The following is a 57,646-nucleotide window of genomic DNA, read 5'->3' as shown; positions in this document are numbered from 1 at the left end:
AGTCTCGCGATGAGCCCTGACCGTAGTCCGCGCCAGCGACGATGATCAGTGGCTGCGCGCGATCCATATAGGTCTCAATCGCTTCCCACATACGCACGACTTTGCCATCGGGTTCAAGACGCGCGAGCGAACCCGCTCTTTGTTTGCCATCGACCTGCACCATTTCGTTCTTTAGCGTCGGATTAGCAAACGTTGCGCGCTGTGCAGTCAGATGATCGCCGCGATGCGTGGCATAGGAATTAAAATCTTCCTCCGGCAAGCCCATCTTCGCGAGATATTCTCCGGCCGCGCTATCTAGGAGAATCGCATTTGACGGCGACAAATGGTCGGTCGTGATGTTGTCGCCGAGCACGGCAAGCGGGCGCATTGCTTTCAGCGTGCGTTCGCGCGCGGCGAGTGCGCCCTGGCCTTCCTTGTCCCAGTACGGCGGACGGCGGATGTAGGTGCTCTGCGGGCGCCAGTCATACAGCGGGCTGACCTTCTCGGTGTTCACCTTGAACGTGAACATGGGCTCGTACACCTTGCGGAAGTGTTCGGGCTTGACGCTCTGCGCGACGATGGCGTCGATCTCGGCGTCGCTCGGCCAGATGTCCTTGAGCGTCACCGGTTTGCCGCTCGGGTCGATACCCAGCACGTCCTTCTCGATGTCGAAGCGCACGGTGCCGGCGATTGCATAAGCGATAACGAGCGGCGGCGAGGCGAGGAATGCCTGCTTCGCGTACGGATGAATGCGGCCATCGAAGTTGCGATTGCCCGAGAGCACCGCGGTCGAGTACAGATCGCGGTCAATGATTTCCTGCTGGATCTTTGGATCGAGCGCACCCGACATGCCGTTGCAGGTCGTGCAGGCGAAGCCGACGATGCCGAAACCCAGCTGCTCCAGTTCGGACAGCAGATTCGCGTCCTCGAGATACAGCTGCACGGCCTTCGATCCCGGCGCGAGCGAACTCTTCACCCAGGGCTTGCGGGTCAGTCCGCGAGCATTGGCATTGCGAGCCAGCAGGCCTGCAGCAATCACGTTGCGGGGATTGCTGGTGTTCGTGCAGGACGTGATCGCGGCGATGATCACCGCGCCGTCCGGCATCAGGCCGGGCTCTTGCGTCCAGGGTCCGGCAATCCCGCGTTCGGCGAGCGCCGACGTCGGCAGGCGCTTGTGCGGGTTGGACGGGCCGGCCATGTTGCGCACGACCGAGGACAGATCGAACTTCAACACGCGTTCGTACTGTGCTGTCTTCAGTGCATCGGCCCACAGGCCGGTATGTCTGGCATACGTTTCGACCAGCTTGATCTGTGCATCTTCGCGACCGGTGAGTCGCAGGTAGTCGATCGTCTGCTGGTCGATGAAGAACATCGCCGCCGTGGCGCCGTACTCTGGAGCCATGTTGGAGATCGTCGCGCGATCACCCAGCGTGAGGGCAGCAGCGCCTTCACCGTAGAACTCCAGATACGCACCGACCACCTTTTCCTTGCGCAGGAATTCGGTCAGCGCCAGCACGACGTCAGTCGCCGTGATGCCCGGCTGCGGCCGGCCCGACAGTTCCACGCCAACGATGTCCGGAAGACGCATCCATGAGGCGCGACCGAGCATGACGTTCTCGGCTTCCAGTCCGCCGACGCCAATCGCGATCACGCCGAGTGCATCGACGTGCGGTGTGTGGCTGTCTGTGCCCACCAGCGTATCCGGGAACGCGATGCCATCCTTCGCGTGAATGACCGGCGACATCCTCTCCAGATTGATCTGGTGCATGATGCCGTTGCCGGCCGGGATCACTTCCATATTGTCGAACGCTTTCTTGGTCCACTCGATGAAGTGGAAGCGATCCTCGTTGCGGCGATCTTCCACTGCACGATTCTTCGCGAACGCGTCCTTGTCGAAACCGCCGAACTCAACGGCGAGCGAGTGATCGACGATCAGCTGCACCGGGACGACCGGATTCACCTTTGCAGGATCACCGCCCTTCATCGCGATGGCGTCTCGCAGGCCGGCGAGATCCACCAGCGCGGTCTGACCAAGGATGTCATGGCACACGACCCGCGCCGGAAACCACGGAAAATCCAGGTCGCGCCTGCGTTCGATGAGCTGGGTCAGGAACGCGGTGAGCTTCTCCGGATCGGCGCGGCGCACCAGATTTTCTGCCTTGACGCGCGAGGTGTACGGCAAGGTGTCGTACGCGCCGGGCTCGATGGCATCGACCGCGGCACGCGCGTCGAAGTACTGGAGCGAGGTTCCCGGAAGCGGTGTGCGATAGGCGGTATTCATGGAAGTTACTTGCGGTCCTTGAGCGGGACGAACTTCAGGTCTTCGGGGCCTGTGTAGTTGGCGCTCGGGCGGATGATCTTGCCGTCGATGCGCTGCTCGATGATGTGCGCGCTCCAGCCGCTCATGCGGGCAATCACGAAGAGCGGAGTGAACATCGCGGTCGGCACACCCATCATGTGGTAGCTCACCGCGCTGAACCAGTCCAGGTTGGGGAACATCTTCTTCACTTCCCACATCACGCTCTCGAGCCGCTCGGCGATGTTGTACATCTTCATGCTGTTGACCGATGCGGACAGATCGCGCGCGACTTCCTTGATGATCTTGTTGCGCGGGTCGCTCACTGTATAGACGGGATGCCCGAAGCCGATCACGACTTCCTTGCGTTCGACGCGGGCGCGGATGTCGGCCTCGGCCTGATCCGGCGTGTCGTAGCGCTTCTGGATTTCGAAGGCGACTTCATTGGCGCCGCCATGCTTCGGGCCGCGCAGTGCGCCGATGGCGCCTGCAACTGCTGAGTACATGTCGCTGCCGGTGCCCGCGATGACGCGACCCGTGAAGGTCGATGCGTTGAATTCGTGTTCGGCATACAGGTTCAGCGAGGTGTGCATGCTGCGCACCCACAACTGGTCGGGACGCTTGCCATGCAGCAGGTGCAGGAAGTGGCCGCCGATCGAATCTTCGTCGCTGTCGGTGTCGATGCGCTTGCCGTTATGGCTGAAGTGATACCAGTACAGCAGCATCGAGCCGAGCGACGCCATGAGCTTGTCCGCGATGTCGCGTGCGCCGGGCGTGTTGTGATCGTCTTTCTCGGGGCTCAGGCAACCGAGCGCCGATACGCCGGTGCGCATCACGTCCATCGGATGAGCCGATGGTGGCAGCTGCTCCAGTACTGCTTTCACGCCGGCGGGCACGCCACGCAGCGACTGCAGCTTCAGCTTGTAATCGGACAGTTCAGCGACCGTCGGCAGCTTGCCGTGCACGAGCAGGTGGGCCAGTTCTTCGAATTCGCAGACCGTGGCGATATCGAGAATGTCGTAGCCGCGGTAATGCAGGTCGTTGCCCGTGCGACCCACGGTGCACAGCGCAGTATTGCCAGCGACGGTGCCCGAGAGTGCAACGGACTTTTTCGGCTTGAAGGCGGGGGCGGCGGCGGTTTCGGTCATCGGATGTTTCTCCAGCTCGGATTCTTTGTGAGTCGATTACTTGCGGGCTGCGAACAGGGCGTCGAGGTGCTGTTCGTAGGCGTGGTAGCCGATGCGCTCGTACAGTTCTTCGCGGGTCTGCATGGTCGAGACGACGTTGCGCTGATGACCGTCGCGACGGATGGCCATGTAGACGTTCTCGGCCGCCTTGTTCATCGCGCGGAATGCGCTCAGCGGATACAGCGCCATCGCCACGCCCGAGCTGCGCAGTTCCTCGATCGTGAACAGCGGCGTCTTGCCGAACTCGGTGATGTTGGCGAGCACCGGTACCTTCACGGCGTCGACGAACTTGCGGTAGGTCGGCAGGTCGTTGGCGGCTTCCGCGAAGATGCCGTCGGCGCCAGCTTCGACGCAGGCCAGCGCGCGTTCGATCGCGGCATCCACGCCGTGCACGGCGATGGCATCGGTACGTGCGATCAGGAAGAAATTCGGATCGGTCTTCGCATCGGCAGCGGCTTTGACGCGATCCGCCATTTCCTGCTGCGTGACGATTTCCTTACCCGGGCGATGACCGCAGCGCTTGGCGCCGACCTGGTCTTCGATGTGGCAGGCCGCGGCGCCGAACTTGATCAGGCTCTTCACCGTGCGTGCGATGTTGAACGCGCTCGGACCGAAGCCCGTGTCGATATCCACCATCAGCGGCAGTTCGCAGACATCGGTGATACGGCGCACGTCCACCAGCACGTCGTCCAGGTTGTTGATGCCGAGGTCAGGCATCCCGAGCGACCCGGCCGCAACGCCGCCGCCCGACAGATAGATCGCCCGGTAGCCGGCGCGCTGGGCCAGGAGGGCGTGGTTGGCGTTGATGGCGCCAATCACCTGCAGGGGACTTTCGGCCTTGAGGGCTTCGCGAAACAAGGTGCCGGGGGTCGTGCTCATGGTGTGTCTCAGGGGTTAGGTAGGGGCTCTGTCGCAAGACGCGTGCCAGAGATAACTCATTGATCTATATGGCATGGAAGCAGGGGATGTTTCAATCGGGAAAGGGTCCTGTTTCAATATCGAAATCTACTGACTGAGACTCCAGCCCCATGAGCCCGGATACCGCGCCCGTCCAGCAGCCCAAGCCCAGAGTGATCGCGGTCGGCTTGCACCGTCTGCGCTCCTTCTTCAATGAGCTGGCGCCGAGCTACGCGGATCGGGCGACGGTGTCCGTGCTCGATCGAGGCTTCGAGGAGGCCGTGTCCGAGATTCGGGCGATGGCCGAAGAAGAGCGAGTGGACGTGCTGGTGGCCGCCGGCTCGAACGGCGAATACCTGCGCCGGCGCCTGAACATTCCTGTCGTGCTGGTCCGCGTTGGCGGTTTCGACATCATGCGCGCCCTCGGGCGTGCGCGCGACCTCTCGAATCGCATCGCCCTGGTCACCTACGGTACGACGCCGCCCGACGTGCAGCAGTTCAACGAGCTGTTCCAGCTCGGTATCGAGCAGCGCAGCTACCGCACGGACCAGGATGCCAGCGACTGCGTGCAGGAACTGCGGACGCGCGGCATCGAGGTCATCGTCGCTCCTGGTCTGGTGGCCGACCTGGCGGACCAGAACGGCATGCACGGTGTCTTTCTCTACTCGATGGATGCGGTGCGTCAGGCGCTCGACGATTCCATCGAGGTCGTGCGCATTGCCCGCTTCGAAGCAGCACGCCGCGAGCGACTCAATACGATTCTGGCGAGGCTGCGCGACGGGGTGGTGGCGGTCGACTTGAATGAGCGCATCTATGCGCTGAACCCGGCGATGGAGCAGGTGCTGGGACTGACGTCGAGCCAGGCCATGGGCAGCAAGCTCAGCGACATTGCCCCGGAGCTGTCCCTGCTCGATGTTCTGAAGAGTGCGCGAGTGGAGACGGATGAGTTGCAGCGCTTCGGCCCGCGGACGCTGATTACCAATCGCATGCCGTTGATGGAGCAGGGTGTGCAAACGGGTGCAGTGCTGACGTGCCAGGACCCGGCCGCGATCGAACGCGTGGATCGCACGCTGCGTTCGCGTCGTTATCGCTCCACGTCGGTCGTGCGCTACAAGTTGTCGGATCTCGTCGGCGAGTCCGCGGCGATCCGGCGTGCCCGGCGTCTGGCGGCCCAGTACGCCAACGGCGAAGGCACCGTCCTCATCGTGGGCGAGAGCGGCACCGGCAAGGAGTTGCTGGCTCAGGGAATTCACCACGCCAGCCGGCGCTCGTCGCAGCCGTTCATTGCCATCAACTGCGCCGCGTTCACCGAAACGCTGCTCGAAAGCGAGCTCTTCGGTTACGAAGACGGTGCATTCACCGGTGCGCGTCGCGGCGGCAAGGCCGGCCTCTTCGAGGCAGCGCACACCGGCACGATCTTTCTCGATGAGATCGGTGAGATGCCGATCTCGCTGCAGACTCGTTTATTGCGCGTGCTGCAGGAGCGCGAAGTGCTGCGCATCGGCGCTGTCGAACCGACGCGTGTCGACGTGCGAGTCATTGCCGCGACGCATCGGGATCTGTCGCAGCAGATCGACGAACAGAAATTCCGTCGCGATCTCTACTATCGACTCAACATCCTGCGTGTCGAACTGCCGAGTCTGCGGGAACGTCGCGAGGATCTGCCGGTGCTGCTGCAGTACATCGTGGCGCGTGCCTGCACCCGGTTGCATGCGGATCGTACGATCGTCGAATCACTGGCTGCGCGCCTGATCGAAGCAGCGGCGAGCTACGACTGGCCCGGCAATGTGCGCGAAGTGGAGAATCTCATCGAACGCATCGCAAGTTCGGCCGCCGCAGCGGCGAGCGGTGAGGACATTAATCTGCAGGAGCTCATCCCGGAAATTTACGACAGCGCCGCTGCAGGGGTGGCGGCAACCGGGCTTGCGCATCGTCGCAGCCGGGTCGAGGCGGACTGGGTGCGACAGGTGCTGGCGGAGTGTGATGGCGATCGCGATGAAGCGTGCCGGCGACTCGGTATTGGTCGCACGACGCTGTGGCGCAAATTGAAGCAGCGAGCATAAATGCTTTTCTGCGCCTCCCTGTGGGTCCGGCTTTAGCCGGGCTTTTGCCGGACATGCGTTGCTCCTTCCGCTGTTACAGGAATGTCCGGCTGAAGCCGGACCCACCGGGGGGGGGGGTAGCTGTGTCGGGTTACTGCGCGCGATGGCGTTGCGCGTCGCGCGGTCCAAGCAGGCCGCGCGGATGCGCGCTCGATGAATTTAGCGCATGTCGATGCATTGCGTGAATGGCCTTTCGCGGTCGCAATGGCGCGTCGTCATTCCTGACCGATGAGAGAAATTCAGGGCAGACAGGTGTTTACGTCGGGGACCGGGGAAGGCGGTGAGTCGTGCTCCTCTTGCCGCCGCAACGGCTGCCGGGTCAGAAGCCGATGTTGTTGACACGAGACAGATCGCCAGCTCTAGTTGAACGTACGTGCGCCGGTTGCACTGATGGTTGACAGATTTCGCTGTTGCTTTGAAGCATCACGGGATTCCGTCAGTGTGGGGCCTGCACATGCGCAGCTGCGTCAGCCTGCGCGGATCAGTCTCGGCTTCGACTCAACAACTCAATGAGAAATCACATGTCATCGCGAGCATCCTCCTCCGCTCTTATTTTTGTCATGTCAGGCCTCGCCTCGAGCACGGCCGTGTTCGCTCAGAGCAGCGCACCGGGCGTCACGCTCGAAGAGATCATCGTTTCGGCCCGCCAGCGCGAAGAAAAACTCAGCGATGTGCCTGCGACCGTGCAGGTGTTCACCGCGAACGACATCAAGTTTGCCGGCGTCGAACGTCCAGGAGATTTCGTTGCCCTGACGCCAGGACTGTCGCAGGTTCAGACCGCGGAAGTCGGCGATCTGCAGCTGAACATTCGCGGCATCAACACGGGACGTGACGTCGAAACCAATTTCGCCTTCGTCATCGATGGCGTCCTGCAGACCAATCCGAACTCCTTCAACCAGGAGCTCGCGAACGTGCAGCAGATCGAAGTGCTGAAGGGTCCGCAGGGTGCAGTGTTCGGCCGCAATGCATTGGCCGGCGCCGTCATCCTGACGACACGGGAGCCGACGGAGGATTTCGAGGCGACTGCAACGGTCGGCTATGGCAACAAGAATACGCAGAAGGCCAATGCCTATCTGGCGGGCGGCCTCGCCGACAGCGTGAATGCCGGGATCGGTGCGTTCTACCGCAAGACCGATGGTTTCTACAGCAACTCGTTCCTGGGCTGCGATGACTGCGTCGACTACATGGAGGAATACGGCGTCACACCGCGCGTGATGTTCGAGGTCGGCGACAACGGCAAGATCGACGTGAAGGCGAAGTACTCCAAGCTCAAGTCGGGCGCCATCAACTTCAATGCCGCATTCGCGCTGCCGGGCTTCGCCGCATTCACGGGCAACCAGGATTTCTTCGAGAACGTGAACGAGCATCCGTTCGCCTATATCAACAACATTTCGCCGCAGAACGAGCAGGAGAACGTGCAGTTCTCCGTCAAGGGCGACTGGGATGTTTCGATCGGCAAGCTGACCGCCTGGGCCGCCTACAACGATCAGACGAACTACCTGCTGACAGACGGCGCCAGTGCATCGTTCGGTCTGTACTCGCGAACGGCGGTGTGCCAGAGCGATATCGCAGCGCAGGTGGGCGGGCCGCTGCCGTCGCCAACGTTCTATGCCGGCGCTGATTCGGTACTGCCGCCTTATGGTCCGTCGCGCTGCGATGGTTACCAGTATCAGCAGCGCGATCAGGAGGACGTCTCTGCGGAGATTCGCATTGCCTCGCCCGGCGATCAGGCATTTCGCTGGCTGGCCGGCGTGTACTTCGCGGACATCGAACGTCGCGTCGTCGTCTCGCAAGGCTCCGACGCCGGTCTGGGCATTATCGCTCAGGGCTTCACGCCGACGAGTGGTCCCAGCCCGACGGACCTGCTCTATGACGATGATTTCAGCAGCGAAGTCGCGGCGGTCTTCGGTCAGATCGCGTACGACATCCTGCCGAATCTCGAAGTGGCGCTGGCGCTGCGTTTCGATACCGAAAAGCGTTCGGCCGACAACAATGTGCCCACCGGTGCCAACGCATTCGCGCAGACGGTGAACTTCGGTCCCGGACCGGGAGTGCCGTACATCAACCCGGCGTACACGGCGGATCCGCAACTCGCGACCAGCGGCATTCCGAATCGCTCGCGGACGTTCGAGCAGTGGCAGCCGAAGCTGTCGCTCAACTGGAAATTCCACGATGGCTGGTCGGCGTTCGCGTCCTACGGCTACGGCTTCCGCAGCGGCGGCTTCAACTCGACGGGCAGCAACGCGACCATCGCGCAGTTCCTCGGGGGCCTGCGATACGTGGACGCTGCAGGCAACGTGACGACCCAGCCGGCGATCACCACGCAGGGCATCAACTACGACGACTACAACAAGGAAGTGTCGAAGGCTGCGGAGATCGGCTTGAAGGGCGAGATGCTCGACCGCACGGTGCAGGTGAATCTCGCGGCCTTCCACACGACCGTCGAAGACATGCAGCTGTTCAACTTCCTCGTTGGTCCGTTCGGCCTGCTGCGCACGGTGATGAACGTCGATGAAGTTCGCCTGCAAGGCTTCGAAGGTGATGTGCGTTGGGCAGCGAACGATTACATCAGCCTGTTCGCCGGTGTCGGACTCATCGACAGCGAGATCCGGGAATTCGCGAGCCGGCCGTACACCACCGGCAACGAAGTACCGTACGTGCCCGAGTACACCGCGAATGCGGGCATTGCGCTCAGCGTGCCGCTGAATACGTCCCTGTCGTTGCGCGCGCGAGTGGATGCAGGCACGGTCGGCAAGACCTGGTTCGGACCGGTGCAGGATGAGCTGGTACAGACGCAGTTCGGTCTGCCCGGTGATTATTCGAAGACACGCCGCGATGCGTACACCCTCGTCAACGCCCGCATCGGCTTCGACACCGATGAATGGAGCGTCACCGCGTGGGGACGCAATCTCGCCGACAAGAACTATCTGGGCGAAGTCATTCCTGCGCCGGAGTTCGGTGGTTCGTTCGTTCATGCCGCCGCCGGCCGTGCGTACGGCATCGATCTGACCTACAACTTCGGACGGTAATCAGCTGTTGAGCGGGCGCCCGCAATGTATGCGGGCGCCCCGATCGGCAGGATGCGGCCATTAGGGGATTCTCTTAATGGCAATGATTGGCCGGACGCCCCGTTTGCCCTGACATAACCCGCGATAGCGACGAACCGTTCGCCGGATGCGACTCTAGTACATGGTGAGCCCCGCGGAAGCTGGGCTAGACTCGCGCCACCGTTGGGCGAGGAGTGCAGGTCACCCGCCCGTAGAAGAATCAACCATTGCGGGAACATCCGATGAATACCCTGTGCAAAGCGCTGTTGTTGACGTGTGCCGGCACCTCGCTGGCGTTGGCCCAAGGTTCGGTCCAGGGCGAGAAGTGGAAGATCACCTCGTCGATGCAGATGTCCGGCATGAGCATGCCAGCCATGAGCTCCGAGATCTGCAAGCAGCCTGGCGATGACTCGGTGCCGGTGCAAACGGAAAAAAACTGCGAGGTCTATGACATCAACCGGATCGGCAATGTGCAGAGTTTCAAGATGCGATGCACGGGCAAGGACAAGATGGACGGGTCGGCGCAGTTCACCTACCTCGGCGCGGATCACTACCAGGGCAAGATGGTGATCAACACCCAGGGCGAGACGATGACCATGAACATGGAAGGCAGGAAGATCGGCGGCTGCGATGGCGGCGAGATCAACCTGAAGGCCAGGGAGATGCAGGCACAGGCTCAGGCGCAGATGGCGCAGGGCGAAAAGATGATGGCCGAGACGTGCCGCAAGTTTGCGGCGGAAGGCAACAACCCCTACATGATGACGACCCAGTGCAAGGATCCGGCGGATCACAAGACGTTCTGTGCCGCTGCCCAGACGCATGACAGCTTTTTGAATCTCTCCGAGATGGAGAAGGCATCCAACGGCAGCAATGCACCCGGCTCGCGTCCCCTCGCCGAAACCGAACAGCTGTGCGGCTTCTCGGCCACCGCGAAGCGTGAACAGCTTTGCAATACCGCCGAGCAGTCCGGCAAGTTGAAGTTCCTCACCAGCCAGTGCCCGACCCAGGCGGCGACGCTGGCGGCAGCGCAGTGCGCCGGACGCAGCTACACCAGCATCAGCGACAAGTACCGTGATTTCTGCTCGTCCTATGCCAGTTCTCAGCCCGAAAGCGCCGGGAGCAAGGTCAAGGGTATCTTCGGCAAGGGCAAGAAGGCGCTCGGCGGCCTGCTCGGCAACTGACGGGTTTGCTCGAACGCATCTTGCCTCGCCAGTTCATGCGCGGATCGGGGGGACGACTCTTCGTCTCCCTGATTCCGGCGCTGGCAATGCTGATCACATCGTCGCCCGTTGCGGCGACTTCCGATCCGTATCCGGATACCGCGCGCAGCTATGTGCTCGTCCTCGACGGCAAGCCGCTGTGGCAGCGCGAGCCTGCGCTCGCCCTGCAACCCGCATCGCTCACCAAGCTGCTCACCGCGCTGGTGGTGCTCGAATCGGATTGGGATCCTGATCGCTGGTTGACCGTCAGCGCCACTGCCGCTGCCACACCGCCGACCCGGCTCGGCCTGCGCGCGGGTGAGCAAGTTACTGCCGGCGCGGCGCTTGCTGCCATGCTGATCCGCTCCGCCAACGACGCCTGCCGTGCCCTGGTGGAGTCGGCTGCACCCGATGTCGATGCATTGCGGGTGCGAATGAAGACGCGCGCCGCGGCGTTGGGGATGAAGGCGTCGACGTTCATCGATCCCTGCGGTTTCGATGCGCCCGGCCAACGCAGCACGGTCATCGATCTGCTCAAGCTGGCACAGGCCGCACACGCGGTACCGCTGATCGCGGCGCTGGTCGCGACACCGCAGGCGGAACTCGTCACCCGCGCCGGTCGCCGCATCAGGTTCGCCAATACCAATCATTTGCTCGGACGTCTGGACGGCACCGTGGGCCTGAAGACGGGCTACACCTCGCAGGCCGGGCAATGCCTCATCGCCTATACGCGTCGCGACGGCCATGACGTGTGGCTGGTGATGCTTGGCGGAACGCAGCGCTGGTGGCAGGCTCATGGAATGATCAACGATGCCTTCGCCACCGTTACCGCCCGTTGAGAACTCTGCGGCCGCGTGGCTGGCGCTCGTGCCCGCGATCGCCGTCATTCTTCTGTACTGGTCTGCATTCCCTGCCAGCTTCCAGTTCGACGATTGGAACGTCATCGTGAATGACCCGCGCGTTCATTCGCTCGCCGCGTGGTGGGAGTCGATGCCCGGCATCCGGCCGTTGCTGAAGTTCAGCTATGCGCTGAACTTCCAGGCGAGCGATACGGCAGTCGGCTTTCGTGTCGTAAACGTACTGATCCACGCGCTGAATGCCACGCTGGTCTTCTGGCTGCTACGTGTGCGCGGTACTCGAGCGGGGCTCGTCGTGGCGCAGGCGTCGCAGGTGGCATTGCTTGCGGCGCTGCTGTTCGCGTTGCATCCGGTGCAGACCGAGGCCGTGACTTACATTTCCGGCCGCTCCAGTTCGCTGGCAGCCGCTTTCTGCCTGGTCAGTCTGTTCTGTTGGGTGCGGAGTGAAGAAAGCCGGTACGCCACCGCATGGCTGATCGCATGTTGTGCGGGTTTCGCGGCGGCGGTGGCGACCAAGGAGACGGCACTGGTGTTGCCGTTGGCGCTGTGGGTCTATTCCGCGGATCGGCCAGTGCGCGCCACGCTCAGGCGGCTGATGCCAGTGTTGCTGCTGACAGCGCTGATGCTGATCCTCGCGTTGTCGCTGCCGCGATATCGATACTTGCTGGAGGTCAGTCTCGACACCCGCTCGCTCGTCGCCAACCTGCTCACGCAATCGCGCGCGTTGGTCTATCTCGCCGGGCAGCTCGTGCGTCTCGGCAATGGCAATGCCGATCCACAGTTGCCGGTGATCGACAGCATCGATGCGCTGAGCGTATTGCTGGGAATCTTCTGGCTGACTTTGCTGGTGGGCGTAATGCTGCGTCTGCGCACGGCGCCGGTGGGTGCCTTCGCGGTGCTCTGGTTCCTGCTGTGGCTGGCGCCGACCAATTCGGTTCTGCCTCGCCTCGATGTCGCCAACGATCGCCAGTTGTACCTCGCGCTGATCGGCCCGGTGTGGTGGGTGTCGCTGCGTCTGCTGTCATTGAGTCGTGCATCGCGATCGATGCGCTACGGTGTCGCCGTTCTGCTGCTCAGCCTGCTGAGCATCGCAACCGTGCAGCGCAACCGCATCTACGCGACCGAGATTACGTTCTGGCAGGACACCGCGACGCGCAATCCTGGCAGCGCGCGTGCGGCCAACAATCTGGGCATGGCCTACGCGATCGATTGCCGCTTCGATGCTGCTGCCGCCGAGTTCGAGCGGTCGATTGAACTCGATTCCGCGGACTACCGCGCCCGCATCAATTTGCACCTGCTGAGTCAGGGCAAGCTGCCCGGCGCCGAACGCTGCGACGTCAGCGAAGAAGAAGCGAAGATTTCCACGGCGAGCATGACCGAAGGAAATCCCGCGGGACGGGTGACACGGGGTGGAGGAATCGCATTCTTGCAGCCTTCTCTTACCCCGTGTTCCCCCGTGGAGATGCTTTTCTCTGGATTCGGAATTGCCAGCCGCGGTAGATCCAAAGGAAGCGAGCAGTGATCGGTCCGAGTGTCGGAGGCTTCCACGTGACGCACTTTGTACGGATGGCCAGCTCAACAGATCGGCGACACAGGACTACCATGAGCGCCTGAGTCGTCCGTCGACAGGAAAAGCCATGTCACTGCGTCGTGATGTCGTTGCAGTCATCGTCGGATCGATGCTGCTGGTTCCCGTGAGCGGGTCGGCGGCAGCAAGCTCCCCGCACGATCATGACGCACTCGGCAAAGTCGATTTTCCGGTCTCCTGCTCGACGCAGGCGCAGGCCGGATTTGATCGGGCGCTCGCGCTGCTGCATCACATGACCTATCCGCAGGCGCACGCGGCATTCGAGCAGGTGGCTGCGACCGATCCGGAGTGCGCGATGGCTCGCTGGGGCATCGCGATGACGCTCTTCCAGCCGCTGTGGCCGACGCGTCCCGGACCCGAGGCGCGACAGGCGGGCTGGGCGGCGGTGCAAAAAGCAAAATCATTGCATCCGCAGGCAGATCGCGAAGGCCTGTTCATCGCAGCCGCGGAGGCATTCTTTCTCGATCCGGCCGCCACCGACTACTGGGTGCGTATCCGTCGTTGGGAACAGGCGCAACAGAAGGCCTATGAGGCCCTGCCGCAGGATCCCGAAGCGGCAGTGTTCTACGCGCTCGCCCACCTCGCCACGACACCGTCGGACGTCGTCGATCGATCGCACGCGGACCGCGCTGCCGCCATTCTGCTCAAGGTCTATGAGAGCAATCCGGATCATCCGGGTGCGATGCACTACCTCGTTCATGCCAACGATGTGCCGGGACGCGAACGCGAGTTGCTGGAAATTACCCGCAAGTACGAGCGGATAGCGCCGAACAATCCGCATGCGTTGCACATGCCCACGCATATCTACACGCGGCTCGGCGACTGGGATCGGGTGATCAGCGGCAATCTGCGTGCGGCCGATGCGGCGCTGGCGCATCCAGCGGGCGATCAGGGGCAGTACGTGTGGGACGAGTTTCCCCACACCCTCGAGTACCTCGTGTATGCCTATCTGCAGAAGGGCGACGACCAGGCCGCCGCCGCGCAGCTGCAACGCCTGCGCGCGACGGAACGCCTCGAACCCACGTTCAAGACCGCGTTTCATCTGGCATCCACGCAGTCGCGCTATGTGCTGGAACGGCAGGCCTGGGACGAGGCGGCGCGGCTCGTGCCGCGACAGCCTGCGACGCTCGATTGGGATCGATTCGCCTGGCCCGAAGCGACGGTGCAATTCGCGCGCGGGTTGGGTGCGGTGCATATTGGAGAGGCTGCGATTGCCAGGCAGGCCGTCGAGCGACTTCAGGTGCTCGAGAGCGTCGCCGCCAAGGGGGGTGAAGATCTGTTCGCGCGCAGCATCCGCATTCTTCGGCTCGAACTCAGTGCGTGGCTCGCGTGGTCGCAGGATGAACAGGAGGCCAGCGTTACGTTGATGCGGCAGGCCGTCGAGCTGGAGCAGTCGACACCGAAGCACTCAGTCACACCGGGCCCGACGTTGCCGGCGGGTGAACAACTGGGTGATCTGCTGCAGGCGCAGAAGCGCCCGGCCGAGGCGCTCGCGGCCTACCAACGATCACTCGAAGCCTATCCTGCCCGATTCAATTCACTGCTCGGCGCTGCACGAGCGGCAGAGGCGTCCGGCGCTACGCAACTCAGCAACGATTTCCATGGACGGTTGCTGCAGGTCGCAGGCGAGAGCACACGACCGGTGCTCAAGCAGATTCGGGATGCAGGTCATCTCTCACGATCACCGTGATCTGGCGACAGCAACGGCGCCGCGTTCCAACGGCGTCGCGTTCATTGAGTAGGCTGCGGGTGAGGGTCAGGACAGCTGCGTGATCGTGACGCTGTAATCCTTGTGCTGCGTCAGCGCCGTCTGCGCGGCGAACGTTCCGAGCGTCAGACAACCGGCGACGATCGCCGCGGCCGCGAGCAGGAAAACCATGCGATGAACCAACTGACCGTAGAACGTGTGGGTAGTCATGACCATCTCCTTTGTTCACGTCGTGTGGCGATTCGACGTGGAGATGAGACTCGGAGCCGTTCGAAAGGGTTGCAACCGCGCGCATTAATTTCGACGAGAAGATATGGGCGGGCGACGAGTTGTGTGTCGCCGTCCGGGAATACGGAAAAGCGGCTGGATAACCGGTCATTGGTCGTGGCGCTGCAATGGTCGTGCGCCGCGCTGCGTCACCTGCAATGCGACGGGGATGTCTGATCATGCAAACGAAAATGTCCGTTTCGGTACGCAATCATGACGGTGGCTGTCCATGATTTGAGGTTAAGTACGCGCTGAGTGGTCATCACCCCTGCGCGAGAATGACAAAATCAAACAGGCAGATCGAAGATGTTTACAAACGGCAGACACATCGGGAAGCGACACTCGCACCGCAGGAATCAACCGCAAGAATCCGGATGCCGTGTCCATCGTCGGCACCGATGATGCGGTCCCTGACACTCAAAGGATATTCAGTGAAATCGCCAGGTTCCATCCGCTGGCTGCGTCTTGCAGCAGGATTCATTGTTCTGCTGATGGCGGCGCGTATTTTCGCGATGGAGAGCGAAGCAACTGCCGTCGAACGACAGTCCCTGGACGACGCCTGGTGGACCGGGCCCATCGTGGCCGCTGGCGCCGGGACGTTGCCGCAAGGTCACGCACTCATCGAGCCCTACCTGTACGACGCCATTCGTTACCGACGTTTCGACAATGACGGCAACACACAGGATGTCGACCGGGTACACAGTTATGGATCGTTGACCTACTTGCTCTACGGCGTGACCGACGACTTCACCATCGGCGCGATTCCCGTCTTCGGGTTCAACGACGTCAGCACCGGCAGGGACAGCTCCGGCATTCAGGTCGGTGATGTCACCGTGCAGGCACAATACCGTCTGTCCCAGTTCCGCGAAGGCCGACGTATTCCGACGACGTCATTGGTGCTGCAGGAAACGCTGCCGACCGGGAAGTACGATCGTCTGGGCGATCGGCCCAGCGACGGTGTCGGCTCGGGCGCTTATACGACGACGATCGCCCTCTATTCGCAGTACTACTTCTGGATGCCGAATGGCCGGATCCTGCGTACGCGCCTGAATTTCGCTTACGCCTTTTCAGGCGACGCCAGCATCGAGGATGTCAGCGTGTACGGCACCGACGCCGGGTTTCGCGGCGACGCGCAGCCCGGCGATGTGTTCACCGTCAACTCAGCGTGGGAGTACAGCATCACGCGCAACTGGGTCTTCGCGCTGGATTTCATCTATCAGCATGACGACACCACGCGCGTCACCGGCACGACAGCCACGGGCGGACCGGTCGACTACGAGTCTGGATCAGCCTGGCGATTCGGCATCGCGCCGGCCATCGAGTACAACTGGAACAGCCGCGTCGGCATCATCGTCGGAGCGCGCTGGTTTGCTGCTGGCGAGAACACCGCTGCCACCGTGACGCCAGTGGTAGCGGTGAACATGGTGTACTGAGTCGACGTGTACTGCTCGCCTGACAACGGTTGCAGCATCTCCGCCGTTGCGCGTTGTGCGCAGCGCCGGATCTATTTGCGCGCACCGAGTCTTGCGAGCATCTGCGTCAGTTCTTCCGGGCTGATCCAGAAGTGTTCACAGACCCGTCCCCAGAGCATCGCGGTCGGCACGTTGTGGCCGCGACGTTCCTTCTGCGTTTCATGCAGGACGTAGAGAACGATTCGTTCCTTGCGCGTCAGGCCGTCGCGAACGTCGGGAATAGGGTCGAACTGCATTGCTCGGAACTCGAAGCGGAAAGTTCACGGCAATGATCGCACGAAGCCACGGACATGACCGTGCTGCACATGATTGCATGCGGCGACACTCGAGGGCAGAAACTGCTCGCTGTCGCGGGCGTCAGACAGACACGACCTTCTGAGATCGACATGCCATTTCGTTCGAGAAGAAAGTACGTGAGCGCGCAATGTGATCGTGCACGCAGTGGCCGGTCACTCGCACTGGAAGTCGTCCGTGCCCACCGGCCTGCAGCCGTCGCCCCACTTGCCGGTCTGTCGCCAGTAGTCGGCCACGCCGGCCTCGATGAGCAATCGCTTGTAGTCCGAATGCGCGCGCACGCCTGAGAACGGCGCATTCCAGAAGGCGACATAGGGGAACTGGGGCAGGGTGCCTTCCTGGAATCCCTGCTGTGCTTCCAACTCCTTGCGCAGGGCGGCGACGGCCAGATCGGCGTCGCCCAGCGCATCGGCCACACTGGTCCACACATACGCAAGGTCGCCGCCATAGGCGCCGTCGGTGAGCGCCTTGCGCACGAGATCGAGCATCGCCGCGCGGTCATCCAGCTCCTGGCCCAGGTCGCGAAAAAATGGCGTGTCGAATCCCTTGCCCTGCTCCAGCAGCTGGCGATGCAGTTCGCGCAATTCCTGCAACCCCCCAGGCCGCTTGCCTGCCAGCTGGCGGAAGAAGGCCATATAGGTCGGCTCCAGTTGGATGCCTTCGAGTTTCAGGCCACGCTGGTATTCGGCCTCGGCGTCCTGATAGCGGCGTGCGGCGGTGTAGTCGAACTGCAGGTCGCGCGAAAGAAAGAGCGCCATCGGTTCGACCGCGCGCACCTGTTCGACCAGCGCGATGGTTTCGTTCAGATGGCCCATGGCGTAGATCATGTAGGCGTAGTCCCAGACGCGCTCCGTGGTAAGCGGCCCGGAATCCACGATCTCCTTCGCCAGCGCGATAGCCTCGGCGCGTTTGCCTGCAAGCCACAATGCATTGGATCGGTCGCGCTTCGCCACCCAGCTGTCCGGCGCCATCCGCGCGATGCGCTCGCGCACCTGCAGGGCCTCGGCGCGCAACTGTTCGGCCTGCGCGCCGCCGACTTCCTGCGCCATGGAGCGCAGTGAGCTGGCCAGTGCGTCCCAGCACAGCGTGCACTGCGGATCCAGTGCCACCATTTCGCGCGCCAGCTGCAGGCGTTCGCGGTCGTGAGCGAAATCGTACAGTTCCTGCATCACGATGCTGCGCCAGCGCAGGAAGCGCTCGTAGGCTTCCACGTGGGTGGTGCCGGCCTGTTCACGGTTGTACCGGGCCACGTCCAGTTTCACGCTCAGCGCCTGTGCCACGTCGCGCGAGATTTCATCCTGCACCGCGAACACGTCACGCTCTTCGCGCGCGTAGGTCTTCGACCAGAGATGGATGCCGTCCGCGGCGCGAACGAGCTGCGCGGTGATACGCAGCCGGTCACCGTCCTTGCGAACGCTGCCTTCGAGCAAGTGCGCCGCGCCCAGTTGCTGGCCGATCGTGCGCAGGTCTTCGTTCTTGCCCTTGAATGAGAAACTCGAAGTGCGCCCGACCACCCGCAACGCCGGCGACTGCGCCAGCTGGTTGAGGATTTCCTCGGCGAGACCATCGGCCAGGTATTCCTGATCGCGCGCCTGTGACAGATCCACAAACGGCAGGACCGCGAGCGCTGGTCGAGCGCCGGCCGCTTTATCCGGCCCGGTTGCAGTCGGTGCATCCTCGCCTTTTCGCAGCCAGGTCGCGGCGAACACGAGCAGCAGCGTCGCGGCGACGCCGGCGAGCCAGGGCCAGCGCCGCGACGGCGGTGAGGGCGGAATCGTCGCCGCGGAGGAGGGAATTGGAATCGTCGCTGTCGCTTCCGGATGCGACGCGGGCATCGGCATATCGAAGCGGTAGCCGATGCCATGCACCGTATGCAGGCGTCGCGGACGCTGCGCATCCTCGCCCAGTGCCTGGCGCAGCAGGCTCATGATCCGGTTCAGCACGCTCTGGGTGACGTGCCGGTGGCCCCATACCGCGTCCAGGATCTCGTCGCGCGAGAACACCCGTCCCGGAGAACCCGTCAACAGTTCGAGGACAGCAAAGGCTTTCGGTTCCAGCGCCTGCTCGCCGCCGCCGCGCACGAGGCGTCGGCCGGCGAAGTCGATGACGACGTCGTCGAAGGCAATGCTGTCCGGGGCAGGCTGCGGCATGCGATTCCCTGGCGGTAAATCCGCCAGATCGATTATAGGTGAACGGCCGCAGGCATCGCCGCGACGCCGACCTGAGCTTTTCCTCACCAACCTGCGCAGAGCCTGAGACTTTCCTCAAGACTCCTCCGCGCCGCGACGGGAAGCTGGCCTCGCCGGAAGTGGTCCGGCGTCAACCGGGGAGCCCCATGGGCCAGGCTATGTCGCAACCGGCTCCGGCAGACGAGAGACTGTTCCGTTTTGCCGGTCGCTTCTTCTACTTCGCAGCCTTGATCGGCCTCGTGGCTTTCGGTGCCTACATCCTCCTGCGGGCGACTGGCGTTACCTCCAGGAATTTCCACCAGTGGGGCGACCTGGTGACGGGCCTGCCCATGCGGACGGCTGCTGACTGGATCGCCAACATCGGCATCGGTATGCACTATTTCATGGGCACCGTGCTGGTGCTGGCCTGGCCAATCCTGTTCTCGGCCCGGATACGTGCGCGCCATCGCGTCGTCCATCGCTGGACGGGGCGGGTCTATGTGAGTGCGGGATTCCTCGCGGGTGTCGGCGGCCTCTCGTTCATAGTGGCGCGTCACACTGGCGGTCCAGCGCACATCGCGTTCGCCATCTGGGGCGCGGTGATGATGCTGAGTGCGGTGCTGGCCTATGTACACGCACGCGCGAAACGTTTTGTCCTGCACCGGGCGTGGGCGATCCGGCTGTTCGCGATGGTGCTCGGTTCCTGGCTGTTCGATATCGAAATCCGCGCCTGGCGCGAGCTGACGGGCGGCACCGGCATGACCGAAAACGAAGATGGTCCGTTCGATTACGCGATCCTGTATCTGTTCTTCGTTCCGAACCTGCTGGTCGCCGAGTTCTTCATCCGCAACCAGCACCGGCGGATGGCCTTGTCGCGCAATCTGCAATGGTCGCTATGGGCTGCAGTGGCGATCGCGGGTCTGATCTTCGTCTATTCGATCGCCGTGGTGACCGCGACCCACGGCGGAAAGTACGGCAGGCATCTGCTCGAACTCGTCCCTGGCTGACGGTGCGGGGCGAATACGATTTCTCTGCCAGGGCGGAGGTGCCCCGGCGTTGCTGCGGCACCCCGCCTGCGTCGTCAGTGTCCGCTTCCCACCGAGCTGCGAGGTGGAGCAATCGACTCGCCCGGGTGCAAAAGATCGGCGATGTAAATTGCCTCGTTTGCTCTGAATCGTGCCTCTTCGGCGAGGAGACCCCTGCTGTTCTCCGCGTTGCGCCACAACTCGGCGCGTCGCTCGCAGAGCGCGCGGCATCGAGTCCGCTCGGCAGCCACATGCTTCGATATCAGGGTCGCGATCGCCTCGATCAAAATTGGCCGTGTCGCCAGTGGCACTGGCATCAATGAATGCTTCAGCTCATCGGCAACCTGTTCCGGAGTGATGTCCGACATGGTGTGCTTCCCATAATCGCGGATTTGAACCGGGTGCCGAAAAATCTATTCACGCCCGTTGATGAAGTCAACGCAGACGATCGTCTGCCCTGGCCGCCGGCACCGGATCTTCGGCGACGGGTTCACGCCGCCCGATAGATCTGCGCTACCCCTGGCTCCTGGAGAAACTGATATGCGTAACTCCCGGCGCCGCCACCGTGCGGACCGGCTTCAAACCATGCAGGTCGGCGCCGAGCCCATCGAATAGCCGTTCGCCGTCGCCGAGCAATGTCGGCACCAGGTGGATCTCCATTTCGTCCACGAGCCCTGCGGCGAGGTACTGCTGCGCCGCCTGTGCGCCGCCGGCCAGGGAGATGTCCTTGCCGTTTGCAGCGGCACGTGCCTGACGAAGTGCGGACTCGATGCCGTCCGTGACGAATGCGAAGGTCGTCCCTTCGAGGTGCAGCGGTTCTCTCGGGTGATGGGTCAGCACGAACACCGGATGTCCGAAGGGCGGCCGTTCACCCCACCAGCCCATCCACGGGTGCGCCGTGCTCCACGCGCCGGGATGCCCGCCGAACATGTTGCGTCCCATGATCGTGGCGCCGATGTTCTGCAACGATTCCTCGACCACTGCCGAACTGGCGTTGGTCTCACCGCCCGGGAGGCCATGCATCGCACGCCATCTGGCCAGCGGAAAGACCCATTCGTGCAATCGCATACCGCCGATGCCGAGCGGATTGTCGACGCTCTGTTGTGGTCCTGCGATGAAACCGTCCAGGGACATGGAGATCCGGAAACGAAGTTTTGACATGGGTGATCCGGTGGTGGAGGAAGGCGCTACCAAGGACGTGAGTGCAGCGCGCCGTCCGACATGACGGGACGTCCCCCGGCAGGAATCCATCCACTGACCGGATGGATTCCCGCGGGAGTGACCTTCGCATCGTATACGCAGCGATGCGAAGGTTGAGTGGTTACCAGAGCCGCTCGCCCACCGAGCGCGCACAGCCGCCGCCCACCTGCACACCGGCCGTATTGAAGAACTTCACGCCACTCGACACGCTTTCGAACTTGTCGCGGCCCGTCATTTTCAGCACCGCGTCAAGGCGCTGCCGGCCGCGTTGAAACTGCGGAGCAGGAGGTGGCGCTGTGGTAGTGAACAGGACGAAGGCTTCCACCACCATCCTGAAGGTGTTGCGGCTGCCGCTCTCCCAGTAACCGTGCCCCGCGCTGCGCTGGCCCGGCTGGAAGGCGGGGCTGGCCGTCGCTTCCGCTGTCGTGCCGTCGCTGCTGAAGGTCAGGTATCCCGAGAACGACGGATTCTCGACTCCGGTGCTGCAGTCGTAGGTAGTCACTGTCGTCCGCCACGTACCGGTCAGGTCGTAGTGCTTGCCATGCGCATGCGCCTGCGCGTGCGGAGCGACGGCCGCGCAAAGGGTCAGGAGGCCAACGCAGGCGATGGAGCGGGTGCGTTGCAGGGTGCGGGAGTTCATGGTTCGGTCTCCAAATCGGTCAGCACTGTGCTGCCGTTCGGGGGGCAACCTCGCCGAATGAGGTCGCCGTCACCATGTCACGCCCATGATTTGTGTCTGGTCCGGGTCTGATTTGCGCCGAATCGAGCCCGGAAAAGCACAGGCCGTTCCCGCGAGCGCCCGGAGATCACCGCCACCGCACTGCACGACTGTCAGGCTCCGGACAGAACGCTGCATTACGTTCTCTTGCTGACCATCGCGACATCCCCTCAGGTGGCGCCTGGGGGGCAGCCTGCAGGCCGCTACCGGATCGGTTCGTCCAGCATCATTTCGCGCACGAAGCGCACGGGCGGCGCGCCGTAGGACAGCACCTGGTCGTGATAGGCCCTGGCGTTGAATCGATCCCCCAGCTTTGCCTCGACCGCCTTGCGCATATCGAAATGCTCCTGCGCGCCGACGAAGTAGGTCGGCAGTTGCGCCGACGTAAGCTGGGCGCGGGTCCACTTGCCGGCAGCTTCGCGCTCCTGCTGGAAGGTCTGCACGGTCATGAGTTCCATCGCCTGTTCGCGCGACCAGTTGTCGACGTGAACGCCCTGGTCGAGGATCGCGTTGGCGATACTGCGAAGATAGAACTTGAGCTGCACGAGACGGAACAACGGGTCGTTGTCCATGTAGCCGGCGTCGGCCAGCATGTCTTCCGTGTACACGGCCCAGCCCTCGGCGAACACGCCGGAGCGCAGCACCGAGCGCAGGGTCGAATGCGACTTCGCGGAATGCACGCCTTCCAGGTAGTGGCCCGGCATGGCCTCGTGAATCGACAGCAGATGCATCATCCGACCGTTGTATTCGCGCAGGAAGGAATCGGCGCGTGCCTGATCCCAGTCATCGGGAATCGGCGAAATGGCGAAGTAGGTATCGAGCCCCTTGTCGAGCGGGCCTGGCGAGTCGCAGTACGCGACCGCGACGCCACGCTGGAATTCGGGCATCAGGATGATCTTGACGGGATCGTTCGGCACTGTGACGAGGTCGTGCTGGCGCGTGAAGGCAGTGGCCTCTTCGAGCGTCTGCCTGGCGAAGTCCACGACCTTGTCGCGCGCCGGACGATCGGCGTAGGCCAGTTCGAGCGCCGCCTCGATCGCTTTCTGTTGCTGTTCGGGGTTCGGATTATCCGGCAATGGCGGAGCGCCCTGCCTGTCCTTCAATACCCGCTGGGCCACCGCGTACATGTCATTGCGCACGCGCTTCAGTTCCGATTCCGCGCGTTGGCGAATCTCGGCGCGCGACAGCGATGAGTTGAGTGAGTACTTCAGTTCCTCATCGTAGAGTTTCTGTCCCAACCGGAAGTCACCCCTGGCATTCGGCACCAGCGTCTTGTCGAGCCACGCCTGATGATCGGCCGTCGCCTTGCGCAGGCCGGCGACCGCAGCATCGAGCTGCTTGCGTTCGTCGCCCTGCAATTGATCCGCGTGCGGCGTGATGAACGTATCGATCAGGCTGATGATGCCGGCGTTCTGTTTCGCCACCGTCTCGGCATGCGTCTTCGGCACGCGCGCCGGATCCAGGTTCTCGCGCATCTGCGCGAAGATCGTCGGGATCTTCTGCATGCGCAGCGTGGCCGAGTGCAGTCGTTGCGGCAACGGCGCGAACTCACGCGCCATCACGTTGTAGATCGCGCTGCCCGCGAGATCGTTGTAGACCTGCGGATCCCAGGCCCAGCTTTGCAGGGTCTCGACCGTCCAGATATCGCCTTCGACCTGGTTGCGCAGGATCGCTGCATCGATCTGGTTTTCGCGCGACAGCTGCTGCACATCGATGGCGTCGAGTTCGGCGAGGACGCGCTTGCTGAAATCGATGAGGGCTTGCCGACCGGCCGGGCTGAGGTCGTCGACTTCGCCGTCGAAGTCATGCCTGCCGATCTGCGTCGCGGACACGGGATTGAGTCGCAACCAGCCATCGAGCCAGCGTTGCGACAGATCGGCCAGCCGCGCATCGGCGAGCGCTGCGGACGCCGGATGAGAATCGACAGTCGCAGGCGCAGGGCTTGAACTCTGGGGTTTGCAGCCGAGCAGGCCGAAGCTCAGTGCGGCCGGGATCAACAGCAACAGACGCATCAAGGGCATGGTCGATCTCCGCGGGGGAAGCAGCGATCATAACAATGGCGGCGGCGACCCAGTGGTCTGTGACAGCAAATTGTGGGTGAAGGAAGGACCGATTGATTCCGGATCCGTCATTCCCGTGACCAACGGGAATCCCACGGGGCGCAGGCGCCCCCTCAGGGTTTCCTTTGGGATGTTGTCCGGCTGAAGCCGGACACAAAGGGAAAAAAGCCGGACCCAAACGGAGGACAGCACGTTCTTCACTTGACGCTGTCCACAGGCCTCAACACGAACGCAGTCCAGGAATGGCCGCGACAAGCCACTCGCACGCAGTTCGGGTTCAGCCGGTGAGACGTTCCAGTTCGGCGATGACGCTACGCCATGCATCGCTTTGCGGATCGATCAGCGCAAAGTGTCCGCAGCCATCGAGGACATGGAGTCGGGCCGAGGGATGCTTGGCGACATAGGCCTGAGACACAGCCAGCGGCACGATGGCGTCTTCCCTGCCATGAAGCATGATCGTCGGCGTAGCGCTGTCCGGCATTCGTGCCGGGTCCAGGTCCGGTCGGTCGGTCGCGGTGGCGCCAAGAAAATCACGCGCCGCACCGCCGTCGAGGTTGAGCGAGTCGATGAGTTGCAGATCTGCGGCGGGGGCCAGTGCGAGTGCACCGATCAGCGAACGATGGGTTGGCGTTGCCGCGCTATACAGGCACAGGTGTCCGCCCGCGGAATGACCCATGACGATGACTCGGCCGTCGTGATGCCTGACCTGTGCGGGAACGTCAGCGATCGCAGCGTTCACGTCGTCGCAGGTGAGATCGGGATGACCAGGTGAACGTCGATACTCGATGGTCGCCACCGTCCATCCGGCGTCAGCGATTGCTGCACACATCGGCGCGGTGTGAGTGCGGTCGTACTCCGGCCGCCAGAAGCCGCCATGAATCATGACGATCAACGGACGGATCGGCGCCGCGCCCTGCCAGACATCGGCGATGTTTTCAGGATCCGCGCCATAGCGAACGGAATAGTCCGGCGGCCGTGCCGCACGCGTCAGAACAGAACGATCTTCCTGGAACACCGCGCTCACCCGTTCACACCTCGTAGCTGCCGCCGGCGCTGACCCCAATGCCGAGATGCCTCAGCCAGCCGGGGTTCATTGCAAGCACGTAGCCGCTCTGCAGTTCGCCGATGAGCTGTTTGAAGTCGGAGACATTCTGCGCCGCGTAGGGTTGTGTCCTGCCGGGGATCCAGGCAATGAAAGGAAAATCGATGTCGTTCACCAGGGGACGGCCGGCTTCGTCGCTGTGGTGCACGATATCGCCGCCTGGATGATTGGCGCGTGAATTGATCTGCCGTGCGATTTCGCGGATGCGCGGTGTGATGTTGCCGACATGCTTGTCTTCGTGCTCGATGAACTGCTTGATCGGCTGCCTGAACCGGTCGCTGCCCGGCACGGAACGTTTATCGGCGCCGCCGCGATCGTAACTGTCCCGCTTGGGGAACACGGCGAACAGGTCGTAGTCGCCGGTCGTCGCTGCGAGATAGGTGCTGCTGGCTGACGGTCGCGTCGCGACATCGACGATCGCGGTGACCGGCAGAAAGCTCAGGTCCTTCGACTTGATGGCCGCCTGCAGCTTGCCGGGCATGGCGACCTCCGTGTAGGCGTACTGCACGGCCCACAGCGGTTTGCCGTAGGCGCCCGGCGCCTTCTCCGTGCGTTCGAGATGGAACAGGTACAGCTTGCCGCTCGGACTGTTCGCGAAATAGTAGTGATTGTTGAAATCGACTTGCCACGCGGGTTGCATGGTATTCAGCGGCGGGCGCATCAGGTCGGCGCGACGCGATTCAGTGATGAAGACCGGTACTTCGCCGGCGCCTTCCTTGAACGCCTTGACCACGTCCCGGCGCTGCTCCTCCATGGCCTCGCGCGAGTCGCCGCGTTTGGTGAAGCGCGGATCGCTCAGGACGAAGCCAGCCATCGGACCCCAGTTGCAGGACTTGGCCTTGTTGTGAAATCCCTTGGTGGCATAGCCGTCGCGCAGCAATCCGGTGGCGTACTTGCCGACCGCGCGCGAGGAGATCATGCATCCGGATTCGTTGGCGATGGCCTGGAATACCTCGGAATGCGCGTTCAGCGTTCCGGTGGCGGTCAAGGCCGCTTCTCCGATCAGCAATGCCACGTTGTTTTTCTCCCTGCGTCAGGTCTGGCTGAGGTCGTTGATGATCGAGGCTAACGGCGGCGGATCCGGGCGGCATCGTAACCGTGGTGGCAGGAAATACCTACGTAGACAGACGCTCGTAGCCGTCCCGCATAGGTCCCCGCGGGATCCCCATTGGTCACGCGCATTGCTGTCCGGGATACTTACCGCTGCTCAGTCTGTAGCTTCCTTGCCGCGCGCGCCTGCCGGCCGTGCGACTGGCGAGAACAGGACAAGGGTCTTGGCGAGACCTTCCGTTGAGTTCATCACCGCGTCGAAGAAGGTCGCCGCAGCATGTGGCCTGTGCCAGCGTTGTGCGCCGATTCGCTTCGCACACCGCGCCGGTCTCGTGCCATCCTGATCTGGGAGTGCCCACCTGCGTTGCCTTTCCCGGCACAAACCGGGTCCGCCAAGCCCCTTGCCCTATTCTTCCAGTCGCAAAGAGCGCGCTGCCGCGGGGGCCTCTTCGCAGTGGCTTCTTCGAAGAATGCGATCGAAGAACCCCACACAGGCAGCGCGCCTCTTGCGACGGGAAGGATGGGGGGAGGGGCTTGGCGGACCCGGTTACCTTTGGGAAAAGCAACGCAGATCGGCACTCTTGAGTCAGAGTGGCACGAGGCCACGCGGTGCGCGAAGCGAATCGGTCCGTGACGTTGGCACATGACCAATGCTGCGGCGACCTTCTTCAACGCTGCGATGAACCAACGGAAGGTCTCGCCAAGCTCCTCCCCCCAGCCTCGCCCGTCGCCGGCCGACAGGCGCGCGCGGTGAAGGTGGGAGGCAGGTCAATTCACACCGCGATTGATCCCGGACAGTAGGGCGCCTTCGTCCTGTGGGATTCCACATGAGTGTCGCATCCCCGGCAGCCCTAAAGTCGCCTTGCTTCTGCGCGGTGGTGGGCCAGTATGGGAGGTGCCGCATCGAGGGAGCAGGCATGCCCCGTCAACGTCCCATCCGGCTGTTTCTAAGTTACAGCCACAACGACGAGAAGTACCTCGAGGAACTGCGCAAGTACCTCGAAGTCGAGCGGCGATTGGATGTGTGGTCGGATGAGCGTATCGAGGCGGGCGAGGACTGGCGCGAGCAGATCCGCGATGCGCTGTCGCGGGCCGATGCGGCGATCCTGCTCGTCAGCCAGGATTTCCTCAGTTCGGAATTCATTCGCAATCACGAACTGCCGTCGCTGCTCGAGTCGGTGCGCCGCAAGAAGCTGCGTCTGTTCCTGATTCCGATCGGGCCGAGCACCTGGCGGTCCGCCGTGATCGAGCGCTTCCAGTGGGTGCACAATCCGGCGCAGCCGCTCAAGACGCTGCGACCGGCGCAGCGCGAGCAGGCGCTGGTCGACATCAATCAGAAAATCACCGCGGCGCTGCTGCAGACGACGGCCGATGTGCGATCGGGGCTCGAAGACCTTTCCCTGAAAGACTGCGGTATCGAACAGTCATTGCGCGAAGCGTTACCGGCCCAGTACGAACTGCGTCGGGAAGTGGCGCGCGGAGAGCATGCGACCATCTTCGAAGCATTCGACCAGCTGCTCGGGCGTACCGTCGCCATCAAGGCCTTCGAGCGCACGGAACTGTCCGAGGATACGCAGCTGTACGACTACTACGTGCGCAGCACTGCGGGGCTCAAGCATCGCAACATCTGCAGCGTCTATTCCGTGCAGATGCAGCGGCTGCCGAACTACGTCATCACCGAGTTCATCGCCGGAGAATCGCTGGCGGCATTGATCGCACGCCAGGGGCGCTGTCCGCTGGAACAGGCGCTCGACTACTTCAGCAAGATCGGCGATGCCCTGCAGTACGCGCATGATCGCGATCTGGTGCACAACCAGCTGCGGCCCACGCATGTCATCGTCGATCCGGAAGACAATCCGGTGATCTCCGGCTTCCATGCCACGGTCAGGACGCCGAGCGTCAGCCGCGAGGATCGCATGACGCTCGAAGACCAGATGTACATGGCGCCCGAAATGCGTGAGGGCAAGCAGGCCGGACGTGCAGCGGACCAGTACCTGTTGGGCCTGATGCTGTACGAGATGCTGGCCGGCAAGCCCTTCATCGCCGCGAAGAACTGGGGTGAGCTGGCGGCGCAACTGGGGCGGGTGAGTAATCCATGCGGGCTCGACGACGAATGCCATTGCGCCACCGAACTCGGCAATGTCATCAGGCGCATGCTCGCGCCCGATCCTGCGCAGCGTTATGCGTCCATCGCCACGGCGATGGCGGATGCCTGGTCGATTTCCGGCGCCCGGCTGAACCGGCGCATGCGGGCGGATGCCGCCATGGCGCAGGCCGAACTGGCGCGCGCCAGCTACAAGCGCTGCCTGCATCGTCAGGATCTTTATGAAAGCATTTACCGCGCCTTCTTCTTCGCCTGTCCGCAGGCCGGGCCGCTGTTCGAGAAGACCGACCTGCCGCGGCAATACGAGTTGCTGCATCACGCCATCGTCCTGATGCTCGCCTTCCATGCGAATCCGTCCGCGAGCGAGCCGACCATCCTGTCGCGGGTGGCGGCACGCCATCGGCAGTTGGGTGTGCAGATCCCGCCGGCATGGTTCGAGTCCTTCTCCAAGGCCATTGCCGAGTCCGTGGCTGCGGCCGATCCCGAATGCAGCGACGAAACGCGAGAAGCCTGGGCGGCCGTGCTCAATGGCGGCACGAAGTACATGCGCTCGTTCCAGGAGCCAGCGCCGGCTCGACCGGCGGATGTCGCGACGGCCTGAGCCCTCCTCGGGACAATGGCACTTACTTGAGCATCGCAGTGGCGTCAGCGAAGAGGATTTCCACGGGGACACACGGGGTGGATGAATGCATTTTGTGGCCGCTTCTCGCCCCGTGTCACCCCGCCCCGCGGGATTTCCTTCGGTCACGTTCCCCGTGGAGATTCTTCATCTTTGAATCCGGATCCCGACACATCAGCTTTTTTCCGGCATTCAAAGCGGCAAGGGCGGGGCATTGGCCAGGTGCAGCCGCGTGAGAAGATGTGGGCTCCCGGTCGCCACTGAATCCTCATGCCTGAATCGACTGACACCTCTGCCCGTATCGATGCCGGTCTCTTCGGCGAATGGTTGATGCAGATGCGTGCCTCACTGCGAGGCGACGGCGGTACCGATGTACCGTGCGGCGAGTGTCGCGGCTGCTGCGTTTCCTCTTACTACATTCCGGTGCGACCGGAAGATGTGCAGGCACTCGCACGCATTCCCGAGCAGGTCCTGGTCACCGCGCAAGGTCAGCCGCCCGGGCACTTCATGATGACGTATCGGGAAGACGGTACCTGCCCGATGCTCAGGCAGGGCAACTGTTCGATCTACGAGCATCGGCCGCAGACCTGTCGCGATTACGATTGCCGCATCTTCGCGGCCGCGGGCATCCAGGCGGGCGGCGCCGACAAGCCGGTCATCAACCGGCGCGTGAGCGAATGGCTGTTCCGGTATGCCTCGACCGAGGACCGACTCGCACATGACGCCGTGCTCGCCGCCGCCGCGTTCATTCGTGACCAGCGCAGCGCGTTTCCGGGAGGTCGTGGGCCGACGGCGCCCACCGGAATCGCCGTGCTCGCGATCAAGGCCTATGCGGTCTTTCTCGACCCGAACCTGACCAACGCGAACGCGGCCGACATCGTGCAGGCGATCATCGCCGAGAGCCGCCGATTCGATTCCGGTGAGGCACAATGAGATCCATAGTCACCGGGCAGGAGCGAAGCACCGCATGAGAAGCCGCCGCGCATGGTTCGCAGGAATGCTGGCATCGATCCTCGCATGCGCGGCGGGGGCACAAGCCACCGCGCCGCAGATCAGCGCCGCCGAGCGTGCAACCCTCGAGGAACTGGCCTGCCGCAGCCGCCACGACGTCGGGGTCGAGTCGCTCCAGGTACGCACGTATGGCACTGGTCAGACGACTGCCAGCGCGGAAGTTCGCTGCAGCTCGCATGGCGTGTACCAGGGCAGCCCCATGCATCACATCGTGCAGTGCGCGCGCATCCGCGACGCGTGGGAGTGTCAGGGCGACTGGAACGAAATCCTCGTCAAGGTGGCGGGCGACGAGATTCCGGTCCGTATCGAGGGTGCGATTCCCACCGGCGTCGCGTATCTGACGATTCAGCGGATCGCGAATTCGGGTACGTTCCAGGGCCAACCGCTGCGGCAGGCGCTTGCGCCGCCGTGTTATCTCAACCGGGGCTCGGCGCAGGAATTCATCGACGTGAAGTGCGAGGGCTGGCACATCGTAGTGTCGATGTGGTGTCCGCAATCGGATTGCCCGCGGGTGTTCTCGATGACGAAGCTGGGGCGCTGAGATCATGTCGGTCACGGTCCGTCGCGCGACGCCGCAAGACATTCCGCAGCTCGCCGAACTCGGCGCAATCACGTTCACCGAAACCTTTGGCCACCTCTACAAGCCGCAGGATCTGCAGGCGTTCCTTTTGAACTCCCGTTCGCAGGAACGCTACGCGAAGCTGCTCGACGATCCGAACAGTGGCGTGTGGCTGGGCGGACTCGACTCGGCACCGCCGATCGGCTACGCCGTGGCCGGTCGCTGCAAGCTGCCGGTGGACAGTCTGGAACCCGGCGCCGGAGAACTGCAGGAGTTGTATGTCCGCTCGGGTAACCGCGGTCTGCAACTCGGGACGCAATTACTGAACACCGCTCTTAGCTGGCTGGAGGCGCAGGGCTTCGGGCCTTTGTACGTCGGCGTGTGGTCGGAGAACGTCGGCGCACAGCGGCTTTACGGCCGTTTCGGTTTCGAGAAAGTCGGCGAGTACGGCTTTCCGGTCGGCGACCACGTCGATCTCGAATTCATTCTCAGGCGTGCGGCAGGATAATGACGCGGCCTCACGCAGCGCCGCTGATCACTGCAGCGCAGACGCCGCAACAAGTCGTGCAGGCCGTACGATCGCAGCAAAAGAAAATCGTCGTGTTCATGGGTTATTCCGGAACCGGCTACCAGGACGAGGCGGGCATGCGGCGTTACGCAGAAGCAGTGCTCGAGCGCTTCGATCCGGATGAAACGACGATTTCGATCGGCGCCACCGCGGATGGCATCGGTGCTGTTTACGAACTGGCCAAAGACCGGGGTTTCCACACGATCGGAATCGTTTCCAGCCAGGCGCAGGATCAGCAGGTGCCACTGGCGACTTGCGTCGATCAGGTCTTCTTCGTGAAGGACCCGCAGTGGGGTGGCTACGTGGAGGGCACGACTACGCTGTCGCCGACTTCGCAGGCCATCGTGTCATCGGGCGATGAGTTCATCGGCATCGGTGGCGGTATCGCAGCCCGCGATGAAATGCTGGAGGCGCGACGCCTCGGCAAGCCAGTCACCTTCCAGCCGGCCGATATGAATCACGCTCTGATGAGGCAGAAGGCGGCGGCGAAGGGAGAGCCGGAACCCACGGACTTTCGCGGCGCGGCGCATCTTGCGCTGCTGCCGTCGGAGTAATGCGGCAGAGCTCGCTCGGCAAACGCGCATTCACTGCTGCGTGTCTTCTTCGGGTGCGGCCTTCGCCGATTCAGTGTTCTCGTCTTCGCTTTGCTGCGGTTTTTATTGGGGTTGATCCATCGCACAGCGAAAACCGAGATCCGTCTGTCGCGTGCTTTGGTTCGCGTGATAACGCTTCACTGCCAGCAGTTCTTCGGCCGGATCCTGCCAGCCGCTGCCGCGAATGACTTTGCCCGATCCCTCGGCGGGGCCCTGCGGATTGCGAGTGTCGTCGCGATCGAACGAGTCTGAGTACCAGTCGCTGACCCACTCCGAGACATTGCCGGCCAGATCCTGAACACCCTCAGGGGTTTGTCCCATGGGATGTGAACCGACGGCAGTCACGCCACCTTCGTAGGCGTAGTCGGCGGTACGCTCGAACGTCGCATGCTCGGGCGTCGGCTCGTCATCGCCCCACGGATAGAGTCGCTGATCGCTGCCGCGGGCGGCTTTTTCCCATTCGGCTTCGGTGGGCAGACGCTTCCCTGCCCATTTGCAGAACGCATTGGCTTCGTTCCACGATACGCCGATGACCGGCAATTCACCGTGGGAGGCCGGATCGAATTGCTCCCACTCGTCGGGTGCGGGATCGGAGCCCGTTGCTTCCATGAAGGCAGCGTAGAGACTTGTCGTGACTTCGTGCTGGTCGATGAGGAAAGGGCTGACATAGAGATTGCGTCGCGGCGTATTCACGTCGTCTCCAAAGATGAACTGACCTGCCTCGATCGGGATCTGCGGCCCGAGGTTCAGTGTATTTTCCGGCTGGGCGTTTCCCGTATCGGCGGTTGCGTCGTCGGTCGTCGGCGGCGCCACGTTGTAAAGGGCCACTGCTGCAATAAGGACCACGGCCGACCCGATCCCGATCCGCTTCATGCGCTGCAGCTTGCGCTTGCGGGCGATCTGATGCACCGCGTCCGCAACAGCGGCGGTCACGTTGCCTGGGGTCTCCAGCAAGGTGACGGACTTCAGCCAGGCAGGAATCTGGTCGAACGGAACCTTGCGCAGCACCACCGGTAACACACGCCCGGAGGGACGCGGAAAAACCCGCCGGGCAATATCCAGCTCATTCAGCGTGTAGCTGCCCGCATCGACCGTGTCGGGCGTGATGCAGCACACGAACAGATCGCAGCGTTCGATGGCGCTGCGAATCCGTGTGGTGAAGCTCTCGCCGACAGGCAGGTCGTCGCGATCGAAGAACACCTCATGTCCCTGTTCTTCGAGTGCGTAGCGGATCGGTTCGACCTGTGCGCGATCCTGGGAGGCGTAGCTGATGAATATTTTCATTGTCTGAAAGCCCGTCTCGGATGTGTCGTGCGATGGGTTTTTGTGGAACGGCCTATCGTACGGGCCGGTGGCCGACTGCATGCGTGCTTGTAGCGTATCGCCGCCGAGGCGTTCGCGATAGCGGTGTGGGACACGGCGTTGCTCGTCACCCATGACGAAAAGGCGCAAGGGACACAAAAATGTCAACGGCGAAGCCGTTCATTTCCTTTCTAACCTTGCGTCCCCTGTGCCCGTTGATTTCTTCTTCCCGGGCATGAGTTCCCCGATCGGCCCGCAGTCAGTCAGAATCCCGGCATGGGATTGCCACAAAGTCCGCCGATGCTGGCGGCTGGCATCGGAGGCAGGTGATGGAAGAAACAACACGCGTCGAGTCGGCAGGGCGGTCCCTGCCATTCATTCTGATCGTCGCCGTGATCCAGGGATGGGCCCTGTACGGGTTGCACCATGCGATCGTCGAACAACACTGGCCTGCGACGAGTCCGGCCTGGTTGTTCGCGTGCTATGGCGTCGCGCTGTTCGTGCCGCTGACGTTGCAATTACTCGGGACATTTTCGCGACGCAGGGATTACTGGCTCATTGCCGCTGCGCTTGGCGCGGCGTACGGCTACTTCGGCTGGCATCACGGCAGTGCCGTGCTGATGCCGCGGGGTGACGATGTGTTCGGCAATGAAGGCGGGCTGTTCGCGCTCGGCATCGAAGCCTGCGTGCTCTGGCTGATGCTGCTGCCTTTCCTGCAGGCGCGCCTGCTGGCGGGCCGCTGGAATGCGCACTATCCGACGCTGTTTGCCTCGGCCTGGCACAACACGCTCGTGCTTGCCGAAGCCGTGCTGTTTACCGGCCTGTTCTGGCTGCTGCTCGGGCTCTGGGCCGCGCTTTTTCACATGCTCGGCATCGATTTCTTCCGCGAGCTGTTCGCCGAACCGATCTTCATCTATCCGGTGACCGCGCTCACCTTCGGCATCGCGCTGCGCTTGATCGGCTCGATCGATCGGATGACGTCCGTCGTGCTCGATCAGATTCTCAATGTGCTGAAGTGGCTGGCGGTCGTGGCAGGTGTGATTCTCACGCTCTTCACGCTGGCGCTGCTGGCGAAGCTGCCGGGCCTGGTGAGTTCGGGACAACGAGCCATCGGCGCAGCGTGGCTGCTATGGCTGGTCGCAGTCATCGTGCTGCTGTTCAACGCAGCTTATCGTGACGGCACTGTCGCGCGTCCCTATCCGAATGCAGTTGCACAGATGCTGCGCTGGATGATGCCGCTGACGGTGATCGTTGCGTTGACGGCCATTTACGCGCTGATGGTGCGCACCAGCACCTACGGTCTGACGGTCGAGCGGGTCTGGGCCTTCATCGTCGCAGGCGCTGCAGTCATCTATGCGGTGGGTTATTCGATCTCGGTGTTCGATCGCAGCGGCTGGCTGCCGGGTATCGCCCGGATCAATGTCATCGTCGCACTCGCGCTCATCGCGACCATCGCCTGCGCATTGACGCCAATACTGTCGCCGTACCGGTTGGCGGCGAACAGTCAGTTCCGGATGGCACAGTTGCCGCTCCCCGCACCGGCGCGTGAGGACGATTTGCGCTATCGCGGCCGGCAGTCGACACCGTTCCAGTATCTGAGATTCGATGCAGGTCGCTACGGGACCGCGCGACTGGAGCAGTTGGCCGCATTGGCAACGGGACCGGATGCGAACCGCATCAGCAAGGCTGCACGCCATGCGCTGGAGGAGAGACATCGCGGGGATTGGATCGCGCCGATCGACTACGACGCGTATCTCGACGCGCTGAAACTCTTTCCCCAGGACAGCGTCCTCGAGCCTGCGCTGGCCGTTGCTGTGACGAAATCACTGCAGACGCCGGACGCAGGCCTGGCGGCTACTGCCGACGGCGGAGAATCCGTCGGCATCTTCGTCGATCTCAACGAGGATGGCAGCGACGAGTTCGTGGTGCTGAATCGATACGGCGGAATGACTTTCGCCAATCGCGACTCTGGCTGGGCCCAGGTCGGGCGGTTCCATGAGAACTACGACGACGCATTGTGGAAGTCGACTGTACGCAGTCTCGAGGAAGGCAGGTTCGAGGCGGTATCGCCACCGTGGAAGGATTTGCAGATCGGCACGAAGCGGATGAGGGTCGGGCAGGAGTGAAATGGCGGCCGACTGCGTCGGTCCCGCGGGATTCCCTATCGGTCACAGGGTGGCTGACGTTGTCGGCAGGGAAGAAAAATTCCTGATTCTTCCCTGCCGCAGGCCCGCTTGCCGTCAGGCCCCTGCCAACGGCCTCCTTGCCAACGGCCGCCATTTCCGCCTTATCAGTTCGCGCGTGTCAGAAGCGCCTCCGCGATCTGCACCGCATTGAGCGCCGCCCCCTTCAGCAACTGATCCCCGGCAACGAAAAGCGATACCGAGCGGCCCGTTGGATCGCTCACGTCCTGGCGAATGCGGCCCACCAGCAGGTCGTCGGCGCCCGATGCGTCCTTGGGCATCGGGAAATAATTATTCTCCGGATCGTCGACGAGCTTGACGCCGGGCGCCTTGCTCACGATCTCGCGCACTTCCGCTGCCGAGATCGGGTTCGCACACTCGAAGTTCACGGAGATGCAGTGGGCACGCAGCACCGGCACGCGCACGCAGGTTGCGGTGATGCGCAGGTCGGGCTCATTGAAGATCTTGCGCGTCTCTTCCATGACCTTGGTTTCTTCTTCGTTGTAGCCGGTGGCCGGATCGATGCGGGTGTTGTGACTGAACACGTTGAACGCATACGGATGCGGCAGCACGGTGTGCTGGTATTCGCGATCTTCCAGATGTGCGCGCGTCGCTTCACGCAGCTCCTGCATCGCGGCGGCTCCTGCGCCAGAGGCGGCCTGGTAGGTCGAGAGGATCAGGCGCTTGATGGGATTGACGCGATGAATCGGCCACAGCGGCGTAATGCTGAGAATCGCCGCGCAATTGGGATTCGCGATGATGTTGCGATGACCGGCGAGTGCGTCCGCATTGATTTCCGGCACGACGAGAGGCACGTCGGCGCGCATGCGAAATGCCGAGGAGTTATCGATGACGATCGTGCCGCGTTCGGCGAGCAGGGGGCCAAAGCGTTTGGAGATTCCGCTGCCGGCGGAGAACAGCGCGATGTCGATACCGTCGAGCGCGTCCTCGCGCAGTTCTTCGATCACGATGTTCCGGCCTGCGTAAGGCATCGTCTGGCCGGCCGAGCGCGCCGAGGCAAACAGGCGCAGCGAGGCGAGGGGAAAGCGACGCTTCTCGAGACACTGCACCATCTCGACGCCGACGGCGCCGGTTGCGCCGATCAAGGCGACGACAGGGGTGACCAGGTTGGGCTGGCGGCCCGGTCTGGAAGGCGACTGGGCGACGGCTGCAACTGCGGAACACATGGAGACTTACCTCATCGTTGTACCGATGACGGGCGCCTCACAAATGAAAAGGCCCCGTCGTTACCGGCGGGGCCTTGGGATACTGTCGAATCGGTTCTGACTTACGCGCGCCGACAGCCCAGATGCCCCGCAAAGAGCGTCTTGGTTTTAATGGTCGTGCGTTTGGCCGTGGTGCGATTCATGCGGCGGGCAAGGTAGCTAAGAACGCCCTCCGGCGCAAGCACCGGAGGCAAGTTGATAGTTGACAGTTGAAAGCGTCCGACGGGAGGTGCTGGTTGCCCGTGCGCTTTCTGTCGCCATCAACTATCAACTTTCCACTATCAACTTCCCTTCGATATCTTCAACAACTGCCCTTCCGCGGATTCGGTGGCGACGTAAATCGCACCATCCGGGCCCTGCTGTACGTCGCGGATGCGGGCTTTCTGATCCTGCAGCAGCCATTCCTCGCCAATGACCTTGCCGTCCTGCAGTTTCAGGCGCACGAGTTTCAGACTGTTGAGTCCGCCAACGAACAGGTCGCCCTTCCATTCGGGGAACATGTCGCCGGTGTAGAAGATCATGCCGGACGGTGCGATGACCGGGTCCCAGTAGTACACGGGTTGTTCCATGCCGGCCTTGGCTGTGAGGCCATCGCCAATCTTCGGGCCGACGTATTCGATGCCGTACGTGATGATGGGCCAACCGTAATTGCGGCCGGGTTGGGGCTGATTCAGTTCATCGCCGCCGCGTGGACCGTGTTCGATCTCCCATAGCTTGCCCTGTGGATCGAGGGTCGCGGCCTGGATGTTGCGATGACCGTAGGACCAGATTTCCGGTTTCGCGTCGCTGCGTCCGACGAACGGATTGTCCTTGGGTACGCTGCCGTCGCTGTTGATGCGCACGATCTTGCCGAGGTGCATCGACAGGTCCTGCGCATGGACGCGCGCCGCTGGCACGGATCGCTCGCCGAGAGCGAGGAACAGCGTGCCATCAGGATTGAAGACGATGCGCGAGCCGAAGTGCATGGTCGACTTCCAGCTGGGCATCTGCCGGAAAATCACCTGGACGTTGCTCACGTCAGGCACACCGTCCTTCTCGCTCAGCACGCCCTTCGCAAGCGCAGTGCCATTACCGTCCTCGCGCGGTTCGGCATAGCTCCAGTAGATGGTCCGGTTGCTGGCGAACTGCGGATCCAGCGCCACATCGAGCAGGCCGCCCTGGCCTTCGAATAACACCTTCGGCAAGCCGGTGGCCGGAGCGGAGATCTTGCCGGTCTTGTCGATGATGCGCAGGTTACCGGCGCGTTCGGCGATCAGAATGCGTCCGTCGGGAAGAAACTCGAACGCCCAGGCGCTCTTCAGTCCCGAGGCGACCACCGACACGGTCGGCTCGAAACTGCTCTTGATGCCTGGCGCGCGCGTCTGCCCGGCGAATGCGGGTTTGAAATCCTTGCCATTGGCGGGTCGTGTTTCCAATGCCGTCGCTGCATTGTCGGCCTCCCGTGCACAGGCAGTGCAGGCCGCGGTGAAGGCAAGGGCGGCGAGGAGGTAGCGAGCCGGAGCGTGAGCTGTCATGACTTCTCCAGGAATGAATCAGGGCCGGAGTCTCACACAGAGATCATGACCAACGGAAATCTCCGCGTGACACAGAGCTGAGTTCAAGGGAAGGGTTAAGGAAGGTCTGATTGATTCCGGATGCGTCATTCCCGTGACCAGCGGGAATCCCACGGGGCGTCTATCCGGATCAACAAGATGGCCTGCGACCAAAGGAAACCCACGGAGCCGCCTGCGGGTTCCCTTCGGCCGCAGTCGAGCATCTGAATTCTTGAGCTGTCGATCTGCTACGGCGACAGCAATGTCTGCTTCCAGAACAGCACGGTCGTCCAGAACTGGTAATCGACGTTCGCTTTCTTGGCGAAGCCGTGACCCTCGTCGGTGCCGAGCAGTGACCATACCGATCCGCCGTTCGAGCGGACGGCCTGGATGACCTGATCCGCCTCGCTCGCCGGAACGCGTGGATCGTTGCCGCCCGTGACGATGTACAACGGAATGCGCAGCTGATCGACGTGGGTGAGCGGCGAAATCTCCAGCAGCTTCTTGCGCTGCTTCGGATCGCGTTCGTCGCCGTATTCCACGCGCCGCAGATCGCGTCGATAGCTCTGTGTGTTTTCCAGGAAGGTCACGAAGTTGGAGATCGCCACTACGCAGTTCGCGCTCTTCAGTCGATCGCGGTAGCGAATCGCAGCGGCGTAGCACATGTAGCCGCCATACGAGCCACCGGTGACAGCGAAACGCGCGCTGTCGAGCGCGGCGTCCTTGCTGAGCGTGTCGAGGAATGCACCGATGTCCTGCACCGTGTCTTCGCGCTTGAACGGACCATTGTCGAGGCTGACGAAGCGTTTACCGAAGCCGCTCGAGCCACGGACGTTCGGAAAGAAAATCGCGATGCCGAGTTCGTTCAGATAGTAGTTGGAGCGGCTCAGGAACACCGGCGTGAACTGCGCTTCGGGGCCGCCATGAATGTTGATCAACAGCGGCCGCTTGCCGGGAAATTTCTTCGGATCGGGGCGGTACAGAAAGCCCGAAACTTTTTCCTTGTCGAAGCTCGCCACTTCGATGAATTCCGGTTCGACATTGACGTTTGGATCGAGGCCGCCCGTTTCGCTCTGGGTCCACCGCGTCACCGCCAGTGTCTGCGGATCGATTGCATACGCATCGCCGGCACTGCGTGCGGACGAAAGTGTGATGCCGATCGTGCCCCAGGGCGCGACCTCGATGCCGCCGATCGAGCCCGATGGCAGGGCGGACACGGTGCGCACGGCGCGGGTTTTCGGATCGAGTACTTTGACGCGACCGATGCCCGCCTCATTGGTGGTGTAGGCGATGAAGCTGCCGTCGTCGGCGATGTCGAACTCTTCGACGTCCCAGCGCGGTTCCGGCGACACGGCCGTGAACTTTCCGGAAGCGGGATCGATCGTGCCGAGCCGCAGGAAATCGGCGCCTTCATCGGATGTCACCCAGAGCGTGCCATCGGGTGCGAACTGCGCGCCGCCGTATGCGATGTCCTTCTTGATATTGCCGATCGGTGTTTTCTTGCCGCTGGCCAGATCCAGCAGGTAGAGGTCGGAATTGGTGATCGATTGCTGATCCATGATCACCGCGGTGGCGCCATCGACCGAAAAATCCAGGATCTGCCAGCCGCCGCCGCTCACCTCGGCCACCAGTCGGTTCGAGGCCGGATCGCGCGGATTCATCACGTACAGATCGCTGTCGGTGCCATTGCGTCGCGTGGATGAGTAGCCGAGCAGCATGCCGTCCTTGCTCCAGGCGCCCGGCGCGTTGCGACTCTTGCCATCCGTCAACAACTTGAGCTGGCCGGCGTGCAGGGTATACAGCTGGTAGAACTCGCTGCCCCCTACGTCCTTGCGCGCCACGAGCACATCGCCACGCGGCGACCAGAATCCCGCCACCGGTTCGGCCTCGAACGTGATCTGCGTGCGCGCCTGCATCGGGCCGGCGACCCGGTGGAGTTGTGCGGTATTACCGAAGCGCGTGGCGATCAGCATCGATCGGTCGGCCGGGCTCCAGCCCTGAAATGCCGCAGTCCGGAATTCCATATAGGGACGTGTCGCTGCCACCAACTCGTCGGGGATCGGCGGTATACCGTCCGCGATCAACGCGGCAGGCTTTTCGACGGCCGCAGGCGCGAGCGGCGCAAGCATCAGCGCAACGAACGACAGCAGAGACGCTCTCTTCATGACGAACTCCTGGATGCGAAGCGCCGAGCATAACGCGTGCTCGCGCAATCGGAGGGCTATGCGGCGCCCCGCGGCCGGGAAGCGATGAATGTTCGCAGGGAGTGCGTATAAGATCGTTGCTGGATCATCGGCCGGGAGTTACTCATGAAGCGCGCGCTGTCCATTTGTGCCTGCCTCGCTCTCGCGGCGGCATGCACGACCATCAAGATCGATCACGGCGACACCAATACCATCCAGCACACCGGTGACGCTGCGAAGGCGCAGGAGCTGGTGGACCGCGCCTGTCACCGCAGCGGCAGCGGCAGGGGCGAAATCGTCTCGACCGTCAACAAGGATCCATCGCTGCCGGAAGGGACGGGCACGCAGGTCACGACGTTTCGTTGCACGACGAGCAAGAGCGTGAACCAGGGGCCGTAACAACCGATCTGAACTGCCTCTCCGGCTTTTTGTGGGTCCGGCTTTAGCGCACCCACAGATTGGGTCTTGCATCAGTCGTTACAGTCCGCCAGCGCATGCCCCTCCAGCCAATTGCTGCAGCAAAGCCGCGCGCGGATCGTGGTGACGTTCTTGAGGAGATCGCCTGCATGCGCATCGTCGTCGATCCGCGAGTGGCCCGGATTCTGCGGCTGCCTGAACAGGACGAGAATGTATGGGAGGCCGATCTCGAACGTTTCCACGGTGGCGATGAGACGCTGACGCGTAACTCCGTCGGCGAGTCGACGATGCGGGCGGTGCAGCGCCTGCTGATCTTTCTCGGCTATTCGACGGCGTCGACGGGTGCATTCCTGGTCGATGGCAATTTCGGTCGCGGTACCAATCGCGCGGTGGCGCAATTCCCGTTCGAGAACTCGCTCACCCGCAGCATCGATCGCGGTACGTTGTGTTACGCATGCACCTGGCAGACCGCCAGCGCCGATATCGTCAGAATTCCGGATGCGAAACTCACGCCGGCCACTATCGAGCGGATGCTCGCGCGAGCGGTGCAGATGATCGAGCAGGGCGAAGTGATGTGCGGCAATTTCGACGAAGCGTTGTTCCATCTGGATGCGCTGCATCGCCGACGCCTGCTGACCTGCAAGGAGATCTTCGCGAAGTACGGTGTCGTCGCTGATCAGGCGGTGGCCGCCATCGCCGCGCAGGGTTGCAATATCGGGCGCGAATGGTTGCTGGCCATCATCCGGCAGGAGACCAGTGGCATCGTGCGACCGCGCTTCGAGCAGCATCTGTTGAGCCGGCTCAACAGGAAGCGTCCTGTGGAGGATTTCGTCGAGCTGCGCTTTCGCTCGATGAGTTTCGGTCTCGGCCAGATTCTGGGTGAGAACTACCGGCGGGTCGGCGCTGACTCTGCAAGGCGCATGTATCTGAGTTCGATTCCGGAGCAGGTGATGCAGATTGCCCGCTTCCTCGCCGCATCGGCCGACGTGGCGAAGACCGTCGGCCGAGCCGCGCCGACCGACAAGGATTTTCGCGTCGTCGCACGTTACTACAACGGGTCCGGCTAAGAGAAACACCACTATCACGAGTCGCTCGCTACCTGGTTCCGCGAGTTTCGCCTGCTGTCCGGCACGTGACAGTCACGAACTGGTTCTGCTGAGACGGGCCTTTTCATTCTTCCTGAGGTTCCGGTAGCTCTGCGACGGTTCCGGCTTTCGGTGCCGGCAGCGGACGATCCTTCTTGAGGTGTTCGAACAGATCGCCGCGCGGTTCACGCTTGCCGACAGGCATCGTGCATTTGCGCATCAGCAGCTTGCCCGGATCGACGTAGTCGCGCGCAGTCGGCAACCGCTTTTCCAGTTCTGGTAGCAGTGTTTGCTCAGCCGCACGATCGGATCGCCATTCACGTCCTCGCCGATCTCACCGAAGACATCAGGTTCCCGAGGGAAGAGGATGGGGGCCTCCGGTTCGGGCGGTATCCCGGGCTTGCGTGGACCGAGATTCCGATGGAGTTCGGTGGCGCCGTCTGCGACTGCTTTGCGTGCCTGATAGGCAGCGTTTGCGCCCCAATCGATCCTGCGAGGCGCCACGTCGGGCGCGTCGACTGACGTTGCCGACTCGTGAGTGACTGTGCTCCCTGTGCTGCGGCTCGCAGGCGATGAAGGCAATGGAGCGCTGGCGGCGTCGCTGGAATTCGTGAGCGGTTCAGGCGGAGGCACGACGACCCACGTGAGAAACGGCTCATCGTCGGGCAGGCTGTAATGCAGAGAATGTCGGATGTGCGCTGCCACCAGCAGCAACAGGGCATGCAGTCCGACGACGATGCACGCCACCAGCGCTCGCGGTATCGACTTGTTCTGGCCAGGTTGTTTTGGCCGCACCCGCAGGCATCCCCGTCACGCGCACGTTCCCTGTCCGTGCGCAGGATCTAGAGAACGCCTGCGTACCGAAGTTCCTTATCCGCAGCTCACGCATGAGTCGTGGCACGTCGCCGACGTGTGCCCGCAATCCCTGCCAATCCAAGCAGGAGCAATCCGAGCGTGGCAGGCTCTGGCACGTTGACCGGCTTCTCGTTCGGCGGGATGTAAATGGGATAGTCCACGGGCGGCGTAGGCGCAGGCGGTTCAGTACCCGGTGTACCTGTGCCCGGCGGTGGATTCTCCCCAGGAGTCGGGTCGGCCGGCGGCACGTCCGTGCCAGCGTCGGGGCCTTGCGGCGGCGTTTCCTGCGCGGGCGAATCGTCCGTCTGTGGGGCGTCCGGAGTCGAAGTGCCCGGCTGCTCTGGAACGGCCGGCTTCACGACAGTGTCGCTGCCAGGGGCATCGGGTCCCGGCGCACCGCCAGGAGCTTCACCGCCCGACGGCCTGCCACCGGAGCCACGGCGCGAACCGCCGATGTTCGGGGCGAGGCGCGAAGCCGTTCTGAACGCAACAAAACCATCGGCGTCGCTCGTCGCGTCAGTGTCACCGGTCACTGACTGAGATGCGTTCGTCTCACTATCGAAGGACTCGGCCTGCGTGGGTTCGGCGGTTGCTGCGGTGTCGAACTCATGCGAGATCGCCTTGCCGGGCGTGGACTGTGTCAGATGCGGGAACGCAATCGATGGCGTCGTGAGCGCAGGATCCGGTTCGACACCGGGCGCATGGATCGGGTGCTGCGCTGGTGAGGGGGCAGTCAGTGGTGTCTCTGCTCGCCACAAACCCGGTGCATTGACCAGGGCGGACGCGAGCACGCTGAGCACCAGCAGCAGCGCGAGAATTTTTGGCAGGGAGATGGGCCGGCGGTCGCGATTACTCATGCGTGAGGAGTTGCAAGCGAGATGCCGCGCAACGTCCTTGCGGGCCAAAACGGATCAAATGACCCCGGCGAGTGTCAGGAGTGAGACCTCGTTCGCGCTTTGAGCGGGGCGTTTGTCCCTGAGGCAGATGGCTGCGGCGTGCGACGCACGCGCGGTGTAAGCGAACCCGACTCGGGGAGTGTCCCAGGCACTGACAGGGTTTCGCTCATGCGAAAGGATTGAGTGCTGCGACGTGATTACATAGTCTGCGCCTGCGAGTGTTTTTTCTGCGAATCGAGTTGTCATGTTCCGATCGATCTTCTGTGGCGTAGTGATGTTTCTGGTGCTGGCGGGATCGCAGGCGTTCGCCAGCGATGGTTTCCCGCGGCCGGCTGAACTCGAGCACGACATCGCGTTCTGGCGGCGTATCTATACCGAGGTCGGCACCGACGGCGGCCTGATCCACGATCCCGTGCGTCTGGACGTCGTGTACGAGAAAATCCAGCTGCCGCGCGATCTCTCGTCGAAGGAACGTTCCAGGCGCCTCGATGACATCAAGCGCAAATACAGCCGCATCCTCGAGCGGCTGGCCGCAGGTGCGGAGAACCTGAGTGAAGAAGAGCGGCGGGTCGAAGCGCTCTGGCCCAAGAGCACGCGGCGCGCGCGGTTCGAGCAGGCATCGGAGGAAGTGCGGTTCCAGCTCGGACAGGCCGATCGATTCCTCGAAGGTGTCATTCGCTCAGGCGCGCACAAGGACCATATCGAAAAGACGTTTGTCGCGATGGGATTGCCGAAGGAACTCGCGGCGCTGCCCCATGTAGAGTCCTCGTTCAACACCTATGCCTATTCGAAGGTGGGCGCTGCCGGCATGTGGCAGTTCATGCGCGCGACCGGCCGGCGCTACATGCGCATCGACGCCGTCGTCGACGAGCGCCTCGACCCGTACGTGGCCACCGAAGCCGCGGGCAAATTCCTCGAACAGAACTACATCGTGCTGGGCAGCTGGCCGCTGGCGCTGACGGCGTACAACCATGGTACTGCCGGCATGCGTCGGGCGAAGGAGCAGATGGGCACGAGCGATATCCACACGATCGTGCGCAACTACAGCAGCCGCTCGTTCGGATTCGCCTCGCGCAATTTCTATGTGGCGTTCCTCGCCGCCCTCGAGATCGATGCCGATCCGACCAAATTCTTCGGACCCATCAAGATGGACCCCGTCGACAACAGCCAGGTGCTGTCGCTGGACGGTTATGTGCCCGCAGGCCAGTTGGTCGCGGCCCTGCAGGTCGATCGCGATGTGCTGCGCAGGCTGAACCCCTCGTTGCTGCCAGTCGTCTGGAACGGTTCGCGACACGTGCCGCGTGGTTTCGATTTCCGTATTCCAGCCAGCGTCGACATGAAAGAGGTGGTCGCACAGCTGGCGAAAGGAGAGACCTTCGATGCGCAGGTGGCCGACACCCAGCATCGCGTCGGCAAGGGCGAGACGCTGTCCACCATCGCAGGCCGCTACGGCATCGGCATGACGCAGCTCGCTGAAATGAATGGCCTGCGGCGTCCGTATCGCATCAATATCGACCAGGTGCTGACACTTCCAGTGAAGCCCGGTGCTGCGGCGCCGGCCATCGTGGTCGCGCGTGCCGAAAAGGAAGCGCCGCCGAAAGTCGGCACGCCGCAGACCGGCGTCGTGGGCAGCGAGAACCGTTACGTGGTCCGGCGCGGCGATACGCTCTCGCGGATTGCTTCGAAGCACGGCATGACGGAGCAGGCCCTGATGGATATGAACGACATCCGCAACCGCAACTTCGTCTACGAGGGCCAGGTGCTCGCACTCGCAGCGTCGGCGCGAGTCGCACCGCCGGCCGAGGCGAGCGTGCCTGTCGATATCGTGACGCCACCACAGCCAGCGGAAGTCGCCTCGGTTGCCGAAGCAGCCGAACCCGCATCGGAGAGGGAAGCCGAAGAAATCGGCCCGACGTTGTTGCCCGGCGCGCAGGCGGCGTCGTCCGCCGATCCGGCGGACTATTCGGTCGATGGCGCGACGATTCGCGTGCAGGCCGCGGAAACCATCGGTCATTACGCCGAATGGCTGGAAGTTGGCGCGAGCCATGTGCGCAAGCTCAATCGCATGGGCGCTGCGACGCCGGTCATCATCGGTCGCAAGCTCAGGATGGATTTTTCGAAGGTCACCCCCGACCAGTTCGAGGCGCGCCGCACGGCGTATCACCGCCAGCTGCAGGAGTCTTTCTTCACCGAGTTCCGTATCAGCGGCGATGTGCATCACACGGTGAAGAGCGGCGAGTCGATCTGGGTGCTGGCGCAACAGCGCTACAACATTCCGATCTGGCTGCTGCGCCAGTACAACCCCGACATGGACTTCGGTTCGGTCCGTCCGGGAACCAAACTGGTCATCCCCACGGTCGAACCGGTAAATGGCAACGGTGCGTCTGCCCGATCGGGCGGGTAAAGATCAGGATTTCACACCAAGATCACAGAGATTGGGGAGTCCAGGAGAGCCAGTCTGGACCTCTGTGCTCTCTGTGCCCTCTGTGTGAGATCCGATGTTCGAGGTGATTTCAAGACATGCGGACAGTAATGATGGTGACGCTGCTGGCTCTCGCCGGTTGCATGACCCAGCAGGCCTATGACGGGGCGAAGCGCGATCGGGATGAGGTCGCCCACATCAGTGGCGACCTGCGTTTCACCGCAGGTGTGCCGGTGTCGGCGTTGCTGCGGCAGGTCGACGGGCACACGCTGGGAATCACTCAAAGCGGAGTCGATGTCGATCCCGGGAGTCATGAATTGCTCGTGGATTGTGTGGTGCAGGAGACGAAGAGCACCAGTCGCTTCTCGCTTAGCGTGGAGGTTTCCGCCGGGAGTCGCTACCGGCTGGTTCCTGAAACCGGTCCCGGCCTCGAGTGTATCGCCGTGCACCTGGAGGCCAGGGACTAGGGATGGGTCGAGGATCCCGAAGACAAAACTCCATGGGGTACACGGGGCGGGGGAATATGTCTTTGTCGCTATTTCGCCCCGTGCCCGCGGGAATCCTCGCTTGTTCCTGGACGCGCTCGGCACAGATGGCTACGGCATTGCCGTAACCTTCCTGTCAGGTGATGTCGGTCACGGCTTTCGTGAACCCGATCCCAAGATGACGGCACGCCGGAGCCCTTGCTCGAGCGTGTAAACATAAGCAGGCTATATACTCACGGGGCATCGAATGTTGCGAACCGGGCTTAAACGAATGCCGTTGATCGATCGATCGTTGCAATGGGGTCTGTTGTGCCTGTGGAGTCTGCTGGCTTTCGGCGTTCGCGCCGACGGGCCGCTGTCCTCGTCGGCCATCGCCGGCTCCAGTGTCGAATCGGGTCTGCCGCTGGCGGACTACGTCGTCGTCAACAAGTCGAAGCGCACGCTGGAGCTGCTGCGTGCCGGCAAGGTGCTGCGCAGCTACAAGGTCGCGCTCGGCCTGCGTCCGGAGGGCCACAAGCAGTTCGAGGGCGATTTTCGTACGCCCGAAGGCAAGTACCAGCTCACGCGCCGCAATCCCAACAGCGAATACTTCCTGTCGATCCAGGTGTCGTACCCGAACGATCAGGACATCGCGCGTGCCCGCCGCCAGGGGCAGCGGCCGGGTGGGGCGATCATGATTCACGGCCAACCGAACACCCCGCGCAAACCGCGTGACTACTATTCGAACATCGACTGGACCGAGGGCTGCATCGCAGTCTCCAACTCCGACATGGTGGAGATATGGCTGATGACGCCGCCGGATACGCCGATCGAGATTCAGCCGTGACACCCGCGCACGACGTTGGCACGTCGGTCTCGCTCTCCGGTCACGACTCCGACACGCTCGTCGACGCGCGCGTCTCGCCGATCGGCAGTCTCGAAAACCTGTCGCAACGTGAAGTCGCGCAACTGATGAGCGCCGGGCAGGGCGGCGTCTACCAGCTGTTCCGTCGCTGCGCGCTCGCCGTGCTGTCGTCGGGTCTGCAGACCGACGACATCCGCGACATTTTCGATCGCTACAAGGATTTCGAAATCCGCCTCGGCCGTCAGGCCTGGGGCATCAAGCTCGAAGTCCGCAACGCTCCTTCGAGTGCATTCGTCGACGGCCAGATGATCCGCGGTATCAAGGAGCATCTCTTCGCGGCGCTGCGCGATCTCGTCTACATCCACGACGCGATCCTCGGCAACAACCGTTTCGACATGAACGACCCGTCCGCGATCACGAACGCGGTCTATCACATCCTGCGCAATGCCCGGGTACTGGACTACCGTGGCAGGCCGGATCTGGTGGTGTGCTGGGGCGGTCACTCGATCGGTTCCGCCGAGTACGACTACACCAAGAAGGTGGGATACGAACTGGGCCTGCGCGCGCTGAGCGTCTGCACGGGCTGCGGACCGGGCGCCATGAAGGGTCCGATGAAGGGCGCCACCATCGGCCATTCGAAGCAGCGCATCCGCGACGGCCGTTACATCGGCCTCACCGAGCCCGGCATCATCGCCGCCGAACCGCCGAATCCGATCGTGAACCAGCTGGTGATCATGCCGGACATCGAAAAGCGGCTCGAAGCGTTCGTGCGCACGGCTCACGCCATCATCGTTTTTCCGGGCGGCGCCGGCACCGCCGAGGAAATTCTCTACCTGCTTGGCATCCTGCTGGATCCCGCCAATGTCGCTCAGCCGCTGCCGGTGATCTTTACGGGGCCGGCGTCGTCGGCCGCGTACTTTGCGCAGATCGATCGCTTCATCGGCGCGACGCTCGGTCCGGCCGCGCAGAAACGCTACAAGATCGTCACCGGCGATGCGGCACAGGCCGCCCGCGAGGTGGCGCGCGGTGTCGAAGCGGTGCGCGAATTCCGCCGTTCGCATCGCGATGGCTACAACTACAACTGGTTGCTCAGCATCCAGCCGGATTTTCAGCGCCCCTTCGAGCCGACGCACGAGGCGATGGCAAAGCTCGAATTGCGCCGCGAACTCGAACCGCACGTGCTGGCTGCCAATCTGCGGCGTGCGTTCTCGGGCATTGTTGCGGGCAACGTGAAAGAACAGGGCGTGCAGGCCATCGAGGCTCACGGCCCGTTCGAACTGCACGGCGACAAGGAGGTCATGACGTTGCTGGATGAGCTGCTGGCCGCGTTCGTCGCACAGAAACGCATGAAAATAGCCGGCGAATACCGGCCCTGCTACCGGCTGGTCGCATGAGTGCTCTGAAAACGACGTACCGATTTGCCCTGCCTGATTCCCGCGAACGCGTTTTCGACCTGCAGCTCGATCGCGACACCGCGCAATTGCCCTCGCCGACGGACCCGAATCCGCCCGCCTGGACGGAACTGCCGTTTCACCAGTGTGCGGGTTGTCCGCTCGACAAGGAAAAGACCAGGCACTGCCCGGCCGCGGTCCATCTCTCGAGCGTCATCGATGGATTCACGGACCTGGTGTCGTACGACACGGTACGGGTGACGGTGGAGAGTGAGGAGCGGGCCGTCGTGGCGACTCTGTCTGCGCAACAGGCGCTCGCCTCGTTGATGGGGCTCATCATGGCGTCCAGCGGCTGTCCACGCACCGCGATCTTCCGTCCGATGGCGCGCTTCCATCTGCCGTTCTCCAACGAATCAGAAACGGCATACCGTGTCGCCGCGATGTACCTGGTCGCGCAGCATTTCAAGGCGCGCGCAGGCGGCACGGCGGATCTGAATCTCGACAATCTGGAAAGCGTGTACCACGGCATGCACTCCGTGAATCGAGGCATGGCGCAGCGACTGCGTGCCGCCAGTCGCCAGGACGCCATCGTGAACGCCATCGTGCTGCTCGACGTCTACAGCAGCCTCGTGCCCTCGGCGATCCACGAAATCCTCGACGAGATCAAACCTGCGTTCGCTGCGCTGCTGGCGGCGGAGCCGAGCTGAGAAGACGAAGATTTCACACAGAGATCACAGAGATCACAGAGTCAGAATGCGCAAACGGATTTTCTGTCGATTTTCTTTACGCCGTGGCCTCTGTGAACTCTGTGTGAAATGTTTCGATTCCTTCTCTTCCCGCGCAAACAACAATAATCGTCTGTTAAGTCGCGGGTGAAATTGCGTCATTGCCTGACGAAGCGCGGCACGAATCGCTCGTGCTCTGAGATGACTGTCGCAGTCCTGCGCCATGCCGTCGTCCCTGTGATCCAGTTCCTCACGTGCATTGCCCGGAAGTCATTACCGTGACTTACAACAGGAGACACCATCATGTCAGAGCACAAGAGCGATGAGCTGACAGCGACCGGTCGACATCGGGCGTGGGTCGGCGAGGCCGGCAGTTCGGTGGTTCGCACGGGCGCTCCGGTACGCGAGGTGCAGCGCAGCTGGCTCGAGCGTGCCCAGCCGACCAACTCGCGCCATGCTGCGATCACTGGAACGCTGCATAGCTGGAGCAACTACAAGAGCTGGACGGACAAGGTCCGTCACGGCTGGGACAAAGAGAAGAAGTAAGATTTCACGGAGATCACAGAGAACGGCGACTCTGTGTGAAATTCTTCAGTCCGGAATCGCGACTGCCGCCGGCGCGGCTGGTGTTGCATCCGGCGTCGGCGCGATCGCACTGGCACGTAATGCCGACGTCATCGCAGGCACGCCCGCCTGCAGTGTCAGCGGAGTTCGCTGTTCCAGCCAGCCGACCAGCGGCACCCACTGATCGAGATCTTCCCTGACCAGGTACGGCTTCATTTCGAACAGCCCCGTCCCGGATTCGGCGGCGCGGATGTAGTTCTGCGAATCGCGCAGCGTCGTCACGACGGGGATCTGCAGTGTCTCCAGGAATTTCATCAGCGATTTGTACATCACCGTGTTTTTCTTCACGCGGTTGGCGATGACGGCGATGCGCTGCTCATCGCGTTTCACTTTCGCGATCAGCAGCAGATCGGAAATGCATTTCGCGGCGGCATGAATGTCGATGTCAGAGGGCAGCACCGGGACCAGTATGGCGGTCGCATTGCGCGTGATGTCCGGCAGGCTCTGCACCTCGAGAGCTGCGGGCGTATCGATGACCAGTCGTTCGGTATCGAGTGGTAGTCGGGTAGCGAAGCTGCGCGTGACGCGCGAGTTGCGCTCGTAGCCGGCGATGCCGTGGATGGGGTGCTGACCCTTGGCGCGCTTGCTGAGCCAGCGGGTCGAGGAGCCCTGGGCATCCAGATCCATCAGGGTCGGCCGCAGGCCGGAAACAGCAAAGTAGCTCGCCAGATTCGTCGCGATGGTGGTCTTGCCGGAGCCGCCTTTGGGATTCAATACGACGATCTTTTGCATTCAGAATCGCTTGCCGTCCGGCCGGCGTTTAGCCCTGAGCCTACGCAGAGGGTAATCCAGGATCAAGGTTCACTTTGTGACGACCGTCACTCGGCTGCCCGTTGGTCGTAACGGGTGGCTGTGAGCCTGCTCACATCGATCCGTGTACCGGTCCGCGTAGAGTCGCTGCCGACCACCCGAGGATTCTCATGGAATTTCTGTTGCTCTGGATCGACGAACTCGACGATGCGCTTGGCGCACTGCGCCATCTCGCGCCGCAGATCGCCGGTTTCTGCCTCGCGATTGCGCTGTTCGCATTGACGAGCCTGGCGCTCGTCGTCGCCCCGCATACAACGTTGGCGATCGCAGGCGCAGTCCTGACGGCGACTCTGTTCCAGTTCGCGCGCCAGCGCCGGCGATCACTGCAAAGGGACTAGGATTGAGAAATTCTCCACGGGGGACACGGGGAACACAGGGTCGGAGCAGAGGTCTTTCATTGTTCGGTTCTCGCCCCGTGTTCCCCGTGTTCCCCGTGTCCCCCGTGGAGATCCTTATCTGGTCTGGTCCGATCTGCTATCGATCGCGTCCGAGTCGTTCCAGGCCGCGCACCAGGTGATACAGCGATTCCTGTACCGGCATCGCCAGGCCGTGACGCGCGGCGACGCGTAATGCTTCTCCCACGGTATCGTCGATCTCCAGCGGCCGGCCGGCATTGATATCCTGCAGCGCCGACATGCGATGGTCGGGCACCTTGGTTTTGAATGCCTCCCCGGCGCGACGAATTGTCTCGATCGCTTCTGCTTCGGTGCCGCGGCACATCGAAGCCACAGGCAGCAGGGCCTGATCGTTGAGTGCGATGCCTTTGGCGCTGGCGAGCCCGCCCATTTCGCGAACCGTGCGTGCCAGCAGGACGGCGGTATCCGGGTCCGCGAGGTACTTCCAGGTGGTCGAGCGCGTCGCCACCGCTAACGTCATGAAACCGGTCCAGGCCACGAACTTCGACCATTCGCGGCCGAGGATGTCCGGCACGGCAGTCGAGCGTACGCCGGAACGATCGATCGTCGCTGCAATCGATTCGGCGCGCTGGGTCAACTCGCCGCTCAGTTCGCCCACCAGCAAGTTGATGTTGCGAGTGAAAAGCACTTCTCCGCTGGGCATCAGTTCGCCGCTGGTGTCGGCGAGCGATCCCAGCACGCGGTCGCGACCGAACGCCGCAATCAACTGATCGTTCTTGAAGACGCCGTTCTGGATCGAGAAGGCCGTGTCGATCCTGACGTGATGCAGCGGCTGCAGTGCTGCCGCGGTGCCCATCGTCTTCATCGCCACGATCAGCACTCCCGCGTGTTCGAGCTGCGACGCATCCGTCAGTACCGGCACCTCGATGTCGAACTCGGACAAGCCGCGAATTTTCAGACCTTCCGCACGTAGCTGGGCAGCGCGTCGTTCGCGAACCAGCATGGCCACGGAGTGACCGGCCCTGGCGAGATGTGCACCGAGAATGGAGCCGATGGCGCCAGCGCCAAGAATGACGAAGTCGAAGTCGCGGGAAGTACTCATGCACGCAGGCTAACGGCGAAAGCACGGATGAGCAAATGGGGAGATGGGCCGATTGGCCGACTGGCCGACTGGCCGACTGGCCGACTGGCTAACTGGCAAGAGACGAAGCGCTCGATCTCCTTTCTGGCCAGTAGCCCAGTTAGCCAGTTAGCCAGTCAGCCAGTCAGCCAGTTAGCCAGTCAGCCAGTTAGCCGGTTTGCGAGTCAGCCAGTTCGCCGGTTGAACACTTTCGCCGCTTAAAAAATGTCGGCTGCTGCCGCACCCCCACGTCCTTGACTCATCGTCACCCAAGGAGTCTCGCAATCATGTGCCCAGCCTGTCTCGCCGCTGCCGCCTGGGCGGTTGCCGGCACGACCTCTGCCGGCGGCCTGACAGTATTCGTCGCAAGCAAACTGCGTGGTCGCAAGCCGCGGCTGCGTTCTGATGCGCCAGCGCCAGCGCCGGCGCCGACGGGGCCGGAATCGCCGCGCCAGGAGCGCAGCCGTCCATAGCTCCCGGCAGTTGGTCCTGGCTGTCCGGTGCATGCGGCATACTTCGCCTCCGATCAACCATCGAGAGTGCCCCATGCAGTACGCGATTATTTGCTACAACCAGGAGGCTGCGGTCGGTACCTGGAGCAAGGAAAAAGATGACGCCGTGATGGCCCGGCACCAGCTGGTCATGCAGGGGCTGGCGGCGCGCGGCAAGTTGGGTCCGGTGGCTCGATTGCAGCCCACCACGACGGCGACGACGATTCGCTCGGGCAACACGAAAGCGATTTTCGATGGCCCGTTCGCCGAGACGAAGGAGCAACTGCTCGGGTTCTATATCGTCGACTGCGAGAACGCCGAAGAAGCGGCCGCGATTGCAGGCCAGCTCGTCGAGCCACCTGGCTCCATGGAAATCCGTCCGGTGCGTGACTTCTTTGACGGAGGCTCCGCTCCGTGACCGATCTCGGCTGGATCGACGCTGCGCTGACCAATGCGCGACCGCAGGCGATTGCGGCGCTGCTGCGGTATTTCCGCGATCTCGATACGGCCGAGGAAGCATTTCAGGAAGCCTGTCTGCGCGCTTTGAAACGCTGGCCGGTGAATGGCGCGCCGAACGATCCGGTGGCGTGGCTCATCCTGGTCGCGCGCAATTTTGCGCTCGATGAAGTCCGTCGCAACAGCCGGCTGCAGGAACTGCCGCCCGACGATGTGATCTCGGACACCGACGACACCGAGACGCCGCTCGCGGAGAAACTGGACAACTCGCAGTATCGCGATGACGTGCTGCGTCTGCTGTTCATCTGCTGTCATCCCGAACTGCCCGCGACCCAGCAGATTGCGTTGGCTCTGCGCATCGTCTGCGGTCTGTCTGTGCGCGAGATCGCGCGCGCCTTCCTGGTGACCGAGGCGGCCATGGAACAACGGATCACGCGTGCCAAACGGCGCGTGGGCGTCGCCGATGTGCCATTCGAAACGCCAGGTGCCGGGCAGCGCTCCGAACGCCTCGCCACGGTGGCAGCCATGGTCTATCTCCTGTTCAACGAGGGCTATTCCGCGAGCGGCGGCGATGTCCATCTGCGTGCGCCGCTGTGCGAGGAAGCCATCCGGTTGTCGCGATTGCTGCTGCAGCTGTTTCCCGGCGAGAGCGAGATCATGGGCTTGGCCGCGCTGCTGTTGTTGCAGCATGCCCGCGCGCCAGCGCGGCTCGACAAAGCGGGCGAGATCGTTCTGCTCGAAGCGCAGAACCGTCGCCTGTGGAATCGCGGCATGATCGGCGAGGGCCTGGCGCTGGTCGATGCGGCCCTGCGGATGAGGCACGTCGGTCCATATCAGATCCAGGCTGCCATCGCCGCAGTGCATGCGCAGGCCGCGACGTTCGAGGACACCGACTGGGGCGAGATCGATCGACTCTATGCAGTGCTCGAAGCGGTGCAGCCCTCGCCGGTGATCACGCTCAATCGCGCCGTAGCCGTGGGCAAGATCCACGGCCCATCCGCTGCACTCGCCATGATCGAGCCGCTGGCGGAGCCGCTCGCAGGTTATTTTTACTTTCACGGCGCCCGCGGCGCGCTGTTGTTGCAGCTCGATCGCAAGGCCGATGCCCGACTCGCGTTCGACCGCGCACTGTCGCTGGCGAACACCGCCGCCGAGGCCGGCCATATCCGCAAGCACCTGGACCAGCTCATCGAAGGCAGTCAGGACGACGGCGGGGGTACGTCGCGCCGGAGTACGAATCCTCATTGCACCTGACGAGATCAGACTAAGAGTCTCCACGGGGTACACGGGGTGACACTGGGTGAGAGAAGGTTACGAAAATGCAATTCTTCCACCCCGCGTTTCCCCGTGTACCCCGTGGAGATCTTCGACTTGATGTCTATTTCCCGCGCCGCGATTCGTCCTTGAAGCGACACGATCGCGAGGACATCCGCCATGAATCATCCCATTGTCAGCGACGCCGACTGGCTGGCTGCCCGCAAGCAGCATCTGCTGCGGGAGAAGGATCTGCTGCGGCAGCTGGATGATCTGCGGCGACAGCGCAGGGAGTTGCCGTGGATGCGCGTGACCAAGCCGTATTCGTTTTTTGGAGCGCGAGGCCGGGAGACGCTCGCGGACCTGTTCGCAGGGAACAGCCAGCTCATCGTGCAGCACTTCATGTTCGGACCGGAATGGGACGAGGGCTGTGTCGGGTGTTCATTCCAGGCGGACCATGTCGATGCCGCGTTCGTTCATCTGCGGCACCACGATGTGGCGTTTGCGGCGGTGGCGCGCGCGCCGTGGCCGAGGATCGATGACTTCCGTCACCGCATGGGCTGGCAGTTCCACTGGGTGTCGTCTTACGGCAGCGACTTCAACTACGACTTCGGGGTGTCATTTCATCCCGCCGATCTGGCGGCTGGTCCGGTGCCGTACAACTTCGAGCGCCGTGAACTGGACAGCGAGGAAATGCCCGGGGTGAGCGTTTTCTTCCGGGATGACGACGGCAGCATCTACCGCACGTATTCAGCGTATGGGCGCGGTGTCGACCAGCTGGTCGGCGCCTACAACTACCTGGACCTTACGCCCAGGGGGCGCAACGAAACCGGTCCCGCCTTCGATCTGACGGACTGGGTGCGGCATCACGACCGCTATCAGACGCGAGGCGCGCATTCCTGTTGCCCGCAGCAGCGGCCTACTTCGAGCTGACGCGGCCAGTGCGTCCGGGTTGCTTGCTCTTCGATTTGAGTTCGGTGGTGCGTGCCCGGCGCAGCAGTCGTTGCTCTTCGGTGCGGTCGTGGCGCGCCAGCTGAAAAGCCACCCGCTGTGCCTGTCGATCCAGTTTGGCGGCTTCCTTCTCCCGCTGCGCCGCCTTCCGATCCAGCGTCTTGGCAATCCGCAGCGCAGCCCGTGCGATCTCCCGTTCCTCGCGCGCGGCAGCAAGTTTTGCGCGTGCGGCCCCTTTGGCACGGGCGGCCTGGAGCTTCGCTGCGATCTTTTCCCGGGCGATGCGCACGGAGGCCGGCACGAGAATCTCGCGTTTGCCGGTCTTCTCAGACTCGCGGGATTCCTGGGGTACGTTAAAAGGGCGTTTCTTCACACGGGGTATACGTCTGGGCCGATGGCCTGGTCGTAGATTCTAGGGCCATGCGGTACACGCCGTGACACGCGATCGCTCGTTACGACGAAATACTGTCATCGGGCAGGCGCTGTCAGGACGCATTGAGGGCTCACAGCCCTTTTTTGTCGCCCTTCGAGGCTCAAGGTCACCGCTGCCCGGCCCATCGGCCCGGGTAAGGGTTCTTCCCTCATTGGCGGCCGATCAGGCTGCACGAATGCGGCAGGCGTCACGATTATGGGGTCCCGGCCTGCTATAGACTTTCGCGCATTGAACAGAAGGAGTGCCGATCTTGGTCAGGACGGACGAAGTAATCCGGATGGCGCTGGCCCTGCCGGAAACCAACGAACACGATCACTGGGGTCATCGCGGCTTTCGCGTGGGCGAGCACACGTTTGCCGTCCTGTGGCCCGTCGAGTCGATCGCGATTCTCAAGTTGTCGTCGGACGACCAGCACGCACTGCTGTCGATGGATCCGTACACCTTTACGGTCGATCAGTGGGCCGATCAGGGCTGGACCAAGATCCTCCTGAAGGGCATCACCGTCAGCGATTTCTCCGAACAACTCGAACGTGCCTGGCGCATGGTGGCGCCGAAGAGCGCGTTGAAGACGCTGGATTCGAAGCGCGCCTGAACCTGCGGGCGGCCATTACGCCACCCCGACGCAGCCAGCGTCTCCCCGACCTCCTCCCGCCAGCGCTGGCGCACCGCATGTCGTGGTTTCCCCATATCTTTGCACCGTGCGCGTACGTGCTAGTTTCGTGGCCGTCGATCCGGTCTGACTCCCGACTCAGGCTGCTGTGAAATCATTTTATCGATCGATTTCACGCACGGTCGATCTCCGCACTACCGTGCACACACATTCAGCGATCGAGGTCGAAGCATGAGCAGCGCCATCAACAATCCGTCCGGCAAGAGTCCGTCGATCCTCACGACCACCGCGGGCAATCCCATTGCCGACAATCAGAACTCATTGAGTGCCGGACCGCGCGGCCCGCTGCTGATGCAGGACTATCAGCTGCTCGAGAAGCTGGCGCATCAGAATCGTGAACGCATTCCCGAACGGGTGGTGCATGCGAAAGGGTGGGGTGCTCACGGCACGTTGACGATCACCGGAGATATCTCACGCTACACGAAGGCGAAGGTGCTGCAGCCCGGGGCGAAGACCGACCTGATTCTGCGTTTCTCGACCGTCGCGGGCGAGCTCGGCGCAGCGGATGCGGAACGCGATGTGCGGGGTTTTGCCATCAAGTTCTATACGAGCGAGGGCAACTGGGATCTGGTCGGCAACAACACGCCGGTGTTCTTCATCCGCGACCCGCTCAAGTTCCCGGACTTCATTCGTACGCAGAAACGGCATCCGCGGACCAATCTGCGTTCGCCGACGGCGATGTGGGATTTCTGGTCGCTGTCGCCGGAGAGCCTGCACCAGGTCACGACCCTGTTCTCGGATCGCGGCCTGCCCACCGATGTGCGGCATATCAATGGTTATGGTTCGCACACGTACAGTCTCATCAACGACGCGGGCGAACGCTTCTGGGTGAAGTTCCACTTCAAGACGCTGCAGGGTCACAAGCACTGGACCAACTCCGAGGCGGTCGAGGTCGTCGGCCGCACGCGTGAGAGCACTCAGGAGGATCTGTACAGCGCCATCGAAAAAGGTGATTTCCCACGCTGGAAGGTGCAGGTGCAGATCATGACGCAGGCTGATGCGGATGCCTGGTCGGCGCGCACCGGCTGGAATCCGTTCGACCTCACCAAGGTCTGGCCGCACGGCGATGCGCCGCCCGTCGACATCGGCGTGCTCGAACTGAATCGCAATCCGGACAACTATTTCGCGGAGATCGAGCAGGTCGCAATGTCGCCGTCGAACATCGTGCCGGGCATCGGTTTCTCGCCGGACAAGATGCTGCAGGGTCGTATCTTCAGTTATGCCGATGCGCATCGTTACCGGCTCGGCACGCACTACGAGGCACT

The 57,646-nt window shown here is 62.7% G+C and carries 50 protein-coding genes (1 of these 50 running past the window's edge); 29 read left to right on the top strand and 21 right to left on the bottom strand.

What is annotated here, in order from left to right; genetic code table 11:
* From acnD to prpB, 3 genes are all read right to left on the bottom strand, one after another.
* The coding region (gene acnD, locus VIZ63_RS04790) for a Fe/S-dependent 2-methylisocitrate dehydratase AcnD (RefSeq protein ID WP_331608379.1) at positions 1–2,260 on the bottom strand (2,260 nt) is incomplete at its 3' end.
* Between the two features lie 5 nt (positions 2,261–2,265).
* On the bottom strand, positions 2,266–3,423 hold the full coding sequence (gene prpC / locus VIZ63_RS04785) for a bifunctional 2-methylcitrate synthase/citrate synthase (protein WP_331608378.1): 1,158 nt from the start codon (positions 3,421–3,423) through the stop codon (positions 2,266–2,268).
* A 36-nt stretch (positions 3,424–3,459) separates the two neighbouring features.
* Positions 3,460–4,341, bottom strand: a complete 882-nt coding sequence (gene prpB / locus VIZ63_RS04780; protein ID WP_331608376.1) for a methylisocitrate lyase — start codon at positions 4,339–4,341, stop codon at positions 3,460–3,462.
* 149 nt (positions 4,342–4,490) lie between these two features.
* Between prpB and prpR the strand changes: the two genes are divergently transcribed.
* From prpR to VIZ63_RS04750, 6 genes are all read left to right on the top strand, one after another.
* Positions 4,491–6,422, top strand: coding sequence for a propionate catabolism operon regulatory protein PrpR (prpR, locus tag VIZ63_RS04775; RefSeq protein WP_331608375.1), 1,932 nt, complete (start codon positions 4,491–4,493; stop codon positions 6,420–6,422).
* Between the two features lie 560 nt (positions 6,423–6,982).
* Positions 6,983–9,490 (top strand): TonB-dependent receptor, encoded by a 2,508-nt coding sequence (locus tag VIZ63_RS04770; RefSeq protein ID WP_331608374.1) that lies wholly within the window; start codon positions 6,983–6,985, stop codon positions 9,488–9,490.
* 260 nt (positions 9,491–9,750) lie between these two features.
* Positions 9,751–10,689 carry a DUF3617 domain-containing protein gene (locus VIZ63_RS04765; protein WP_331608373.1) on the top strand — a complete coding sequence of 313 codons (939 nt, stop codon included), beginning with the start codon at positions 9,751–9,753 and terminating at the stop codon, positions 10,687–10,689.
* Positions 10,690–10,775: 86 nt separating this feature from the next.
* On the top strand, positions 10,776–11,546 hold the full coding sequence (locus VIZ63_RS04760; RefSeq protein WP_331608372.1) for a hypothetical protein: 771 nt from the start codon (positions 10,776–10,778) through the stop codon (positions 11,544–11,546).
* Complete coding sequence (locus tag VIZ63_RS04755) at positions 11,518–13,086, top strand: hypothetical protein (protein ID WP_331608371.1); 1,569 nt, start codon at positions 11,518–11,520, stop codon at positions 13,084–13,086. The genes VIZ63_RS04760 and VIZ63_RS04755 overlap by 29 nt, the downstream gene beginning before the upstream one ends.
* Positions 13,087–13,201: 115 nt before the next feature.
* Complete coding sequence (locus VIZ63_RS04750; RefSeq protein WP_331608370.1) at positions 13,202–14,842, top strand: hypothetical protein; 1,641 nt, start codon at positions 13,202–13,204, stop codon at positions 14,840–14,842.
* 66 nt (positions 14,843–14,908) lie between these two features.
* Here the strand turns inward: VIZ63_RS04750 and VIZ63_RS04745 are convergent, their stop codons facing one another.
* Entirely contained in the window at positions 14,909–15,070 is a 162-nt protein-coding gene (locus VIZ63_RS04745; RefSeq protein ID WP_331608369.1) for a hypothetical protein, read from the bottom strand.
* A 488-nt stretch (positions 15,071–15,558) separates the two neighbouring features.
* Here VIZ63_RS04745 and VIZ63_RS04740 point away from each other — a divergent pair, with 488 nt between their 5' ends.
* Complete coding sequence (locus VIZ63_RS04740) at positions 15,559–16,560, top strand: hypothetical protein (RefSeq protein WP_331608368.1); 1,002 nt, start codon at positions 15,559–15,561, stop codon at positions 16,558–16,560.
* A 71-nt stretch (positions 16,561–16,631) separates the two neighbouring features.
* Here VIZ63_RS04740 and VIZ63_RS04735 read toward each other — a convergent pair whose 3' ends face one another.
* Together VIZ63_RS04735 and VIZ63_RS04730 are read right to left on the bottom strand one after the other, a co-directional pair.
* Positions 16,632–16,835, bottom strand: a complete 204-nt coding sequence (locus tag VIZ63_RS04735; RefSeq protein ID WP_331608366.1) for a hypothetical protein — start codon at positions 16,833–16,835, stop codon at positions 16,632–16,634.
* Between the two features lie 213 nt (positions 16,836–17,048).
* On the bottom strand, positions 17,049–19,043 hold the full coding sequence (locus VIZ63_RS04730; RefSeq protein ID WP_331608365.1) for a winged helix-turn-helix domain-containing protein: 1,995 nt from the start codon (positions 19,041–19,043) through the stop codon (positions 17,049–17,051).
* A gap of 185 nt (positions 19,044–19,228) precedes the next feature.
* Between VIZ63_RS04730 and VIZ63_RS04725 the strand changes: the two genes are divergently transcribed.
* Positions 19,229–20,068, top strand: a complete 840-nt coding sequence (locus tag VIZ63_RS04725) for a DUF2306 domain-containing protein (protein ID WP_331608364.1) — start codon at positions 19,229–19,231, stop codon at positions 20,066–20,068.
* Between the two features lie 531 nt (positions 20,069–20,599).
* On the opposite strand, the gene VIZ63_RS04720 is transcribed toward VIZ63_RS04725, so the two are convergent.
* The 5 genes from VIZ63_RS04720 to VIZ63_RS04700 all read right to left on the bottom strand — a co-directional run bounded on the left by VIZ63_RS04720 (position 20,600) and on the right by VIZ63_RS04700 (position 26,181).
* Complete coding sequence (locus VIZ63_RS04720) at positions 20,600–21,247, bottom strand: dihydrofolate reductase family protein (RefSeq protein ID WP_331608363.1); 648 nt, start codon at positions 21,245–21,247, stop codon at positions 20,600–20,602.
* A 160-nt stretch (positions 21,248–21,407) separates the two neighbouring features.
* Positions 21,408–21,926, bottom strand: coding sequence for a hypothetical protein (locus VIZ63_RS04715; protein WP_331608362.1), 519 nt, complete (start codon positions 21,924–21,926; stop codon positions 21,408–21,410).
* A 281-nt stretch (positions 21,927–22,207) separates the two neighbouring features.
* Positions 22,208–24,016: a DUF885 domain-containing protein gene (locus VIZ63_RS04710; protein ID WP_349261126.1), complete on the bottom strand. Its 1,809-nt coding sequence runs from the start codon at positions 24,014–24,016 to the stop codon at positions 22,208–22,210.
* Positions 24,017–24,341: 325 nt separating this feature from the next.
* Positions 24,342–25,088 (bottom strand): alpha/beta hydrolase, encoded by a 747-nt coding sequence (locus tag VIZ63_RS04705; RefSeq protein WP_331608360.1) that lies wholly within the window; start codon positions 25,086–25,088, stop codon positions 24,342–24,344.
* 4 nt (positions 25,089–25,092) lie between these two features.
* Positions 25,093–26,181 (bottom strand): anthrax toxin-like adenylyl cyclase domain-containing protein, encoded by a 1,089-nt coding sequence (locus tag VIZ63_RS04700; protein WP_331608359.1) that lies wholly within the window; start codon positions 26,179–26,181, stop codon positions 25,093–25,095.
* A gap of 952 nt (positions 26,182–27,133) precedes the next feature.
* Here VIZ63_RS04700 and VIZ63_RS04695 point away from each other — a divergent pair.
* From VIZ63_RS04695 to VIZ63_RS04675, 5 genes are all read left to right on the top strand, one after another.
* Positions 27,134–28,921, top strand: a complete 1,788-nt coding sequence (locus VIZ63_RS04695) for a protein kinase domain-containing protein (RefSeq protein ID WP_331608358.1) — start codon at positions 27,134–27,136, stop codon at positions 28,919–28,921.
* 288 nt (positions 28,922–29,209) lie between these two features.
* On the top strand, positions 29,210–29,872 hold the full coding sequence (locus tag VIZ63_RS04690) for a YkgJ family cysteine cluster protein (protein ID WP_331608357.1): 663 nt from the start codon (positions 29,210–29,212) through the stop codon (positions 29,870–29,872).
* Positions 29,873–29,906: 34 nt separating this feature from the next.
* Positions 29,907–30,491, top strand: coding sequence for a hypothetical protein (locus VIZ63_RS04685; protein WP_331608356.1), 585 nt, complete (start codon positions 29,907–29,909; stop codon positions 30,489–30,491).
* A gap of 4 nt (positions 30,492–30,495) precedes the next feature.
* Complete coding sequence (locus VIZ63_RS04680) at positions 30,496–31,017, top strand: N-acetyltransferase (RefSeq protein ID WP_331608355.1); 522 nt, start codon at positions 30,496–30,498, stop codon at positions 31,015–31,017.
* On the top strand, positions 31,017–31,631 hold the full coding sequence (locus VIZ63_RS04675; protein ID WP_331608354.1) for a hypothetical protein: 615 nt from the start codon (positions 31,017–31,019) through the stop codon (positions 31,629–31,631). Before VIZ63_RS04680 ends, VIZ63_RS04675 begins: the two co-directional genes overlap by 1 nt.
* A gap of 102 nt (positions 31,632–31,733) precedes the next feature.
* Here the strand turns inward: VIZ63_RS04675 and VIZ63_RS04670 are convergent, their stop codons facing one another.
* A complete protein-coding gene (locus tag VIZ63_RS04670) occupies positions 31,734–32,954 on the bottom strand; it encodes an SUMF1/EgtB/PvdO family nonheme iron enzyme (RefSeq protein ID WP_331608353.1) in 1,221 nt (406 codons plus the stop codon).
* Between the two features lie 347 nt (positions 32,955–33,301).
* Between VIZ63_RS04670 and VIZ63_RS04665 the strand changes: the two genes are divergently transcribed.
* Complete coding sequence (locus VIZ63_RS04665) at positions 33,302–35,098, top strand: hypothetical protein (protein WP_331608352.1); 1,797 nt, start codon at positions 33,302–33,304, stop codon at positions 35,096–35,098.
* 164 nt (positions 35,099–35,262) lie between these two features.
* On the opposite strand, the gene VIZ63_RS04660 is transcribed toward VIZ63_RS04665, so the two are convergent.
* The 3 genes from VIZ63_RS04660 to VIZ63_RS04650 all read right to left on the bottom strand — a co-directional run bounded on the left by VIZ63_RS04660 (position 35,263) and on the right by VIZ63_RS04650 (position 40,078).
* The gene (locus VIZ63_RS04660) at positions 35,263–36,342 is read right to left on the bottom strand and encodes an aspartate-semialdehyde dehydrogenase (protein ID WP_331608351.1); all 1,080 of its coding nucleotides are present in this window, start codon (positions 36,340–36,342) and stop codon (positions 35,263–35,265) included.
* Between the two features lie 320 nt (positions 36,343–36,662).
* Positions 36,663–37,895, bottom strand: a complete 1,233-nt coding sequence (locus tag VIZ63_RS04655; protein ID WP_331608350.1) for a PQQ-dependent sugar dehydrogenase — start codon at positions 37,893–37,895, stop codon at positions 36,663–36,665.
* A 266-nt stretch (positions 37,896–38,161) separates the two neighbouring features.
* Positions 38,162–40,078 (bottom strand): S9 family peptidase, encoded by a 1,917-nt coding sequence (locus VIZ63_RS04650; RefSeq protein ID WP_331608349.1) that lies wholly within the window; start codon positions 40,076–40,078, stop codon positions 38,162–38,164.
* Between the two features lie 144 nt (positions 40,079–40,222).
* Here VIZ63_RS04650 and VIZ63_RS04645 point away from each other — a divergent pair, with 144 nt between their 5' ends.
* Entirely contained in the window at positions 40,223–40,495 is a 273-nt protein-coding gene (locus tag VIZ63_RS04645) for a hypothetical protein (RefSeq protein WP_331608348.1), read from the top strand.
* Positions 40,496–40,590: 95 nt separating this feature from the next.
* The gene (locus VIZ63_RS04640) at positions 40,591–41,580 is read left to right on the top strand and encodes an N-acetylmuramidase domain-containing protein (protein ID WP_331608347.1); all 990 of its coding nucleotides are present in this window, start codon (positions 40,591–40,593) and stop codon (positions 41,578–41,580) included.
* 103 nt (positions 41,581–41,683) lie between these two features.
* Here VIZ63_RS04640 and VIZ63_RS04635 read toward each other — a convergent pair whose 3' ends face one another.
* The 3 genes from VIZ63_RS04635 to VIZ63_RS04625 all read right to left on the bottom strand — a co-directional run bounded on the left by VIZ63_RS04635 (position 41,684) and on the right by VIZ63_RS04625 (position 43,310).
* On the bottom strand, positions 41,684–41,860 hold the full coding sequence (locus VIZ63_RS04635) for a hypothetical protein (protein ID WP_331608346.1): 177 nt from the start codon (positions 41,858–41,860) through the stop codon (positions 41,684–41,686).
* Positions 41,818–42,393, bottom strand: a complete 576-nt coding sequence (locus tag VIZ63_RS04630; RefSeq protein ID WP_331608345.1) for a hypothetical protein — start codon at positions 42,391–42,393, stop codon at positions 41,818–41,820. The genes VIZ63_RS04635 and VIZ63_RS04630 overlap by 43 nt, the downstream gene beginning before the upstream one ends.
* 86 nt (positions 42,394–42,479) lie before the next feature.
* On the bottom strand, positions 42,480–43,310 hold the full coding sequence (locus tag VIZ63_RS04625; protein WP_331608344.1) for a PEP-CTERM sorting domain-containing protein: 831 nt from the start codon (positions 43,308–43,310) through the stop codon (positions 42,480–42,482).
* Positions 43,311–43,593: 283 nt separating this feature from the next.
* Between VIZ63_RS04625 and VIZ63_RS04620 the strand changes: the two genes are divergently transcribed.
* The 6 genes from VIZ63_RS04620 (at position 43,594) to VIZ63_RS04595 (ending at position 49,762) form a co-directional block, all read left to right on the top strand.
* Positions 43,594–45,753, top strand: a complete 2,160-nt coding sequence (locus VIZ63_RS04620; RefSeq protein WP_331608343.1) for a LysM peptidoglycan-binding domain-containing protein — start codon at positions 43,594–43,596, stop codon at positions 45,751–45,753.
* Between the two features lie 116 nt (positions 45,754–45,869).
* On the top strand, positions 45,870–46,238 hold the full coding sequence (locus VIZ63_RS04615) for a hypothetical protein (protein WP_331608342.1): 369 nt from the start codon (positions 45,870–45,872) through the stop codon (positions 46,236–46,238).
* A gap of 289 nt (positions 46,239–46,527) precedes the next feature.
* Positions 46,528–47,082 carry a L,D-transpeptidase family protein gene (locus VIZ63_RS04610; protein WP_331608341.1) on the top strand — a complete coding sequence of 185 codons (555 nt, stop codon included), beginning with the start codon at positions 46,528–46,530 and terminating at the stop codon, positions 47,080–47,082.
* Complete coding sequence (gene ppnN, locus VIZ63_RS04605; protein WP_331608340.1) at positions 47,079–48,494, top strand: nucleotide 5'-monophosphate nucleosidase PpnN; 1,416 nt, start codon at positions 47,079–47,081, stop codon at positions 48,492–48,494. Before VIZ63_RS04610 ends, ppnN begins: the two co-directional genes overlap by 4 nt.
* The gene (locus VIZ63_RS04600) at positions 48,491–49,198 is read left to right on the top strand and encodes a DUF6901 family protein (protein WP_331608339.1); all 708 of its coding nucleotides are present in this window, start codon (positions 48,491–48,493) and stop codon (positions 49,196–49,198) included. The genes ppnN and VIZ63_RS04600 overlap by 4 nt, the downstream gene beginning before the upstream one ends.
* 321 nt (positions 49,199–49,519) lie before the next feature.
* Positions 49,520–49,762: a hypothetical protein gene (locus VIZ63_RS04595; RefSeq protein ID WP_331608338.1), complete on the top strand. Its 243-nt coding sequence runs from the start codon at positions 49,520–49,522 to the stop codon at positions 49,760–49,762.
* A 45-nt stretch (positions 49,763–49,807) separates the two neighbouring features.
* On the opposite strand, the gene VIZ63_RS04590 is transcribed toward VIZ63_RS04595, so the two are convergent.
* Positions 49,808–50,572, bottom strand: coding sequence for a ParA family protein (locus VIZ63_RS04590; protein WP_331608337.1), 765 nt, complete (start codon positions 50,570–50,572; stop codon positions 49,808–49,810).
* A 188-nt stretch (positions 50,573–50,760) separates the two neighbouring features.
* Between VIZ63_RS04590 and VIZ63_RS04585 the strand changes: the two genes are divergently transcribed.
* Positions 50,761–50,988, top strand: a complete 228-nt coding sequence (locus tag VIZ63_RS04585) for a hypothetical protein (RefSeq protein ID WP_331608336.1) — start codon at positions 50,761–50,763, stop codon at positions 50,986–50,988.
* Between the two features lie 136 nt (positions 50,989–51,124).
* Here VIZ63_RS04585 and VIZ63_RS04580 read toward each other — a convergent pair whose 3' ends face one another.
* The gene (locus tag VIZ63_RS04580; protein WP_331608335.1) at positions 51,125–52,108 is read right to left on the bottom strand and encodes a ketopantoate reductase family protein; all 984 of its coding nucleotides are present in this window, start codon (positions 52,106–52,108) and stop codon (positions 51,125–51,127) included.
* A gap of 305 nt (positions 52,109–52,413) precedes the next feature.
* On the opposite strand from VIZ63_RS04580, the gene VIZ63_RS04575 reads away from it, so the two are divergent.
* The 4 genes from VIZ63_RS04575 to VIZ63_RS04560 all read left to right on the top strand — a co-directional run bounded on the left by VIZ63_RS04575 (position 52,414) and on the right by VIZ63_RS04560 (position 55,260).
* Entirely contained in the window at positions 52,414–52,599 is a 186-nt protein-coding gene (locus VIZ63_RS04575; protein ID WP_331608334.1) for a hypothetical protein, read from the top strand.
* Between the two features lie 73 nt (positions 52,600–52,672).
* Positions 52,673–53,035, top strand: a complete 363-nt coding sequence (locus VIZ63_RS04570) for a YciI family protein (protein WP_331608333.1) — start codon at positions 52,673–52,675, stop codon at positions 53,033–53,035.
* Positions 53,032–54,327: an RNA polymerase sigma factor gene (locus VIZ63_RS04565; protein ID WP_331608332.1), complete on the top strand. Its 1,296-nt coding sequence runs from the start codon at positions 53,032–53,034 to the stop codon at positions 54,325–54,327. Before VIZ63_RS04570 ends, VIZ63_RS04565 begins: the two co-directional genes overlap by 4 nt.
* 180 nt (positions 54,328–54,507) lie before the next feature.
* Positions 54,508–55,260 carry a thioredoxin family protein gene (locus VIZ63_RS04560; RefSeq protein ID WP_331608331.1) on the top strand — a complete coding sequence of 251 codons (753 nt, stop codon included), beginning with the start codon at positions 54,508–54,510 and terminating at the stop codon, positions 55,258–55,260.
* Here the strand turns inward: VIZ63_RS04560 and VIZ63_RS04555 are convergent.
* The gene (locus tag VIZ63_RS04555) at positions 55,247–55,579 is read right to left on the bottom strand and encodes a hypothetical protein (RefSeq protein ID WP_331608330.1); all 333 of its coding nucleotides are present in this window, start codon (positions 55,577–55,579) and stop codon (positions 55,247–55,249) included. The genes VIZ63_RS04560 and VIZ63_RS04555 overlap by 14 nt on opposite strands.
* Positions 55,580–55,961: 382 nt before the next feature.
* Between VIZ63_RS04555 and VIZ63_RS04550 the strand changes: the two genes are divergently transcribed.
* Positions 55,962–56,303, top strand: coding sequence for an MmcQ/YjbR family DNA-binding protein (locus VIZ63_RS04550; RefSeq protein ID WP_331608329.1), 342 nt, complete (start codon positions 55,962–55,964; stop codon positions 56,301–56,303).
* A 249-nt stretch (positions 56,304–56,552) separates the two neighbouring features.
* Positions 56,553–57,646: the 5' portion of a catalase gene (locus VIZ63_RS04545; RefSeq protein WP_331608328.1), read on the top strand. It continues 454 nt past the right edge of the window; the window shows 1,094 of its 1,548 coding nt (coding positions 1–1,094); the start codon lies at positions 56,553–56,555; the stop codon falls past the right edge of the window.

Source organism: Povalibacter sp., from assembly GCF_036520495.1.
Lineage (GTDB): Bacteria > Pseudomonadota > Gammaproteobacteria > Steroidobacterales > Steroidobacteraceae > Steroidobacter.
The sequence above is the reverse complement of the archived record's forward strand: the minus strand, read 5'-3'. Positions and strand labels throughout refer to the sequence as shown.

Excerpts from the sequence above, each read along its gene's own strand:
- prpC (WP_331608378.1), bottom strand. The coding sequence starts at position 3,423 with ATGACCGAAACCGCCGCCGCCCCCGCCTTCAAGCCGAAAAAGTCCGTT.
- prpB (WP_331608376.1), bottom strand. The coding sequence starts at position 4,341 with ATGAGCACGACCCCCGGCACCTTGTTTCGCGAAGCCCTCAAGGCCGAA.
- prpR (WP_331608375.1), top strand. The coding sequence starts at position 4,491 with ATGAGCCCGGATACCGCGCCCGTCCAGCAGCCCAAGCCCAGAGTGATC.
- VIZ63_RS04770 (WP_331608374.1), top strand. The coding sequence starts at position 6,983 with ATGTCATCGCGAGCATCCTCCTCCGCTCTTATTTTTGTCATGTCAGGC.
- VIZ63_RS04765 (WP_331608373.1), top strand. The coding sequence starts at position 9,751 with ATGAATACCCTGTGCAAAGCGCTGTTGTTGACGTGTGCCGGCACCTCG.
- VIZ63_RS04760 (WP_331608372.1), top strand. The coding sequence starts at position 10,776 with ATGCTGATCACATCGTCGCCCGTTGCGGCGACTTCCGATCCGTATCCG.
- VIZ63_RS04755 (WP_331608371.1), top strand. The coding sequence starts at position 11,518 with ATGCCTTCGCCACCGTTACCGCCCGTTGAGAACTCTGCGGCCGCGTGG.
- VIZ63_RS04750 (WP_331608370.1), top strand. The coding sequence starts at position 13,202 with ATGTCACTGCGTCGTGATGTCGTTGCAGTCATCGTCGGATCGATGCTG.
- VIZ63_RS04745 (WP_331608369.1), bottom strand. The coding sequence starts at position 15,070 with ATGACTACCCACACGTTCTACGGTCAGTTGGTTCATCGCATGGTTTTC.
- VIZ63_RS04735 (WP_331608366.1), bottom strand. The coding sequence starts at position 16,835 with ATGCAGTTCGACCCTATTCCCGACGTTCGCGACGGCCTGACGCGCAAG.
- VIZ63_RS04730 (WP_331608365.1), bottom strand. The coding sequence starts at position 19,043 with ATGCCGCAGCCTGCCCCGGACAGCATTGCCTTCGACGACGTCGTCATC.
- VIZ63_RS04725 (WP_331608364.1), top strand. The coding sequence starts at position 19,229 with ATGGGCCAGGCTATGTCGCAACCGGCTCCGGCAGACGAGAGACTGTTC.
- VIZ63_RS04720 (WP_331608363.1), bottom strand. The coding sequence starts at position 21,247 with ATGTCAAAACTTCGTTTCCGGATCTCCATGTCCCTGGACGGTTTCATC.
- VIZ63_RS04715 (WP_331608362.1), bottom strand. The coding sequence starts at position 21,926 with ATGAACTCCCGCACCCTGCAACGCACCCGCTCCATCGCCTGCGTTGGC.
- VIZ63_RS04710 (WP_349261126.1), bottom strand. The coding sequence starts at position 24,016 with ATGCGTCTGTTGCTGTTGATCCCGGCCGCACTGAGCTTCGGCCTGCTC.
- VIZ63_RS04695 (WP_331608358.1), top strand. The coding sequence starts at position 27,134 with ATGCCCCGTCAACGTCCCATCCGGCTGTTTCTAAGTTACAGCCACAAC.
- VIZ63_RS04690 (WP_331608357.1), top strand. The coding sequence starts at position 29,210 with ATGCCTGAATCGACTGACACCTCTGCCCGTATCGATGCCGGTCTCTTC.
- VIZ63_RS04685 (WP_331608356.1), top strand. The coding sequence starts at position 29,907 with ATGAGAAGCCGCCGCGCATGGTTCGCAGGAATGCTGGCATCGATCCTC.
- VIZ63_RS04680 (WP_331608355.1), top strand. The coding sequence starts at position 30,496 with ATGTCGGTCACGGTCCGTCGCGCGACGCCGCAAGACATTCCGCAGCTC.
- VIZ63_RS04675 (WP_331608354.1), top strand. The coding sequence starts at position 31,017 with ATGACGCGGCCTCACGCAGCGCCGCTGATCACTGCAGCGCAGACGCCG.
- VIZ63_RS04670 (WP_331608353.1), bottom strand. The coding sequence starts at position 32,954 with ATGAAAATATTCATCAGCTACGCCTCCCAGGATCGCGCACAGGTCGAA.
- VIZ63_RS04665 (WP_331608352.1), top strand. The coding sequence starts at position 33,302 with ATGGAAGAAACAACACGCGTCGAGTCGGCAGGGCGGTCCCTGCCATTC.
- VIZ63_RS04660 (WP_331608351.1), bottom strand. The coding sequence starts at position 36,342 with ATGTGTTCCGCAGTTGCAGCCGTCGCCCAGTCGCCTTCCAGACCGGGC.
- VIZ63_RS04655 (WP_331608350.1), bottom strand. The coding sequence starts at position 37,895 with ATGACAGCTCACGCTCCGGCTCGCTACCTCCTCGCCGCCCTTGCCTTC.
- VIZ63_RS04650 (WP_331608349.1), bottom strand. The coding sequence starts at position 40,078 with ATGAAGAGAGCGTCTCTGCTGTCGTTCGTTGCGCTGATGCTTGCGCCG.
- VIZ63_RS04645 (WP_331608348.1), top strand. The coding sequence starts at position 40,223 with ATGAAGCGCGCGCTGTCCATTTGTGCCTGCCTCGCTCTCGCGGCGGCA.
- VIZ63_RS04640 (WP_331608347.1), top strand. The coding sequence starts at position 40,591 with ATGCCCCTCCAGCCAATTGCTGCAGCAAAGCCGCGCGCGGATCGTGGT.
- VIZ63_RS04625 (WP_331608344.1), bottom strand. The coding sequence starts at position 43,310 with ATGAGTAATCGCGACCGCCGGCCCATCTCCCTGCCAAAAATTCTCGCG.
- VIZ63_RS04620 (WP_331608343.1), top strand. The coding sequence starts at position 43,594 with ATGTTCCGATCGATCTTCTGTGGCGTAGTGATGTTTCTGGTGCTGGCG.
- VIZ63_RS04615 (WP_331608342.1), top strand. The coding sequence starts at position 45,870 with ATGCGGACAGTAATGATGGTGACGCTGCTGGCTCTCGCCGGTTGCATG.
- VIZ63_RS04610 (WP_331608341.1), top strand. The coding sequence starts at position 46,528 with ATGCCGTTGATCGATCGATCGTTGCAATGGGGTCTGTTGTGCCTGTGG.
- VIZ63_RS04600 (WP_331608339.1), top strand. The coding sequence starts at position 48,491 with ATGAGTGCTCTGAAAACGACGTACCGATTTGCCCTGCCTGATTCCCGC.
- VIZ63_RS04595 (WP_331608338.1), top strand. The coding sequence starts at position 49,520 with ATGTCAGAGCACAAGAGCGATGAGCTGACAGCGACCGGTCGACATCGG.
- VIZ63_RS04590 (WP_331608337.1), bottom strand. The coding sequence starts at position 50,572 with ATGCAAAAGATCGTCGTATTGAATCCCAAAGGCGGCTCCGGCAAGACC.
- VIZ63_RS04585 (WP_331608336.1), top strand. The coding sequence starts at position 50,761 with ATGGAATTTCTGTTGCTCTGGATCGACGAACTCGACGATGCGCTTGGC.
- VIZ63_RS04580 (WP_331608335.1), bottom strand. The coding sequence starts at position 52,108 with ATGAGTACTTCCCGCGACTTCGACTTCGTCATTCTTGGCGCTGGCGCC.
- VIZ63_RS04575 (WP_331608334.1), top strand. The coding sequence starts at position 52,414 with ATGTGCCCAGCCTGTCTCGCCGCTGCCGCCTGGGCGGTTGCCGGCACG.
- VIZ63_RS04570 (WP_331608333.1), top strand. The coding sequence starts at position 52,673 with ATGCAGTACGCGATTATTTGCTACAACCAGGAGGCTGCGGTCGGTACC.
- VIZ63_RS04560 (WP_331608331.1), top strand. The coding sequence starts at position 54,508 with ATGAATCATCCCATTGTCAGCGACGCCGACTGGCTGGCTGCCCGCAAG.